General features: G+C 49.0%; 47 protein-coding genes and 1 tRNA gene (2 of these 48 running past the window's edge). 25 read left to right on the forward strand and 23 right to left on the reverse strand.

Going from position 1 to position 57,671, the window contains the following annotated elements:
* The 4 genes from infB to ribF all read left to right on the forward strand — a co-directional run.
* Positions 1-2,472: the 3' portion of a translation initiation factor IF-2 gene (gene infB / locus CRN95_RS06400; protein ID WP_235002911.1), read on the forward strand. The gene continues 627 nt to the left of window position 1, outside the view; only the last 2,472 of its 3,099 coding nucleotides appear in the window; its start codon lies off the left edge, out of view; it ends in the stop codon at positions 2,470-2,472.
* Positions 2,472-2,825, forward strand: coding sequence for a 30S ribosome-binding factor RbfA (gene rbfA / locus CRN95_RS06405; RefSeq protein WP_014546935.1), 354 nt, complete (start codon positions 2,472-2,474; stop codon positions 2,823-2,825). The genes infB and rbfA overlap by 1 nt, the downstream gene beginning before the upstream one ends.
* Positions 2,826-2,921: 96 nt before the next feature.
* Positions 2,922-3,881 (forward strand): tRNA pseudouridine(55) synthase TruB, encoded by a 960-nt coding sequence (locus tag CRN95_RS06410; protein WP_235002912.1) that lies wholly within the window; start codon positions 2,922-2,924, stop codon positions 3,879-3,881.
* Between the two features lie 49 nt (positions 3,882-3,930).
* On the forward strand, positions 3,931-4,824 hold the full coding sequence (gene ribF, locus CRN95_RS06415; protein WP_085490840.1) for a riboflavin biosynthesis protein RibF: 894 nt from the start codon (positions 3,931-3,933) through the stop codon (positions 4,822-4,824).
* A gap of 48 nt (positions 4,825-4,872) precedes the next feature.
* On the opposite strand, the gene CRN95_RS06420 is transcribed toward ribF, so the two are convergent.
* The 4 genes from CRN95_RS06420 to CRN95_RS06435 all read right to left on the reverse strand — a co-directional run bounded on the left by CRN95_RS06420 (position 4,873) and on the right by CRN95_RS06435 (position 14,024).
* Positions 4,873-5,421, reverse strand: a complete 549-nt coding sequence (locus CRN95_RS06420) for a pyridoxamine 5'-phosphate oxidase family protein (RefSeq protein WP_088629406.1) — start codon at positions 5,419-5,421, stop codon at positions 4,873-4,875.
* Between the two features lie 62 nt (positions 5,422-5,483).
* Positions 5,484-9,359: an SNF2-related protein gene (locus tag CRN95_RS06425; RefSeq protein ID WP_097020414.1), complete on the reverse strand. Its 3,876-nt coding sequence runs from the start codon at positions 9,357-9,359 to the stop codon at positions 5,484-5,486.
* A gap of 90 nt (positions 9,360-9,449) precedes the next feature.
* Positions 9,450-12,038, reverse strand: coding sequence for an MMPL family transporter (locus CRN95_RS06430; protein WP_235002913.1), 2,589 nt, complete (start codon positions 12,036-12,038; stop codon positions 9,450-9,452).
* A gap of 15 nt (positions 12,039-12,053) precedes the next feature.
* On the reverse strand, positions 12,054-14,024 hold the full coding sequence (locus CRN95_RS06435; RefSeq protein ID WP_097020416.1) for an LTA synthase family protein: 1,971 nt from the start codon (positions 14,022-14,024) through the stop codon (positions 12,054-12,056).
* 158 nt (positions 14,025-14,182) lie between these two features.
* On the opposite strand from CRN95_RS06435, the gene CRN95_RS06440 reads away from it, so the two are divergent.
* From CRN95_RS06440 to CRN95_RS06450, 4 genes are all read left to right on the forward strand, one after another.
* A complete protein-coding gene (locus tag CRN95_RS06440) occupies positions 14,183-15,091 on the forward strand; it encodes an aspartoacylase (protein ID WP_088629402.1) in 909 nt (302 codons plus the stop codon).
* 80 nt (positions 15,092-15,171) lie between these two features.
* Positions 15,172-15,309: a hypothetical protein gene (locus CRN95_RS14815; protein ID WP_159462285.1), complete on the forward strand. Its 138-nt coding sequence runs from the start codon at positions 15,172-15,174 to the stop codon at positions 15,307-15,309.
* A 70-nt stretch (positions 15,310-15,379) separates the two neighbouring features.
* Positions 15,380-16,024, forward strand: a complete 645-nt coding sequence (locus CRN95_RS06445) for a hypothetical protein (RefSeq protein ID WP_088629401.1) — start codon at positions 15,380-15,382, stop codon at positions 16,022-16,024.
* Between the two features lie 105 nt (positions 16,025-16,129).
* Entirely contained in the window at positions 16,130-17,218 is a 1,089-nt protein-coding gene (locus tag CRN95_RS06450) for an HAD-IIA family hydrolase (RefSeq protein WP_235002914.1), read from the forward strand.
* A gap of 24 nt (positions 17,219-17,242) precedes the next feature.
* Here the strand turns inward: CRN95_RS06450 and CRN95_RS06455 are convergent, their stop codons facing one another.
* The 4 genes from CRN95_RS06455 to CRN95_RS06465 form a co-directional block, all read right to left on the reverse strand.
* Positions 17,243-19,381: a C13 family peptidase gene (locus tag CRN95_RS06455; protein ID WP_159462286.1), complete on the reverse strand. Its 2,139-nt coding sequence runs from the start codon at positions 19,379-19,381 to the stop codon at positions 17,243-17,245.
* The gene (locus tag CRN95_RS14655; protein ID WP_141099824.1) at positions 19,368-20,414 is read right to left on the reverse strand and encodes a hypothetical protein; all 1,047 of its coding nucleotides are present in this window, start codon (positions 20,412-20,414) and stop codon (positions 19,368-19,370) included. The genes CRN95_RS06455 and CRN95_RS14655 overlap by 14 nt, the downstream gene beginning before the upstream one ends.
* 66 nt (positions 20,415-20,480) lie before the next feature.
* Positions 20,481-21,836: an MAC/perforin domain-containing protein gene (locus CRN95_RS06460; protein WP_097020417.1), complete on the reverse strand. Its 1,356-nt coding sequence runs from the start codon at positions 21,834-21,836 to the stop codon at positions 20,481-20,483.
* A gap of 465 nt (positions 21,837-22,301) precedes the next feature.
* Positions 22,302-22,374: transfer RNA gene (locus CRN95_RS06465), tRNA-Gly, on the reverse strand.
* Between the two features lie 71 nt (positions 22,375-22,445).
* Between CRN95_RS06465 and CRN95_RS06470 the strand changes: the two genes are divergently transcribed.
* Positions 22,446-23,072, forward strand: a complete 627-nt coding sequence (locus CRN95_RS06470; protein ID WP_088629397.1) for a hypothetical protein — start codon at positions 22,446-22,448, stop codon at positions 23,070-23,072.
* Positions 23,073-23,277: 205 nt separating this feature from the next.
* Here the strand turns inward: CRN95_RS06470 and nudC are convergent, their stop codons facing one another.
* The 7 genes from nudC to CRN95_RS06505 all read right to left on the reverse strand — a co-directional run bounded on the left by nudC (position 23,278) and on the right by CRN95_RS06505 (position 30,602).
* On the reverse strand, positions 23,278-24,111 hold the full coding sequence (nudC, locus tag CRN95_RS06475) for an NAD(+) diphosphatase (protein WP_088629461.1): 834 nt from the start codon (positions 24,109-24,111) through the stop codon (positions 23,278-23,280).
* A 54-nt stretch (positions 24,112-24,165) separates the two neighbouring features.
* A complete protein-coding gene (locus CRN95_RS06480) occupies positions 24,166-25,107 on the reverse strand; it encodes a glycosyltransferase (protein ID WP_088629460.1) in 942 nt (313 codons plus the stop codon).
* A gap of 9 nt (positions 25,108-25,116) precedes the next feature.
* Complete coding sequence (locus CRN95_RS06485) at positions 25,117-25,818, reverse strand: glycosyltransferase (protein WP_235002915.1); 702 nt, start codon at positions 25,816-25,818, stop codon at positions 25,117-25,119.
* A 2-nt stretch (positions 25,819-25,820) separates the two neighbouring features.
* Positions 25,821-26,639, reverse strand: coding sequence for a glycosyltransferase family 2 protein (locus tag CRN95_RS06490; RefSeq protein ID WP_088629395.1), 819 nt, complete (start codon positions 26,637-26,639; stop codon positions 25,821-25,823).
* 1 nt (position 26,640) lies between these two features.
* The gene (speA, locus tag CRN95_RS06495) at positions 26,641-28,539 is read right to left on the reverse strand and encodes a biosynthetic arginine decarboxylase (RefSeq protein ID WP_012820343.1); all 1,899 of its coding nucleotides are present in this window, start codon (positions 28,537-28,539) and stop codon (positions 26,641-26,643) included.
* Between the two features lie 3 nt (positions 28,540-28,542).
* Positions 28,543-29,817, reverse strand: a complete 1,275-nt coding sequence (locus CRN95_RS06500; protein ID WP_074208888.1) for a saccharopine dehydrogenase family protein — start codon at positions 29,815-29,817, stop codon at positions 28,543-28,545.
* A 581-nt stretch (positions 29,818-30,398) separates the two neighbouring features.
* Positions 30,399-30,602, reverse strand: a complete 204-nt coding sequence (locus CRN95_RS06505; RefSeq protein WP_097020418.1) for a hypothetical protein — start codon at positions 30,600-30,602, stop codon at positions 30,399-30,401.
* A gap of 168 nt (positions 30,603-30,770) precedes the next feature.
* Here CRN95_RS06505 and CRN95_RS06510 point away from each other — a divergent pair, with 168 nt between their 5' ends.
* The gene (locus CRN95_RS06510) at positions 30,771-30,959 is read left to right on the forward strand and encodes a hypothetical protein (RefSeq protein ID WP_073423223.1); all 189 of its coding nucleotides are present in this window, start codon (positions 30,771-30,773) and stop codon (positions 30,957-30,959) included.
* A gap of 16 nt (positions 30,960-30,975) precedes the next feature.
* A complete protein-coding gene (locus CRN95_RS06515) occupies positions 30,976-32,016 on the forward strand; it encodes a polysaccharide lyase (protein ID WP_097020419.1) in 1,041 nt (346 codons plus the stop codon).
* Positions 32,017-32,097: 81 nt separating this feature from the next.
* On the opposite strand, the gene rbr is transcribed toward CRN95_RS06515, so the two are convergent.
* Positions 32,098-32,637, reverse strand: a complete 540-nt coding sequence (rbr, locus tag CRN95_RS06520; protein ID WP_085490822.1) for a rubrerythrin — start codon at positions 32,635-32,637, stop codon at positions 32,098-32,100.
* Positions 32,638-32,934: 297 nt separating this feature from the next.
* Between rbr and CRN95_RS06525 the strand changes: the two genes are divergently transcribed.
* The 3 genes from CRN95_RS06525 to cysK all read left to right on the forward strand — a co-directional run bounded on the left by CRN95_RS06525 (position 32,935) and on the right by cysK (position 36,152).
* Complete coding sequence (locus CRN95_RS06525; protein WP_097020420.1) at positions 32,935-33,768, forward strand: TIGR02147 family protein; 834 nt, start codon at positions 32,935-32,937, stop codon at positions 33,766-33,768.
* On the forward strand, positions 33,761-35,167 hold the full coding sequence (locus CRN95_RS15005) for a hypothetical protein (RefSeq protein ID WP_235002916.1): 1,407 nt from the start codon (positions 33,761-33,763) through the stop codon (positions 35,165-35,167). Before CRN95_RS06525 ends, CRN95_RS15005 begins: the two co-directional genes overlap by 8 nt.
* A 64-nt stretch (positions 35,168-35,231) precedes the next feature.
* The gene (cysK, locus tag CRN95_RS06535; RefSeq protein WP_088629391.1) at positions 35,232-36,152 is read left to right on the forward strand and encodes a cysteine synthase A; all 921 of its coding nucleotides are present in this window, start codon (positions 35,232-35,234) and stop codon (positions 36,150-36,152) included.
* Positions 36,153-36,255: 103 nt separating this feature from the next.
* Here the strand turns inward: cysK and CRN95_RS06540 are convergent, their stop codons facing one another.
* From CRN95_RS06540 to CRN95_RS06555, 4 genes are all read right to left on the reverse strand, one after another.
* Entirely contained in the window at positions 36,256-38,094 is a 1,839-nt protein-coding gene (locus CRN95_RS06540; RefSeq protein ID WP_235002917.1) for a CotH kinase family protein, read from the reverse strand.
* A 132-nt stretch (positions 38,095-38,226) separates the two neighbouring features.
* A complete protein-coding gene (locus tag CRN95_RS06545; RefSeq protein WP_097020422.1) occupies positions 38,227-39,321 on the reverse strand; it encodes an RNA methyltransferase in 1,095 nt (364 codons plus the stop codon).
* An 85-nt stretch (positions 39,322-39,406) separates the two neighbouring features.
* Positions 39,407-39,961 (reverse strand): 5-formyltetrahydrofolate cyclo-ligase, encoded by a 555-nt coding sequence (locus tag CRN95_RS06550; RefSeq protein WP_235002918.1) that lies wholly within the window; start codon positions 39,959-39,961, stop codon positions 39,407-39,409.
* Positions 39,962-40,014: 53 nt separating this feature from the next.
* Positions 40,015-41,175, reverse strand: a complete 1,161-nt coding sequence (locus tag CRN95_RS06555) for a ribonuclease D (RefSeq protein WP_088660427.1) — start codon at positions 41,173-41,175, stop codon at positions 40,015-40,017.
* A gap of 126 nt (positions 41,176-41,301) precedes the next feature.
* Here CRN95_RS06555 and CRN95_RS06560 point away from each other — a divergent pair, with 126 nt between their 5' ends.
* The 10 genes from CRN95_RS06560 to CRN95_RS06605 all read left to right on the forward strand — a co-directional run bounded on the left by CRN95_RS06560 (position 41,302) and on the right by CRN95_RS06605 (position 54,609).
* Positions 41,302-42,297: a tryptophan--tRNA ligase gene (locus tag CRN95_RS06560; protein ID WP_012820331.1), complete on the forward strand. Its 996-nt coding sequence runs from the start codon at positions 41,302-41,304 to the stop codon at positions 42,295-42,297.
* A gap of 166 nt (positions 42,298-42,463) precedes the next feature.
* The gene (locus tag CRN95_RS06565) at positions 42,464-43,645 is read left to right on the forward strand and encodes a hypothetical protein (RefSeq protein ID WP_097020423.1); all 1,182 of its coding nucleotides are present in this window, start codon (positions 42,464-42,466) and stop codon (positions 43,643-43,645) included.
* 123 nt (positions 43,646-43,768) lie between these two features.
* On the forward strand, positions 43,769-44,140 hold the full coding sequence (gene rpsF / locus CRN95_RS06570) for a 30S ribosomal protein S6 (RefSeq protein ID WP_073423210.1): 372 nt from the start codon (positions 43,769-43,771) through the stop codon (positions 44,138-44,140).
* Entirely contained in the window at positions 44,140-44,391 is a 252-nt protein-coding gene (gene rpsR / locus CRN95_RS06575; protein WP_012820327.1) for a 30S ribosomal protein S18, read from the forward strand. The genes rpsF and rpsR overlap by 1 nt, the downstream gene beginning before the upstream one ends.
* A 16-nt stretch (positions 44,392-44,407) precedes the next feature.
* Entirely contained in the window at positions 44,408-44,854 is a 447-nt protein-coding gene (gene rplI / locus CRN95_RS06580; RefSeq protein WP_012820326.1) for a 50S ribosomal protein L9, read from the forward strand.
* 207 nt (positions 44,855-45,061) lie between these two features.
* Entirely contained in the window at positions 45,062-47,941 is a 2,880-nt protein-coding gene (locus tag CRN95_RS06585; protein ID WP_097020424.1) for an MBG domain-containing protein, read from the forward strand.
* An 89-nt stretch (positions 47,942-48,030) separates the two neighbouring features.
* Positions 48,031-49,575, forward strand: coding sequence for a hypothetical protein (locus CRN95_RS06590; protein WP_097020425.1), 1,545 nt, complete (start codon positions 48,031-48,033; stop codon positions 49,573-49,575).
* Positions 49,575-50,285 carry a hypothetical protein gene (locus CRN95_RS06595; RefSeq protein WP_097020426.1) on the forward strand — a complete coding sequence of 237 codons (711 nt, stop codon included), beginning with the start codon at positions 49,575-49,577 and terminating at the stop codon, positions 50,283-50,285. The genes CRN95_RS06590 and CRN95_RS06595 overlap by 1 nt, the downstream gene beginning before the upstream one ends.
* Before the next feature lie 176 nt (positions 50,286-50,461).
* Positions 50,462-51,553: an efflux RND transporter periplasmic adaptor subunit gene (locus CRN95_RS06600; protein WP_097020427.1), complete on the forward strand. Its 1,092-nt coding sequence runs from the start codon at positions 50,462-50,464 to the stop codon at positions 51,551-51,553.
* Entirely contained in the window at positions 51,553-54,609 is a 3,057-nt protein-coding gene (locus CRN95_RS06605; protein ID WP_097020428.1) for an efflux RND transporter permease subunit, read from the forward strand. The genes CRN95_RS06600 and CRN95_RS06605 overlap by 1 nt, the downstream gene beginning before the upstream one ends.
* 111 nt (positions 54,610-54,720) lie before the next feature.
* Here CRN95_RS06605 and CRN95_RS06610 read toward each other — a convergent pair whose 3' ends face one another.
* Both CRN95_RS06610 and CRN95_RS06615 read right to left on the reverse strand, forming a co-directional pair.
* Complete coding sequence (locus CRN95_RS06610) at positions 54,721-54,999, reverse strand: septum formation initiator family protein (RefSeq protein ID WP_097020429.1); 279 nt, start codon at positions 54,997-54,999, stop codon at positions 54,721-54,723.
* Positions 55,000-55,003: 4 nt separating this feature from the next.
* The gene (locus CRN95_RS06615; protein WP_097020430.1) at positions 55,004-55,903 is read right to left on the reverse strand and encodes a DNA-processing protein DprA; all 900 of its coding nucleotides are present in this window, start codon (positions 55,901-55,903) and stop codon (positions 55,004-55,006) included.
* 176 nt (positions 55,904-56,079) lie between these two features.
* Here CRN95_RS06615 and mazG point away from each other — a divergent pair, with 176 nt between their 5' ends.
* On the forward strand, positions 56,080-56,877 hold the full coding sequence (gene mazG / locus CRN95_RS06620) for a nucleoside triphosphate pyrophosphohydrolase (RefSeq protein WP_097020431.1): 798 nt from the start codon (positions 56,080-56,082) through the stop codon (positions 56,875-56,877).
* Between the two features lie 558 nt (positions 56,878-57,435).
* Here the strand turns inward: mazG and fusA are convergent.
* Positions 57,436-57,671: the 3' end of an elongation factor G gene (gene fusA / locus CRN95_RS06625; protein ID WP_012820317.1), read on the reverse strand. 1,894 nt of this gene lie beyond the right edge of the window; the window shows 236 of its 2,130 coding nt (coding positions 1,895-2,130); its start codon lies beyond the right edge, outside the window — the gene reads right to left on this strand; the stop codon is at positions 57,436-57,438.

The raw sequence follows: 57,671 nt of genomic DNA on the forward strand, positions 1-57,671 counted from the left end.
GCTGTAAAGCCTGCCGCTCCGGCCGTCGCAAAGCCCGCTGCTCCGCAGCCGACAATGATGTCTGCTACGACAGAACTCAAGCAGCCGCCGATGAAGGCTCAGGTCTTCAAGCCCGATGCTGCAATCCTTGCCCGTATCGAAAAGTCTCGCCAGCAGGCTCAGGCCGCTCGCAACAACCACCGTCCGAATGGTGGAAACCGCAATGGCGGCAATGGCCAGGGTTACACGGGTACGTTTGGCCGTCTCTCGAACAACGGCAATGGCGGTAACGATAACCGCAACAATAACAACAATAATCGTCGCCCGAACGGCGGTAACGCTAGCAGCAGTAGCCGCGGCTATACCGGTCGTAACGGTGGATTCTCCAGCGGTTCCATGCAGGAAGCTTTCAACGCTTCCAACAACAATAACCAGTCTCTCGGTCAGAACAACCAGAACGGCAAGGGCAATGGCAAGGGCCAGAACGGCCGCCATGGCAACGACAAGAACCGCCGTAGCAATACTAAGGACCGTCAGGAAATGCAGAGGGAACAGCAGCAGGAAGCCGTTCGTCAGAACGTCTCCCGCGTGATGGCATCCCTCTCCAAGAACCCGGTCAAGAAAGTTTATCACAAGGAACATTCCGAAAACAACTCGGGTGAAGAAAAGAAGATCCTCAAGACTTCTGACTTCATTACCGTGGGCGAACTCGCAGGCCTCATGGACCAGATGCCGGCACGCGTCATTGCAAAGTGCATGGAAATGGGCATGATGGTGACCATTAACGCTCGCCTTGATTTCGAAACGATCCAAATTTTGGCTGATGAATTCGGTTACGAAGCTCAGCTGATGGAAGAATACGAAGAAGAAGCTCTCGGCATCGAGGAAGAATCTCAGGAAAATCTCCAGCCGCGTCATCCGGTGGTTACCGTCATGGGCCACGTTGACCACGGTAAGACTTCTCTCCTCGACTGGATTCGTAAGACCCACGTGGTGTCCGGCGAATCGGGTGGCATTACGCAGCACATCGGTGCATACGAAGTCACCACCAAGCAGGGCAAGGTTACCTTCCTCGATACTCCGGGTCACGAAGCCTTCAGTGCTATGCGTGCTCGTGGTTCCCAGGTGACCGACGTTATCGTTCTCGTCGTGGCTGCTGACTCCATGGTGATGCCGCAGACGGTTGAATGTATTGAACTTGCCAAGCGCGAAAATGTGCCGATGGTCGTCGCCATTACAAAGATGGACCTTCCGACCGCAAACCCGGACAAGATTCGCGCCCAGCTCGCAGAACGCGGTGTGGAAGTCGAACAGTGGGGTGGTCAGACCAGCTGTATCGAAGTTTCTGCACGTACGGGTCAGGGCATGGATGTCCTCCTCGAAACGCTCGCTCTCGAAGCTGAAATTCTTGAACTCAAGGCCAATCCGGATACGCACGCCCGTGGTGCTGTCGTTGAATCCAAGCTCGACGTGGGTAAGGGTTCCATGGCTACGATCCTCGTGCAGAACGGTACGCTCCATGTGGGTGACCCGTTTGTTTGCGGTATCTACGCAGGTCGTGTCCGTGCCATGTTTAACGAACGCGGTGAACAGATGAAGGAAGCTCCTCCGTCTGCTCCGTGCCAGGTGCTCGGCTTTGACGGTACTCCGCAGGCCGGTGACGAACTTGTCGTGGTGGAAGACGAAAAGACCGCACGTGAAATTGCTTCCAAGCGCCGTATGGCCGCTCGTGAACGCGATCTCCGCGCCCGTAAGACGGTCTCTCTTGAAAACTCCTTCAACGCAAAGAAGGAAGGTACGCTCTCCGAACTCAACCTTATCGTCAAGGCCGACGTGGGTGGTTCTGCAGAAGCTTTGGCCGCTTCCCTCGAAAAGCTTACCAACAAGGAAGTCCGCGTCAACATCATCCGCAAGGGTGTGGGTACGATTACGGAATCCGATATCCTGTTTGCAACGACCGCACAGGCTATCATTATTTCCTTCCACCTTATGCCGTCTCTCGCTGTCCGCGAAATGGCCCAGAAGGAAGGCATCGAAATCCGCAACTACCGCGTGATTTACGACTGCATTGAAGATATCAAGAACGCTGTGGAAGGCCTCCTCAAGCCGATCATGCGCGAAGAACTCGTTGGCGAAGCCGAAATCCGCCAGGTGTTCAAGGTCCCGAAGGTTGGTCTCATCGCTGGCTGTATGGTTACCGACGGCGAAGTCGACCGCACGAGCCATGTCCGCGTTTACCGCAACGGTATCGAACTCGGTACGACCGTGGTCCAGTCCTTGAAGCGCATGAAGGACGACGTCAAGTCTGTCGCTCGTGGCTTTGAATGCGGTATCGGCCTCAAGGGTTACGACGATATCAAGGAAGGCGACAGCCTCATCTTCTTCAAGGAAGTCAAGGTCGCCCGTACGTTGGAAGACGTTGCCCGCGAAGAAGCTGAAGAAAAGGCAAAGAAGGCTGCTGAAGAAGCTGCCGCAGCGAAGGAAAACGCTTAATGACTCGTAGAACCGATAGATTAGGCGAGCAGTTCCGCGAAGAGATCTCCAAGCTCATCCAGAAGGGCTTGAAGGATCCGCGCGTGAGCACTCTCGCGAGCATTACCCGTGTGGACATTACCGAAGACCTGAGCTATGCAAAGGCCCTCGTCTCGGTGATGGGTTCCGATAAAGAAAAGCGCGATACGCTTGTCGGACTCAACAATTCCGCCGGCTTTATCCGTGGCGTCTTGGGCAAGGCCTTGAAGATTTTCAAGGTTCCGGAGCTCAAGTTCGTTCTTGACGAAAATCTCGAACATGCCATGCACATTGAAGAAATCCTTGCAGAACTGAAGCAGAAAGGGGAACTTTAATTGTCCTCTTCCGGCTTCGTCCTCTTGGACAAAATTGCAGGTGAAACATCTTTTAAGGCCCTTTTCCCTCTGAAAAGGGTCTTTTGTACTAAACGCGTGGGCCATGCAGGTACGCTCGATTTGCGTGCAAGCGGGCTCATTATTGCCGCTACGGGTCGTGCAACGCGCCTTTTGCCTTACATTGAGGCGAAGGACAAGTGCTATACGTTCAGGCTCCACCTTGGCTATGAAACCGATACCTTGGAATGGGACGGGGAAGTGGTTAAGGTAGACGACAAATGCGTGGGGCGAGAGTCGCAGCCATGCTTGCATGGATATGACCGAGCCCAGCATTTGGGACTTGAGCAAAGCGAAAGTCCAAAGACGAGAGACGAGAGTGGTTGTCATCCTGGAGCCGAAGGCGATAGGATCCAGTGCGGAGTGCCTTCGGTGACGCGCGCGGACCTCGAAGCTGTTCTCTCGCAGTTCATTGGCGACATTGACCAGGTTCCGCCCAATTACAGTGCTGTGAAAATCGATGGCCATCGCGCAAGCGACTTGGCGAATCGTGGTCGTGAAATTGAACTCAAGCCTCGCCGCATTCATATCGAATCGCTCAAAGTCGTGGACGAGGGCAAGGTTACGGAAGGCTGTACCGGCAAGTGCTTTGCCACGTTTGATTTGGAATGCAATTGCAGCAAGGGAACGTACATCCGTTCGCTCGGTCGTGATTTGGCTCGTGCGCTTGGTACGTGCGGCTGCGTCTCGATGATCCGTCGCCACCGCATTGGTGATGTGACTGTGGATCGCGCTGTTCGTGGGGACGCTCTCACGCCGGAACATTTGCTCCCTGTAGACCAGGTGCTTGATTTCCCGGTTGTCCGCTTGAATGACGACCAGGTGAAAGCAATTCGTTTAGGAAATTGGGTGCCGTGGCGCACTCCTGTTGAAAATTTAAGCACAACGCCTGGGGCGGAAAAGTTTGTCTTTACCGCCGATAAGGATGGCGCTGTGATTGGGCTTGGGGTTTATGACCCGGGCCGCATTTGCCCCAAGTTCTTTTTAGGTGATGATTAAAAAGGTGATTCCCGATCAAGTCGGGAATGACAGATAAGGTGATGATTAAATGAAACGCGCTGTGACAATGGGTAATTTTGATGGATGCCATTTGGGGCATCAGGCGCTTTTTCGCACGCTCAAGGCGGTTGCCGAAGTGAACCATTTGCAGCCAACGGTCATCAGCTTTGAACCCCATTCTAATTACGTCTTGCGTGGGCCGGGCGATCCGTTGCTCCTCACGACGACCGAAGAAAAACGCGAATTTGTCGAGAGCCTTGGCATTGAATTTTTGGTATTGCCGTTCACGCACGAATTGGCAAAACTCCCGTTTGATAAATTTGTCCGCACGGAACTGATTGAAAAGCGCGAAGTCGTTTCGATGTTCTTTGGACACGACCATTGCTTCGGTGCCGGCGGCAAAGGCAATTACGAGACGATTACCGCTGCGTTCCCGGAACTCTCGACGCAGATGCTTTCAATGGTTTTGCACAAGGGCGAACGCGTGAGCTCTTCTGCAGTGCGCAATGCGCTTTTGAACGGCGATGTGGACCGCGCGCAGACTTATCTGGGGCGCCCGTATCGCTTGTCTGGAACGGTTGTGGTTGGCAAACGCCTTGGTCATACGATTGGATTCCCGACGGCGAATGTGCAGATGGAACAGTTCAAGTTCTTGCCGAAAGGCGGTGTGTATGTTGCAAGTGCAAGACTCTCGGATGGTCGCATTTATCGCTCTGTCGTGAACATCGGAACGCAACCGACAACGCCCGGAACGCATAACCTTGCGGTCGAAGCGTATCTGCTTGACTTTAACGAAGACATTTACGGCCAGCATTTAGCGCTGGACTTGCTCGCCTTCTTGCGCCCCGAAAAAAAATTCGCAAGCATCGAAGATTTGGTCCGCCAGATTGGCATGGACGCCGACACCGCCAAAAATTATAACGGAAATCACTGGGCGGAGTAAGGGAACTAGCATGAGCAACTTGTAAATACTTTTTACAAGTTGACTTTTCTAGCATTTTTGAGTTTTGTCGTTTTTTGCTTTACCGGTAAAGTTGGTGCTCGTAATTTTGAAGACGGTCACGGTGGTGGCTTGTTCGGGCGTGAATTCGAACTTGTGCGGGATCGCTGATTGCGAGGAACGCGCGGAATCTGGGTGGTGCGTGGAACCTGTTGCCTGACGTTCCATTAGGAGCGAGAGTCCGCGGCATTTTTCAGTCACGTCTTCGACGATTTCGGCTTTGCCTTGCCCGACAACGCTTGCGTAAAAGCGCCCGCTTTTGCAATAGGCTTCTTCGTGAATCTCGATGCGGTTTTCAACGCACATGCTAAATGCGACATTCGGATTTTTGCGGATGCAGTCAAGTTTTTTTCCGACATGAGCACAATGGAAATACAGTTCCAGAACGCCGCTGTTTAGGCTGTATCCGAATGACAACGGAATTACGTAGGGTAGGCCTGCGTTTGTGTCATCCACCATCGCGACATGGCATGTTGTGCACTGTTCGATAATCTTCGCGATGTTTTCATCGCCTAAAACTTCTCTGTCCTTGCGCCGCATATTACCTCAACTTTTTTTACGCTGTTTGAATTTAAATATAATATAGGCTTCGATTTAAATTTCTACACAATTGTGTTGTCCAGGCAGAAGACTTCGGCGAGTTGCTTGTCGTCCATGTCGGCGAGCCATGTTTCGCCGGCGTTCACGGTCAAGTTGGCTATAGCTTTTTTGGTTTCGAGGAGTGAATTGATTTTCTCTTCGAAGGTGCCTTTGGTGATAAAGCGGTGGACTTGGACGTTGCGCTTTTGGCCGATACGGAAGGCGCGGTCGGTGGCTTGCGCTTCGATGGCGGGGTTCCACCACAAATCGTAATGGATGACTTGCGAGGCGGCGACGAGGTTGAGGCCGGTGCCACCAGCCTTGAGCGAGAGAATGAGGACTTTGCAATCCGGATTTTCTTGGAAATCCTGGATCATTTCGGAGCGCTGCGTTTGTGTGCAACCGCCGTGATAGAAATGCGTGCGGAGACCGAGTTCACTTTCGATGGTGGATTTGAGCAAGTGGCCCATTTCGGCAAATTGCGTAAATATGAGCGTCTTTTCGCCTTGTTCTTGGATGGAGGTGAGAAGGTCCAAGAGCATTTGCATCTTGCCGGATTCGAGCTTGCTGGACTTTTGGGACGCGGCGTTGTCGTCTAACCCTTTCAGGAATGTGGCGGGGTGGTTGCAGATTTGCTTGAGGGCAAGAATCATCTGCAAAATAATGCCCTTGCGCTTGAATAGTGCGTGGGCATCGTTTGCCTTTTCGCTGAGGGACTGCTCCATCTCAAGCTCTTGCATAAAGTGTTCGAGCGTTTTTTGATAAAGGGCGGCTTGCGAGCGAGTGAGTTCGGCGTATTCGTCCTGGATGATTTTGTCGGGCAAGTCGCTGATAATGCTCTTGTCGGTCTTGAGGCGGCGCAGCATGAACGGCGCTGTGATTTTGCGGAATGTTTCGGCAACAATCTGGTTGCCGTTCTTTTGAATCGGCGTTTCGAACTTTTCTCGGAATTCGCTTGCGCTCGGGAAGAACCCGTGGTTCGCAAAATCCATGATGGTCCAAAATTCCATCAGGCGGTTTTCGACTGGAGTGCCGCTCATCGCAATTTTCATGGGCGCACGCATCCGGCGGAGCAATTTGCTCTGTTCGCTATCGGCGTTTTTGATGTTTTGAGCTTCGTCGATGATAATCGTTTGCCATTCGTGTTTGTCGAGTTCGGCAAAGTCCTTGCGGAACGTAGCATACGTCGTGAGCAATACGTCGGCGTTGAACTTTTGCAAGTTGCGGCGGCCTCCGTGGTACGCAAAGAACGTGAGTTCCGGTGCGAACTTCTTGATTTCGACTTGCCAGTTGCAAAGGAGGCCGGCGGGCATTACGACAATGGCTTTTTTCTCCGCGAATTTGCCCTCTTGTTTCATCTTGAGGAGGAACGTAATGACTTGTAGCGTCTTGCCGAGGCCCATGTCATCGGCGAGAATGCAACCGAATCCGATTTCCAGATTCTTGTACATCCAGGAGTAGCCGCGCATTTGGTAGGGGCGGAGAGTTGCGTTTAGATTCGCGGGCAAAGGAATGTCTGTTTCGGCGCGCCAGGCATCGAACTGCTGCTTGAAATCGCTCGCCATTTCGACCGGGATGTTGTCGCATTCGCCGGTGAAGCAAGCTTGCACAAGCTTGGCCTGCGTGATTTCTGGAACGGAATCTTCTTCGAGAATTTCGCCTTCGTTTTCGCCATTTTTCGCGGAGCTTTCGGCGTCTGTTCCATTCGCTTCTCTGACGGCTTTTTTGCCTTTGGCGTCTGCGCCAGACTTGCCTTCAATTTTATCGCGGATGGATTGCAAATCCTGTTCGGTAATTTGCACGTAACTGGACTTGTATTTTAAAAGTCCGTCCGCTTGCTCTGCAAGTTCCAAAAATTCCTTTGCCGAAATGTTTTCATCGCCGATGGCGATTTCCCAATCAAAGTCGAGCAGGTCGCCGGCTGTAAATGCACCAAAGCTCATGCTGCCTTGCAAACGCATCTTGGGTTTCGGTTTTCCGATGTTCAAAAGGTTCTTTGGAATTTCTGTCTGGATGCCAAACAGTTGGAGCTTTTTAAGGCAATCCTGCAAAAATTCGAGGAGTTCGGCGCCTCGCATCAAAATCGGTTCGCTCGCACGGCGTTCCAAATAGGCATCGAGCGGCTTGAAGCCATCGGCAATGCCGTTCAGAACGCTCATAATCGAGAGTAGTCGCGAGTCGTTGTTTTCGAATAGTTCCGAAAGTGGCGTGCGTCTCGCAGCATCTTCATCAAGTACAAAAACGTCCAGCGCTACATCTTCATCCATTTCGCTACAGACAAAGAGAATCTGCGTGCGGCAACCGAGGCAAGAATATACCGAAAGCCATTGCTGGATTTTCCCCGGAATGGCGTGAGCGTTGTTCGCGAGCTTCCCTGAAACGCTATCGAAAAAGAACGAGAGCAAATTGCCATGATTCGTCTTGAGCGGCGTCTTGTATTTGCGTGCAAATTTCAGGAGCTGCGAGATGAACAACGAAAGAATATGTTCGGCGGGTTCCGCAATTTCAAAGAAGGCTTCTTCTTTGCTTGTCCACGCAAGTTCTCGCGGAGCGGTGACTTCGAGATCGGCAACAATGTAGAGAATCTCGGGAAGCATTTCGGCGGGGAGCCAGCGCATTTGCGCTACGTCTTTCCCGATCCAGAAAACTTGCGGATAAATCGCTCCGGTGCGCACAAGGTAAAATGCCACTTGCAACATCAAGTGCAAGTAACGCACGGAGTAATGGTGCCACGAAAAATTCCCGGCGCTCAGGCAGCAAAGTGCGCCCATCACGTTTGTGACGGTGAGGTTGCTATTGATGACTTTGTCGGCCATGGACTGCTCGAAATTCCAATGCCATCCGGGCTTGTGGAATAGTCGCAGTTGCTCGTTTTCCATCAGGAACGTCTTCGCATTATTCACGCGGAACTGTTCCGAGAACGCATCAAAATTCTCGAAGTCGGTAAAGAACTTGTGGCACGATTCTAGTTCATCCGTAAAACTCTTGCGAAAATTTCCGGCGGGGCAGAACTTGGGGAAGTTTTGCAACATCGCGGGAAGAATGTGCGAGTAGTCTTTCCAACTCTTGAAATCGAATGTGGGCAGTTGCTTGGGAGGGATGCTGTTTTGCGATTCGCGGCCCGAACCCTTATACCCACCAAATAAACTAGCGCTCACGTCTTCCGCATGAGAAAGTTCGGCGGCGTGCCTTGCTTCTTGTTCAGCACGTTCGTCGCTGTCCCCGGCGCTTCTCGTAGTAGTGGCATCTCCGGCGCGCTTTTCGTCTGCATTTTCCGAAATACCAGCATTATTCCCGGTTTCATTTTCGGCACTAGAGCCTACGAGTCTTGTTGCCTTGCTGAACGACCTCACGAGATTAGTTTCGCTGGGCGCTTCCATTTCCATCGCATCCGGCTTGTAGTCTTTGATAAATTCCAGGTCGAGTCCGTGAATTTTGAATAGAACGTTGGGTTCTTTGTCAGCTTGTTCTGCGATTTTCAAAAATGTGGCGACGAGGTATTTGCACGGGCGTTCGTCGCGACAGTCGCAGCCCATGTTGACTTTGACCGGATCGTCAAAAAGCTGGAGACCGCTTTTGCTCATTAAAAGTTCAAGCGAAGGGCTAAGCGCCTTGTTGTTTAACGCCAAAAGTTCTGCAGGCTGCTGCTTCAAAAAGCTCACGAAAATTTCGGAAGATTCTTTTGAAAATTTCGGGAAGACGATGTAGTTGTTGTGGAGGCCGCCATTCGGGCCTTTTACCACGGAAATCACGCGGTTATCGACGATGTCGATGCTTGTGACCTGGCCACGTGCGGCAAACTTGAGCCCCTGCAAAACCGCTTGCTCGCTTGCCGTTGCAAGAATCGAGCTAAGCCACTTATTTGCCCACCAAGTCTTTCCGTAACTTCCAAAATCCATGGGCGCAAATATAGTAAAAAGTGCTCAAATGAACAAAAGAACGCCCGGCATAAACCGGGCGCCTTAATCGTAATTATGCTTTAATCGCAATTATTTTTTCTTGAGCCAGGCTCCGCACAAGTACATGGTAAAGATGATGCTTGTGACAAGGAACATCGCAATGCCGATGCAGGCGAGGTCGCCAATGCCCTTGAGGCCGCGGTGTGTCGTGAACAGGAATCCAACAAAGCCTGCAATTGTCGTGGTAGAGCTTGCCATTACGTTACGGCCTGTCGTATCCATCAATTGACGCAGGGTAAGGTTCTTATCGGATACCCAGGAGGTAATCATGTGGATGGTTGCATCGATTCCGATACCGAGAGTCATTGGGATGACAATCACGTTGTAGATGCTGATTTTGCCGAACTCAAACGTGGCGGTCAGGTATCCGAGGAGCCCGAGTGTGAGGAGAACGCCCATGCCAAATGAAATACTGCCGGCGAGGAAAAGCTTCGGCTTGCGGAAAGAGATAATCAGCGTGCCGATAATCACGAGAATGATGACGAGGGCGAGTCTGAAACTGTCTTGCTTGACGGAATCAATCACGTCGGAGAGGATGAACTGCGATGAGAATGTGCGAAGGTCTTCGCCATCGAAATTCCAACGACCATAACGCCTCTGGAATCTGTGCAGGGCATTTGCATCCCAGCTCGGGAAGTCGCCGTAGATAAAGCCGATTTTACCGTAGCTGCCGTCTTTTTCACGGAGCAGGTCCAAAGCCCATCCCGGAATGTCTTCTGCAGTAAAGGTGCTTTCGACATTGGCGAGCTTGCGCAAGTTTGCAATGTTTGTGGAATCTTCACCTTCGGCCTTGTCGAACACACGTGCTTCGACAAGATCACGGATTTCTTCGATGATTTCCAGACGTTGCTTTTGCGAATCCTGTGCCGGGACGAATGTCTTTAAAGTGAGGAAGCTTCTTAATGTGGAATCTTTTTCTGTGTGCAGCCTGATCATCAAGGTATCGTATAGCTTGTCGAGCTGTTCGGGCTTGCTACCCATGACTGCAGCAGGTGTTGATGTTGCGCGGTTATCGACATACGTCACGCTAGTTGCAATTTTGTTTGTCTTTTGCTGCTTGACGGTTGCGACACGGCGGAGGTTGCGCAGGTTGTGCTCAAAGTCTACATCTTGAGCGTACCAGAGCGATACGGCACCCAGTGCAAAACCAGCAAAGGCGACGTACTTGAAAAACTTGAGAATCTTGGCTTCGTCCCAGGACTTGGGCAAAAGGGTATTGTCCGGGGCCTTCGGGATGCCGCCCATGCACTTGATGAACACCGGGAGCACCAAGACGGACGTGAGCATACTGAAAAGCACACCCATCGATGCGACCACGCCGAATTCATAGAAACCGCGGAAGTGGGCGGCGAGGAGCGTGAGGAATGCTGCAATGGTTGTAAAGCTTGCCAGAATGAATGGCTTGAGCATCTTGCGCTGGGCTGTTTCGAGAACTTCTTCAAGTGTTGCATACTTGCTCATCAGTTTTTGCGAAGTTCCCAAAATGTGGATGGCGTAGTCGATGCCGATACCCAAAATAATGGATGCGACGAACACCGTAAACGGATTGAGCTTGCCGTAGAAAATCGCTGTAAATGCAAGTGTCGGGAGGCAGGCGTAAAGCACTGTCGAGGTCACAAGGATAGGACCCTTGACGCTTCTGAAGAAGAACATCGTGAGCAAAATAATCAGCACAAGGCTAATGCCGAACGAGAAAATGGAATCGTTGGCAACTTCGTCGACTTCCTTAAGGCCTTCATAGGTGCCTTCGACGGTAAAGCGAGTCGGTACCGGGTAGGTCTTACTGTTAAAGTAAGCGAGCAGGGAATCGGTGCGAGAAAGAATATGGGTTACAAATTCGTAGTCTGTCGAGGGCTTGATAAGCTTTGCGCGGACGGCTCCGTTAAACAGAATCTTTCCTGTGCTGTCGGGGCGGGGGGAACCAATCAAACGGCTCTTGAGATTGTCGGGGAGTGTTGATTTCGGATCCCACTTGTTTGACTTTTTGCCGTTGTTTGTCGTTTTCTTTTTGAAGAATGAATCGAATGCGCTTGCGGCTTCGTCGGGCAAACCGAGTTCCTGCGGAATGTCTGCGCTGAACCATACGCGTTCTTTCTTTTCCGTGGTCGAGGAATCTGTGGATGAAGATTCCAGCAAGTCGACAACTAAAGGACCGTTCTTGCGGCCGATTTCGAGTTGCAAATCTTCAAGATTGTCTCGGATCCTTTCGAGATGCTTGACCGGCAAATAAAGTAAGGCGTTGTCCTTGAAAAACTGGTTTTCGTTATCGACCTGAGTCGAAACGTAATCGCCTTTCCAGTTCTTGTGGATAAAATCACTGATGGAATCCTGCAGGGCGGCGACCAGATTTGCGTCTTCGCTCTGGATGGCTATCATGAAACGGTCTGTAGAACCGAATCTCTGGTAAGATTCTTCGAGCGCCTTGACGCTAGGAGTGTCTTCGGGCAAAAGGTGCGATAGGTCTGCATCGAGTTTAAGCCCTGGCTTGAAAAGAATAGGGATTGCACAGAGGAGTGCAAGTAACAGGTAGAATGCAAGAGCCTTGTACTGGTGCCTACAGATAAGTGGAATGTACCAGTTCGAAAAACGTTCTATCAGGCTTTTTTTATTGTTCATCATTGCTCCTATATATCATTAATTCTTGTTGTCAGGCATCAGGTGATTCGTGTGGACGGTGTATTCCCACGCTTTGGCTGCGGCTTGCATTTGTTTTACGATCTTTTGACGTTCGTCAGTTGAAAGGTCAATTGCTTTTCCGGAAGTGTAGCCAGATACCGGTTTGTTCGTATCCCATGAGGGCTCCAACAAAGCTCGATAGGCGATGATTGATGTCGACTTTGAAAATTGCGGGAAAAAGTAAGTCGTGGAATCCTCACGCATGCTCATATCGCCAAATCTAAATGCGAAAACGGGCGTGCTTCTGTTCGAAAGAGACGAATCCTGTTGCAACAAGTTGAATCCCATAAAGTGGTTTGAAATGTTCAAATGGAGGTAGCCCAATATGGAAGGTGCAATGTCGACCTGGGAAACTGGATTTCTGTTTATACTAGGAGCAATGCCCGGACCATTGAACATCAGGGAAATCCAGGTGTTGCCATCCGTGACTTTCCCAAGTTTTTCATTTTGACGGCTATGGGCGTCGTTGGGGAGCGAGTGGTCCCCTGTCAGAACGATTAAGGTCTGGTTTGCACGTGGGCTAATGGCGATTTCGTTCATGATGATGCCAAGAGCGCTATCCATATAGGCTTCGGCACGGATGTAGGCGGAATCGGGATTGCTTGGCTTTGGGCCCATGTCTTCGGGAAGGTCGAAGGATACGTGCATGCTTCGGCTGAGCCAGTGGTAGAACACGGGCTTGTCCTTTGGGCGTTCACGATATCTTTCAACAAAACGGTTGGCGAGGGCGACGTCGTTTTCGTTATCGGGATTGTATTCGTTATAGTCAAACCATTTTTTGAACCAAATGTGACTGTTGTCGAATTTGGGGTCTGATCCGATGAGAACTTCTGTGTAGTATCCTGCGTCAGAAAGAATCTCGGAAATGGAACGCATTCGCAGATTTGGATAGCTGTTTAAGAGGATCCCCTGCGGAAAACTGTAAACACCTTCCATGATCCCGAGCATCCCTTCAATGGACGGGAACCCGACGCTGTGGGCATTGGGGAAGTAGAGGCCGCCTTGGGCTAGCTTGCAAAGATTGGGGAATCGATTGCAGTTGGCTTTAACGCGCATGTCGCTTGTCCAGCCACGCAAACTTTCTATGGTCAGCAAAATGATGTCGGGGCGCTGATCTAGGGAGCGTTGCTTGAATGCATTTAGCGAGTCCGTCTCGTTTTCGACTTCTTTCCAGAAGGGGTATTCTTTAGAAGGAATGCCGCCTAAAGATTGAATGCCTTCGTCGTAATTGTCGCTCTTTTTGCCCATTTCGAAGTTGCTAAGAACATTATCGAGCAATGTGTAGAATACGGGGCGAATCTTGTCCCAACGGCGGGCCGATGGGTTAAACCACGTGTGACTTGTCGAGCCGACAATGGCAAGTGCCAAAAGAACGATGATGTAGATGCGATTTTTTTTAGCGGTGGGAACAAAAATCTTATGGGAAGAAAACTTGAATGAAAGCAGGCATATGCCAACGATTGTAGCAATAGCGATACCCGCAGTCAGTAAAAAGTGGAATGCATCACCTAGAAAAATGGATTTAGACAGCCCAAGGTCTGTTGCTGCAAAAATATAAGTCTGTATATACGAAATAGTCAGTTGCTGGTTTAGCCAGCGCATGATTTCGTCATTGGTACCGCTTAAGATGATGTAAATGCTTGCAATTGCGATGGAGACAATTTTTATGATTTTTGTGCCTTTACCACGCGCAATCAGGGATATTATAGCGAATACAAACGCAATTGAGGTGGTTAGTCCGATTTCGGCGTATAGGGCGTACCAGATAAACCTATTGAAATTTGAAACTAGAGGTCCTCCAAAAGGAGTGTCTAGCATGTAAAGGGAACATAAAAGTGCAAAACGGCCCAAAATAAGGATTAGCGCAAAAACGAACCAATAAAGCGGTGAAATGCAATCAAAAAACCTATTTTTTCCGTTCTTAATCATACCTGTGCAATATAGAATTATTCGAAATCGCTGTCGGCTGTGGTTGGCTGAAAACAGATGATCGGTGGAATCTTTTGGATGGAGTGTAACGAACCTTAGATAAAAATTGTATCTTTTGGGCGTTAAGATTCGGCCAATTATAAATAGATAGATGAATTATGAGTAAGATCAATACAATAGTCGTAGCCGGTGGAACGCATGGCAATGAACGAACAGGGGTGAGTCTGGTCGAAAAGTGGATGGCTCATCCGGAATGCTATAATACGCTTTGTAGAAGCGCCAAGGTAGATGTTGTCCTTGGCAATCCCGAGGCGGTGCGCCTTAATCGACGTTATCGCGATCATGACTTGAATCGCGCTTTTTCGCAGACTTGCCTGGATGTGAGTGTAGAACCTGCGCAGTATGAATTCCGTCGCGCTCGTGAACTCAATAAGATTTATGGACCCAAGGGCGAAAATACACGTACCGACTTGATTCTGGACGTGCACAACACGGGCTCGAACATGGGCTATTGCCTGATTCTTTCGACACGTGATCCGTTTACGATGAAGGCATCGGCAGTGCTCACGCAAGAATTTGAGGACGCTTGGATTTATTACCAGCCCGAAGAACGTAGCGCTTCGCCGTACTTTGGAACGGTCGCCAAGGCGGACGTATGCATTGAAATTGGCCCGCAGCAGCATGGAACGCTGAACGCCGCCATTTTTGAACGCTCCGAGAAGCTCGTGAAACGTTATTTGGAACTTGCCGAGGAATGGAACCGTGGCGAGTTGCAAAAGCGCGCCCCGATTAAGGTTGAAGTTTATACGCAATTACGAGACTTGGGCTACCCGAAGCCGCAGGGTGGTGGTGCCATACAGGCGATGATCCACCCGGAATTGGATGGTCACGATTACCGCGAACTCAGACAAGGCGATAAACTTTTCCGTACGTTTGATGGCAAGGACATCTTGTTCGAGGGCGAATCGGACGGACGCTCGGTCTACCCGATATTCATCAACGAACCTGCGTACTACGAGAAAGACATTGCCATGAGCCTCACGGTGAAAACCGTGGAAGAATGGTAAGTTCGCATTGTCATGCCGGACTCCGTTCTCTTTGACCACTTAGAACTTTGACGCTTTGCGTCAGCATCTTCGGCTCAATCATGACAGTCTGCAAGCAGCCTGTCGCGACACTCGCCTTGAATGCAACTAGCTCTTATGTGGTCATGATCCGCGAATGGGGACGGCATCGCCTTTTATTTAGAATTCGTCATCCTGGAGGGTGCGCAAGCGACCGATAGGATCCAGTGAAGTCTAGTTTTGGATCGTAGATACTTTTCTACATTTATTGCGTAAAAACAGAGGTCTGATATGGCAGAAAACGAAGAAGAATTGAAGTCTATCACGGGCGAAGAAAGCCTGAACAGTTTTATGGAACTCGTGCAGAAGTTGAAGGACGAACCTTGGACTTCCCGTTTGAACGATATTCTGGATGCCTTTGAAGACTTCTTGACGATTCGCCCGGAACCGCCTCAGTCTTGGCAGGACAACTATGCCACTAGCGGTAAAAAGTTTGACTATTACCAGATTGTGCTGCCCGAAGATTTCCAGGACCCGTACGAAGACGATCTTGGAAACATCAACCGTCTGCGTGGTGAATTTGCTCGCGTGCCGAGTACGATGGCTCTTGAACATGAACTCGTGAGCCGCAATTACTTTATTTTTGAAAACGGCCATGCCGAACCGATTCCTGCACCGCGCCCGATTCTGATGCTCGAAAGCAAGGACCGTGCCGATGACGAACAGCCGCAGGAAGGCGATATCACGTGGGATTGCTGCATCTCGATTTTTGCGGATGGTAGCTACGTTGCCTACAATCTCGATCACGATGACGAAGAAGAACTTGGCGAAGATTTCAAGGTCGTCTTTGAAAAGCATATCGATACGCTTTCGAAGTTGCAGCTCGTGATTCCCGTAGAAGGTCGCGATTACGGCATCCTCCGTAGCGACGCATAATCGCTTATCGCGCACTTGTCATCCTGAGCATCGCGAAGGATCCAGTCAAATCTAGAGTTTAAGAATCATCTTTCTCGCTAAGATGATGGTCAAAAGCGAATTTTAATGGAACAATTTGAAACAGAAATTTATCTGCGTTACAAGCAAATTATTGAATCGCAAAAGGCGTGCTCCTTTACATGTCATCCCGGATTAGTTCCGGGATCTCCATTTCTTTGCAAAACTGAATTGTCATCCTGGAGGGCTCTGCCCGATAGGATCCAGGGCGATTCCTGTGCAGTCCCTCGCCGTGTTTACATGGCGGATTTGCTGGACCGTTATGATGTTTTTTGCTTTGACGGCTACGGCACACTCTACAATCGCGATAGATTTGTTTATCCCGGCGCTATGGAATGGTTCCAGATGCTTCGCCGTGCTGGTAAAATCCTCCGCTTGGTGACAAATGCCGCTTCCGATGTGGATGGCGTCTTGGCTCGTGCTGCAGAAAAGCGTGGCTTTGACTTTTCGACGGAAGAAACGATTTCGTCGGGAAGCTTGCTGCCGAAACTCGTGGAACGTCTGCGTTCGGGTATCGCGAAAAATACGGCTGCCGGAATTGTGAACGAAACTGCGGGTGGAATTTTCGCGAAACCGCTTGAATTGCGCGAAGTCTATTACATTGGCCGCGAGACTGGCAAGAATGTTTTGGAAGCCTGCGGAATTACTGCAGTTGCGATGGATGCAGAACCTGCCGAGCCGATAGTCGCGATTTCTTCGGCAAAAGATACGCCAGAAACTTATGCGCGTGCGGTCAAGATTTTGCAGAAGCCGGGTGCAATCCTTCTTGTGCTGAATTCGGATGCTTGGGCTCCGAAAGCCCCTGATGAAAATGGCGAGACTGAACGCGAGCCTGTTTCGGGCGCACTCTCGGAACGTTTGCGCCGTGATTCCATGTGCGACGCTAATGGGGGAATGGGTTGCGAAACTTATTACTTGGGCAAGCCTTTCCCGCAAATTTGGGAACGTGTTAAAGCATCGATCCCGGCGGGCTCTCGCGTGCTGATGATTGGCGATACGCTTGGAACGGACGTGTATGGTGCGAAAATTGCGGGCTTTGATTCGGCGCTTGTTGTCGGTCGAAATGTTCCTGCCGCAGAATTAGATGCAGATGAAGCTGCGCTTGGAATCCGCCCGGATTATTATTTGGAACCGTAAAATAAAAGAACCAAGCTTGCGCATTTATTTTATCACAAAAAATTCGCCCATCGTTTCTTTATAGATGTTTCCGTAATTTTTTACGTTATACAGTTGTACGTGAGAACCTGAAATCTTACTTGCAATCTCGATATACATATCTCTTAAGGAGGCGTCGGGCGCTTCATTCAATAGCTCCGTAAAGCCACGAGTAAAACTGTTAGTCAAGTAGACTCCCATTTCTTCGTTTCGTTCATCGGCCTTGCTTGTTTCATAAGGTGATGCCGCAGTCAAAAAAATGATACCAGGGAGCTTTGCTTGTTCCGCTGTTTCTCCGAGACCTCCACTATAGCAGGCTTCTACGGCAACTAGTACCTTGCGGTGCGGAATCTGTTTTATCAGAGAAATAATCTGTTCGTAACTGATTTTATTTTTGCCATATTCCAAATAACCAGGAATTCCGTGTCCACTCCAGAATACAAAAACATTGTCAGTTGATTTGGCCTGAATTACCTTGGGTAAACTTTTGCTTGATTTCCCTGTTAGAACATCCTTCATTTTTTGTGGATCAAGTGAACTTAATTTGTAATCAATCACGTTGGGCTCATACACGTTGCCGCCATCTAAGCGGACAAATAATTCTCCGGGGTAGGGGTTCTGTTCATGATTCACAAGATCGTCTTCGGCAATCACGATAATGTGGTCATCATCGTAACCCATTTTTTTGAGTTTTTGGTAAAAGGCAAAGATGTCTGCTTGGAAACGGTAATTCGCCCAGCCAGAAGATGCCGCCACCAAAAGCGCCCAGCGTTTTGAAACATCTGCATAAGAAATATTCGTATCCGCATTATTGAAAAAACTCGTATCCACATTGGCTTTAAAAATTTCCAGCCAATTGTCCTGCGGATTCACCGAATGCTTTGAATTATCGTTGCTGGTAAAATCATTTGTCACATATTTATGATTAGCAATATTCCACCCACGATATACGGAACCGCTTACGCTGTTGTCCCTATTTTGGAAAGTCCATGAACTTGACACACCCGCTAAATCAGGCAAGTGGCCGTTTTGCAGCGCCAAGAAGTTTTCCTGCATTCCTGCAACCATCCAATCGCCACCGACACCATCTCTTCCTTCTAGCACCGCTCTAATGGATTCGTTCAACTCTAGACCCGACGAAATGGAATAAGAAGCTGCATATGCTAAGATATACAGGGCGTCAAAGAAATGAGCCTCGCCATTGAGGATTCCTTCGTTGAAGTGTTCATGATAAGCTTGAGCAAAACCCGATTCGGGCCTTGCATATAAATCAAAACCACGGTAAAAATCATAGTGAAGTTTATTCACGATAGAATCTGAGACGAAGTTGCTGGAACATATCATGCGAATTCCTCCGTGTGAATCCACATTTTGTCGATATAGTTCATCATCGAGGGCTAGTGCCATTTTGTCATTGTAAGGCTCGAACAGCAGAACGCTGTACTGGTTTTTACGGTCCAGATATTTTTGCACAAGCGTTCTCAATTCAGTCTCGTCATTATAAAGGAAAATCCTATCAATTTTCAAGTCAAATTCTTCGGCCATAAAGCCAAGCCAGTCCACATAAGAACTGACAAGGTTCCCGTTCAATTCGCTAGAGGGCGCCAAAAGAGTAAGCTCTATTTTTTCTGCAAACGCACCTATTGAAAAGCTCGCCAAATGCGAGAATGCCGATTCTATCAGCATAAAATCATTTTCGACTAAGTTCCACAGGTTCGGCATATTGGCAAAGGTTCGCTGGTATTCCACATTCGAGGACTTCGGTGATAGAATCGGTTTTGTACTTTGTTTCAAAAGTTCCGCCATGCGGTACGCCTTGTCCGATTGCGTAGGGCCAACAATGGCCACATAGTCCGTGTCGTGCGCAATCTTTTCCATGTAGGAGTCGATATCGGCATCATCCTGGTTTTTAAATTCCAGCTGTAGTTTTACTTTTTGGTCAAGTCCAGCCTGAGCTTTGTCAATATTTTCCAAAGCCCACTTGGCGCAGCGTTTCCAGCGGGGCATTTCAGAAGTCGTAGCCATGACGGCGACTTTAAACTTTTGCGTATTGACATCGGACTTGGCCGAGGATGAATTGTCGGAGCACGCACAAAGACAAAGCAATGTAACAAACAATAACGAAAGAAGACTATTTCTTGGCATGGCGAGCCTCCTCGCTAACAGCTTCATCATAATACTTGTCATGGCGGGCTTCAAAGTTTTTCGTATCGCCAAAATTTTTGTTGAATACAATCGCCGTGGCGCCATCCCCCAGGCCCAAAGAACGGAAACGTGGCCATTCCTTACCCGAAAGCCATTCTTCCAGATAGCGCACCACGATTTCCTTGATGGAAATCGTCAGCGTAAAAGGCACCTTGGGCAAAACCCCGCTCTGGTCAACATCCATTCCAATCATGAAATGACCCGTATTCGGTAAATCAATCATTGCACGGCGCGCCCCCTTGATGGCTCCCCCTAGCAGCGGAAATATGGCTGAAGGTCTATCAGCGTCTAGAAAAAAATTCAGGACCGAGTATGTTGCCATGTAGGCGAATTCGATGTTGTTAAAAGCTGCTTCGTCATTTTCTGTTTCTGACACATAAACCAGCTGTAGCGAATCTTTCACCGTCTTATGTGCTTCATAACCTTTCTTAAAGCCGTTTATGGATGTTTCGAGGGTCGCAAATCCAGGAGCCGCCGCCAAAATGAGACATGGGTTTATGCCTAAAATCGCACCGGACAAGTAACTAGCCCCGTAGCGGTCGATAGAAAAGGAATAGACGTTTTGCGGGAGTTTCGCAGAATCGGCTTCAAATAGTAAGATTTTGTTTCCATCCCCCGTAAAGTGGGCGTTGAGCTTTTGCGCTAACCCCATGTATTCCGAAGAAGCTAATATGAGCAGCGAGGAATCTGTATCGGCATTTTTTTTGAGCCACGATTTTACAAGAGAGTCTGCTTCGTCTATGGATTCTGGCTGTACCAAGTGAAATGGAACCCCTTGATCTTCGTAGAGCCTAAAAAGTCCTGCCAATATCTGGTCATTGTAGCTGTTGTCGCCTATACCGTTGATGCTTGCAACCAACGTGATATTTGCTATTCCCGAATAGTTTTCGGAAACGCCAACAGATTCGCTGTCGGAACAAGCGAATAAAAAAAGCAAAAATGATCCTAAGAAAAATCTAAATATCATTGTCATGAAATGAAGAAATATTCCCCCAAACTGGGGGAATGTTTAGGTCAGTTAAGTTTGTTGTAGACGGTTTTATTTGAGGACTATGACATCGAAGTCAGACAAAATTTTGGAGCTTTCCATGTATTCTTTGAGCTTCTTCTTACGGGTTACGGCTTCTTTACCGAGACTTTCGTCAATCAACTCGTATAGCGGCATCAGACTGCTGCCAGAGAAATCGACCAGTGTTGCATTTTCTGCGAGGGTAGATTTCCAAGCATTCACATCATCCTTCTTCAGAATTTTGGAATCTGTAATCTTCAACGCCTTCTCGGCATCACCACCGGATACGGTCACTTTAAGGTTCAGCTCATCATATTCTTCTTCGTAGCTGGTATATACTTCTTCATCTATGTAAGCCGCTTTATTAAATGTATATCCATATACCGCTTTTAGATAATCCATGAGTTCGAATTCATAGGATTGCTTCGACGCCATAGCTTGACGGATTCGGCCGCCTAGTGTAGCGCCCAACACGACGTGGGTTCCGTAACGTTGGATCAATTTCTTGAAACCGGTGTTATCGCTCGGGTATTTTGAGTCTAAGCCGTTAATGGCTGCGTAGGCTGATTTTTTCATATTAGATGATATGGCATCATCTAATTCGCTTTCTTCAAAGTCGACCGTCTTTACGGTTACATTGGCATAGGATACGGCAATTTCAGCGAATGTATTTTCATAGGTCCAATCGGTAAACGCCTCTGTGTATTCGCCATAGAACCAGCCCTTATCTACACTGATTCCGGCCAATTCATCAAGCCATTCTTCATATTCTGCAAAGACCGAACCGGACCATTTATAGAATTCAACATCGACTTTGGTGGGGCTTGACGAGATTACCTCATCCTCGATCAAGGTCTTGGTATCAAAGATTTCTGCCTTGAGCGAACTGTAATCGGCGTAACTACCTGTAAGTGCATCGTAGCCATAACCAACGGCATAGATTTTGTTCGATTGCGACAACTCGCTAGCATTGTCAGCATAGTCGCCACTATACTTCTGCACTACAGTAATTGTCTTGTTCAGGGATGTGTCTTCAGGGAACTCTATGCGCAGGTTACCTGTAAAACGTTCATCCATATCGTTTGTGGTCAAGCGGACCTTCACGGTTGCATCGCCTTCGCCCGAAGTCGGACTAATGGACTGGATGAAGTTCGTTTTGTCTTCGATTTTCCATTTGCCGTCGGCCTCGATTTTGAAATCGTAGGTGCTGTCCGTCATGTCGAACTTCAATGTGTCGCTGACGGTCTTTCCTAGGACTTCAACTGAAATGGAGTGCTTGATTCCGCCACTAGGGGAGTCGGAGTCGGAACATGCGACAAGACCTGCGGTCATTGCGCATATGAGAGAAAATTCTACAGAGAATTTCTGAGTTTTTGAGTAATTCATGATTTCCCTCCTTCTTAAGAAAGGTTTTTTGGCGCTTGTGCGCTTTCTGATTGTAAAATATTTTTTTTGATAAGAAAGTCAATAATAATTGTAATAAAATCGTATCAAAATTTGAATATTCCAAGTTGGAGCATTTTGGGAAAAAAAGAGGTTGCGCCTTGTTTCTCTTATTTCGAGCGGGAATAGCGTGCAAAACGAGTGTTGCAAAATTATGCTTGCATAATTTTATAACCGAGTGCAGCCGCGGACGCCGTAGGCGTCAACAGGGTTTGATTCGTCGTCAGTCTCCGCTAACGCGGCTGACTCCTCACCCTAACGGGCTTATCGCTTGCGCGATAATTCCAAAATTCGCTCTTCGGACTTCGTCCATGACCGAATTTTGTCGAACCCTCTTCTCGGGTTCTCAACCTATATTTACCATATAAAAAAAGAAAAACCACCTGATAGGTGGTTTCTCTTTTTTCGAGCGGGAAAAGGGTCTCGAACCCTCGACATCGACCTTGGGAAGGTCGCGCTCTACCAACTGAGCTACTCCCGCATGGGTAGTCTTAATTTAGTAAAATTAGGGGGCTTGTAAAGGGATGCCTTCTTTTTTTCTATTATTGAAATATGCAAAAACTTAAGTTTAAATCTGTTTGTGGCGTAGTGGCGCTTGTTTGTCTTGTGGCGACGAATCTTGTTTGGGGCGAAGGTGAAAAGCGTGGCTTTTTTGATAGCTTCGCAAATTTCTTTACGCCGAGTGGTTCTGTGAAGGGCGAAGGCCCTGTGTATGATGAACTCAGGGGCGTTGAATCGCAAATCGATAAGATTGAAGTTCAGTATTCTAGAGAACGCCGTCCGGGCAACAAGACGCGTTATCGCAAGCAGTTGGATAGCCTCCGCAATGTCCGTGATTCGTTGATTACGGTGATTGAAAAAATGCCAACGTCATCAGCTGTGGTTGCAACATCTTCGAGTGCAAAAATCGCTCAATCAAGTGCAGCGCAGTATAGCTCTAGTGTGGTTAAGTCGAGTTCCTCGTATGCAATTTCTTCGTCTGCGGCGGTTCCCGCAAGCAGTGCTGTAAATGTTGTTTGCTCTCGCGATACGGTCTTTGTTCATGATACGCTTGTCGTGCGTGATACAGTCGTGATTCACGATACGTTATATGTTGTTTTGGCGAATAAGCCCGAAGCAACGCCCAAAGCATCTCCGAACAAAGCGAAAAAGAAAGCCGATAAAGCTTCGGAAAAGTAACTGAAAAAAATGCGCGGCTTTTCAGTCTGTCACCCCGCACTTGTTGCGGGGTCGCCTTTTTATTGAAAATGCGCGGCTTTTCGGCCGCGCTTTTCTGTACTCGTCATCCTGAACCCTGTAAGGGTGATATATGAAACTAGGCACATTAGTGCCTTAGTTGAATTAGGTTCGAAGGAGCAGAATCCAGTAATTTCTTGTCGTTGCGTTATTCCTTAATCGTATATCCCGAGCGGAAGTTTTCGATCAAGCAACTGCTGATGCTCACGCTCGTGTCGTATTCGGGAATGTCCTCGCGTTTGACCCAAGTGGCGCAAGCGAGTTCCGCCTCTTGCATGTGAATGGTTGAATCGCCATCAAGTTCGGCTGTGTAGCCCGAGATGAGCGATTCCGAGAACGGCCACGGCTGGCTGCCAAAGTACTTGATATTCTTCACGCGGACGCCCGCTTCTTCAAGAACTTCGCGCTTGACTGCCTGTTCGAGCGATTCGCCAATTTCCACAAATCCCGAAATGAGGAACATGCGCGTCTTGTCCGGATTGTCCAAATTGCGTGCCATCAAAAGCTCATTGCCGTTGCGAACAGCGACAATCACGACCGGCGAAATCTTGGGGTAGACAGTGTTCTTGCAGCTCGGGCAAATCATGGAGCGTTCCTTGATTCCTCGCTTCATGAGGCATCCGCATTTACCACAGAACTTGTTCAAACTTTCCCACTTGGCGATGTGTGCGGAAGTTGCACCGCCGAGGCGTTCCAAATGATTTTCGAGCGTTCGGAATGTGCGGTTGCCACGAAACTCGTAACCTTCCGGAATTTCAGGCAAGTTTGAATTGCACAAGAAATAAGCGTCACCGTCGATGCTGATCAAGTAATGACATTCGCATTTAGGGAAGTCGCGCACTCGTGGTATTTCGTAAACATCTTCACCCGCTTTCTTGAAAAGCGTTTGCTCGCCATTGAAAATAATCAAGTAATCGGTGGGCTTGGGTTCAATGGTCTTAAATTCGTTATTCAGCTTGTGCGGTGCAATTTCGTGAATCATAGGATAGTCAATAGTTATTGGTTGTTGTTCGTCATGGCGGACAAAATTTGCCATCTATTTTTTCTTGAAGAATTTTTTAGCGGTTGAAACGCCGACAAAAGAGAATAAAATTCGTCCAATCATTTGGGTGGCGCTTGTAACCTGCGGGTAAATGTTGCGAGCGTTTTTGACAATCCACGGGAACCATAGAGGCGATAAAAACGCATGGCTAAAGCGCAATTTCATGAATTGAATGAACTTGTCCAAGAATCGGCGGCTCTCGTCTGGCAACTTTTCGAAAATGTCCGAGCCTCTTACAGCCTTTGCCCATTGCAAATTCGTCTGGAGTTTTTCGCTCCATGTCTTGTTGCCTTCGCCGATGGCGTTGCTCTCATGAATGCGGTATTGAATAACTTTATCTGCAATAGCGCGGTAGCCGTTTTCTACAGTGGCGCAAAGTGTAATCCATTGATCGTGTACAGGCACGTCTTGCGGAATCGGGAGCACTGTCTTCAAAAGCCTTGCCTTGAAAGCAACCATACAACCGGTTACATTCGTGTAGCCTGTAAGAAGCGCTTGTTGGCTCAAGTGCTCAACAATGCACGCCTTCTTTCGCCAAGATGAATCTGTGACGACTCCTTCTCCATCAATAATTTCGGCATCGCCAAAAATCATGGATTTGTCGCCAATCTTCTGGCTCATAACTTCTAATTTATTCGGGAGCCAAATATCATCTTGGTCGGCAAGGAAAATCAAATCATCGTCAGCGAGTAATTCGCTTGCTTTTTCCAATGCCGTTGAAAATGATGCTCGATGCCCTCTGTTCTTCTCAAACTTTGTGATTTCTAGCGGGAGCTTGTCTTTGTAACGTTCCAAGATTTCGCATGTAGAATCTTTGGAACCGTCATCCACTGCAATTATAACATCGGCAGGTCTCGTCTGCGCAACCAAAGAATCGAGCATCTGCGCGAGATACTTTTCGCCGTTATAAGTCGCCAGTGTAATGCAAATTTTCATGCTCAACACCTAACGCCAAAGGATGTGCCACGCGAGGTAAGCGCGGTATGCAATTCTAAAATAAAGGCTGTTCGTGCTCTTGCCGCCCGTGAACGAGACTGTGTTTTCGTGACGGCGGTAAAGCTGCAAAACTTCGTCCTGGTAGCCGCACTTGAAATGCTTTTGTGCGTAATACGAGACCCACAAATCGTGTGCGACGACTTTTGGCGGGAACGGCATGCAAGCGTCTTTCACTTGTTTAGTAAAGCACATGCAAGCGCCAAGCCAGCAATTGTTGATGATGTTTCGCAAAAGTGATTTCTTCATCGGCCATTTTTCGTCGTAATGGCGTTCCTTGATCACGTTCAAGTTGGCGTCGACGAGCGAGCAGTTGCAAAGAATTGTGTCGTAGCCGCCTTCTGTGAGGAACTTTTCCATCTTGTCGAGCTTGCCCGGCAACCAGACGTCATCCTGGTCGGCAAAGTAAATCAAGTCGCCTGTGGCCTGTCGCATGGCGTTTTCGAAGTTGTGTGCAACGCCGTGATTCTCGTTGTGGAAAATCTTGATTCGCGAATCGTTGTAGCTCTGGACGATTTTCAATGTGTCGTCTTTCGAAGCGTCGTCAGAAACGATGAGCTCGTCATCTTCCCTAAGCTGCGGAATAATGCTGTCCAGCTGTTCCTTGATGTATTTGGCGCCGTTGTAGGTCGCCATGCAAATGCTTCTTCTCATACCTAGAACCAACTATACAAAATTTTGTACATCAAGAACTTTAAGTACGATAATCCGAAATCCTTGTGGAGCAATTTTGCGACTTGGAAGAACTGTTTTTGCCCTGTGCGGGCGATGGCACGTGCAAAAAATCCTTTGCGAGCTTGCTCTGCGCCAAGCGTGTTGCTGGTATGCTGGCGGTAAAGTATCGTCGCGTCATCGAGAATCGAGATGACTCCGCCTTTGAAGTGGACGCAAAGGGCTACCCATTCATCGTGCATGGTTGCGCGAGGAGACATTGGGAGTGCTGCCAATTTTGCGGCGTGGTTGAACATCATTGTGCAACCGGTGACCACGTGACGCACACAAATTAATTCCGGGTGCTTGCGGAAAACGTCAATTTTCAAATCTTCGTTGAACGATTCTTTGATGGGGGAGAGCTGCTCATCGACAACTTTTAAATCCGTCGCAACAAGAACTGGCGCGGTCCCTTCGACTTCCTTCATCCGAGCAAATGTCTTTTCGATTTTCTCCGGCAACCAAATATCGTCCTGGTCGCAGAACATGTAATACTCGGAATCCACATTTTCGAGCAAATACATAAAAGACTTCGCCGCACCCCTGTGCTTTTGCGAGTCTTTCAAAATTGTAACCCTATCGGGATACATTTCGCGAAATTGCCCGACGATTTTCATCGTATCGTCCGAGGAACCGTCATCACGAACATACAAATGGAACTGTTTACAAAATTGCTGGAACAGAGAATCAAGCTGTTCCCTGATGTACTTGCCGCCATTGTACGTAGCAAGCAAAACCGCAATCTTGTAATTGTTTTGGAGCATCCTATTCCAGATACGTGTACCCGTAAAGTCCGGAACGATAGATGTTCAAGAATTCCTTGCCTTCTTGAAGCGTAATCTTTCCTTCCTTCACAGAGCGCGTGACCCAGTTTTCCATGTTGCGGACAAGAGCCTTGTCGCTGAAGTTCACGTAGTCGAGCACGTCTTCCACGGATTCACCGTCAATCACTTTGTCAATATCGTAGCCGCCCTTGTCGTTGCAGACAATATGCACAGCGTTCGTATCGCCAAAGAGGTTGTGGAGGTCACCGAGGATTTCCTGGTATGCACCGACGAGGTAAACCGCGATAAAGTACGGTTCGTCCTTCTTGATCGGGTGGAGAGGAATGGTGCGTGCCACTTCGCCACCGCGAACGAACATGTCAATCTTGCCATCGCTATCGCAAGTCACGTCCTGAATCGTCGTCTCAATCGTCGGCTCTTCGTCCAAACGCTGGATCGGCATAATCGGGAACACCTGATCCACGCCCCAGCTGTCCGGGAGGCTCTGGAAAAGGCTGAAGTTGCAGAAGTACTTTTCGGCAAGCAAGCGTGGAAGTTCGCTCAATTCATAAGGCGGATGGCGCAAGTCTCGTGCGAGCAAGTCCACCTTGCGGGCGATGCTCCAGAACAAACGTTCGCTCATAGCGCGCGTCTGCAAATCCACGTCGCCCATCTTGAAACCGCTCAAGGTGTCGTCGTTAATCTGCATGGCATCGTGCCAGCTTTCGAGCAAGTTCTTCGGAGAAAGGCTCTTGTAAATGCCGTACAAGTCTTTCAACGCTTCCGGAGCGTCATCGCTGATTTCATGAACGCTTTCGTCAAAGAATGCCTGGCCAGCCGTTTCGAGCACGTTGAACACCAAGATGGAATGGTGAGCCGAAAGTGCACGGCCCGATTCCGCAATGATATTCGGGTGAGGAACATCGGCGTTTTCGCATGCTTCGAACATCGCGTACACAACGTCGTTTGCGTATTCCTGGATGGAATAGTTCACGGAGCTTGCGTTAGAACTGCGCGTGCCATCGTAATCGACGCCCAAGCCGCCGCCCACGTCCACGAATTCAAGGCCCATGCCCATCTTTCTAATTTGAACGTAGAACTGCGACACTTCGCGGAGTCCATTCTTGATATGGCGAATGTTCGTAATCTGGCTACCCAAGTGGAAGTGGATGAGCTTCATGCAGTCTTCCATCTTCTCTTCTTTGATGTAGTCGAGAGCTTCCAAAAGTTCAGAACTGTTCAGACCGAACTTGCTGTGGTATCCGCCGGATTCTTCCCACTTGCCGCTACCGGAGCTTGCAAGCTTGATGCGAATACCGATGTTCGGGCGCACGCCGATTCGACGAGACAAGTCAACAACCAAGTGAAGCTCGTTCATCTTTTCGACGACAATGAAAATCTTCTTGCCCATCTTCTGTGCGAGGAGAGCAAGCTCGATAAAGTCTTCGTCCTTGTAGCCGTTGCAGATAATCAACGCGTCCGGATTTTCCATGTTCGCAAGCACCGCGTGGAGTTCCGGCTTGGAACCTGCCTCGAGGCCGATGTTGAACTTGGAACCGTGACTCACCACTTCTTCCAAGACTGCACGCTGCTGGTTCACCTTGATCGGGAAGATGCTGTAATGGCCACCCTTGTAGCCATATTCAGTCGTCGCCTTCGTGAAGCACTCGTGAATCTTTTCGATGCGGCTGTCCAGAATATCCGGGAAGCGCAACAACACAGGAGTCGAAACATCGCGCAAGGAAAGTTCCTGCACGAGCTCGTAAAGGTCGATGCTCGGACCGCCGTTCTTGATTGGCGAAACCGTCGCATGACCCTTGTCGTTAATGTCAAAGTAACTTACGCCCCAGCCCTTTACATTGTAAAGATCTCGGGAATCGTCAATGCGCCATTTTTTCATTGCCTAGTCCACAAGTACCGGGTTGAAATCTTCGTTCCACGGGAGACCGTACTTCGTGAGGGCTTCCATGAACGGATCCGGATCGAACTCTTCGACCGTATGCACACCCGGCTTGTTCCACTTGCCCGTGAGCACCATCATGGCACCGCACATGGCTGGAACGCCAGTCGTGTAGGCGATAGCCTGGCTGCCGAGTTCCTTGTAGCATTCCTGGTGGTCGCAAACATTGTACAGATAGTAAGTCTTCGGCTTGCCATCCTTAGTACCCTTGAAAATGCAACCGATGTTCGTCTTGCCCACCGTGCGAGGACCGAGGCTTGCCGGGTCCGGGAGGAGAGCCTTGAGAAACTGGATAGGAACAATGTCCTGACCCTGGAACTTGATCGGCTGCGTGCTGAGCATGCCCACGTCTTCGAGGCAACGCATGTGGTCGAGGTAGCTCTGGCCAAACGTCATGAAGAAGCGGATGCGCTTGATTCCCGGAATGTTCTGGGCGAGAGATTCAATTTCTTCGTGGTGGAGGAGGTACATGTCCTTCTTGCCGACCTGTGCGAAGTTGTATTCACGCTTGATGCTCATGGCCGGGATTTCAACCCAATGGCCCTTGCCGTTCTCGTCCGTGTCCCAGTAGCTGCCCGGAGCAGAAACTTCGCGGAGGTTGATTTCCGGGTTGAAGTTCGTTGCGAACTTGTAGCCGTGATCGCCGCCATTGCAGTCGAGAATGTCGATTTCTTCAATCGTATCGAACTGGTGCTTCAAGGCGTAGGCGCAGTATGCCTGAGAAACACCCGGGTCAAAGCCGGAACCCAACAATGCCGTGAGACCAGCCTTTTCAAACTTTTCTTTGTAAGCCCACTGCCAGCTGTAATCGAAGTAGGCGCTAAAACCCTTTTCCTTGCAGCGCTTGTCGTAGACCTTGCGCCATTCCGGATCGTCGATATTTTCCGGCTCGTAGTTAGCCGTATCCATGTAGTTCACGCCACATTCAAGGCATGCATCCATGATGGCCAAGTCCTGGTAGGGGAGAGCGATATTCATCACCAGGTCCGGCTTGTATTGCTTAATGAGAGCAGAGACGTTCTCGGCCTTGTCAGCGTCCACGGCGGCAGTCGTGATGACCGTCTTCGTATTCGGGCGGAGTTCCTGAGCCAACTTCTCGCAATTTTCGCGATGACGGCTGGCGATGCAGATTTCGCTAAAAACTTCGCTGCAGGTGCAGCACTTCTTGATAGCAACTGTGGCAACGGCGCCACAACCGATAATCAATGCTCTTGCCATTTTTTGTTTGTTCCTCATTTGTTGAGAGTTAATCCATCGGGATGGCGATCCCGGTAGAGAATGTTACTATGGAAAATGTAGTAAAAGACGAGTGCTGCATCTCGTCATTCTGAGGGCAAAGCCCGAAGAATCCAGTCAAGTTTCATGAATGCGCTTCGATTGCGTCATGGGGGCTTTAGCCCAATCCAGTCAAGTTTCAAAAACGCGCATCGACAGCGTCATTCTGGAGCGACTGTAAGGAGCGATAGAATCCAGTAAAGTCTTGCCATTGGGGCGTTCCCTTGCCCACGGGCAAGGTCGGGCTATATTCTAGGGGCAACCGCCTTCGCTACGCTCGCCGCTCACCTCCTAGAACGGAGCCTTGCTTGTGCAAGTCTCCGCCACACCGTGGTCACTATCCCTAACGCAATTTATCTGTATAAAACAACTACAAATATTCAAATTTGTAGTCGTTTCTTTAAAAACTTTTCAATCAAATTCGGAATATCTAAACATTTTCCGTATTTCGTTGAAATTTTACCATAGATGAACTAAATAAAAATCCACGGCTTTATCACCGTGGACATTTTCAAATGGACTGTTTAGCGTTGCGCTCTACGCTTTTGGATTTCGTCTAGCGGAACGCCCGAAATGCTAGAGATGTCTTCATCAGTTAATTTGCCATTGGCAAACATGGCATCGATCCAGTCACGATCACGTTGAGCAATCTTTTCCGCCATTTCTTCTTCTTCGACTTCGGCAATGGACTTGTATCCATAAACTTCGCTGCATTTCTTGAAATCCATTTTGAACTGCTCCTTGGCATCGCCTTTAAAATACCTCTGTAAATATATAAATGCTAGGTTAAGAAAGCCATCCCCCCAAAATTGTGATCCCCACTACTCCCATTCCTAACAAAAAATGGTATTTTAAAAAGACCTCACGATAACCTCCAACGATTAAGGAATTTGGCTATGCTTCAGAAATTGTGGAACAAATGCAAAAAATGCGGCTGCGATAAAGCCGCGGATTCTGAAAAATTTTGCGAATCTTGTAGCGAAAAACGTCGCGAATTTTGGAGCGATATCAAGAAAATTGTGGGTGTAGGCGGTGCCGCCTTTTTAGTGCTTATCGCCGGTGGCAAAATGACGAAAAAATCCTAAATTCATTCTTCGGAATATGAATAAGTACGCGTTCTTCTTGCTTTGCGCTTCTGCTGCTTTTGCTCAAACAGCGGATACGGTCTCGTTTGTCAACTTCGAAAATCGCGAAGTTGGCGTTTACGGCAATGCTGAGGCTAAGGAAGATTTCAAGCGCAACACCACGGATAAAAGCTGGTGGTATGCGATGGACAAGAACAACGGCAAAAATTCCATGATTGTCTATGACGGCGAGGCGCATGGCAATGTGTTGCAACTCAAGTACCCCAAGGGCTGCGTTGGTCCGAATGACAATGATACTCCCGCGTGTGCGGCACAAATCATCCAGCCACTTGTGAAAACTGCCGATACGATGTGGAGTGCGTACGATATTTTCTTCGAGGAAGGTTTTGAATTCCAGTTGGGAGGTAAGCTTCCGGGGCTATGTGGCGGTAAGTGCTACACGGGGAACGCGATGCCCGAAACGGGGGATGGCTGGAGTGCGCGAATTATGTGGCGCAAGGGCGGGAACGCTGTTCAGCTGATTTACTTCATGGGGCAACATTCTGAATACGGCGATGATTTCAAGTGGGATTTCGGCGGTAAAAATCCGCAGGCGCAATTTACCGTGGGCAAGTGGCACCGCATTGTAAATAAAGTCTCAATGAACTCCGTGTCGGCCCCCGGAAAAGGCGACAAGAACGGTCGCGTGCAGGCGTGGCTTGATGGCGAGCTTGTGCTGGATGTCGATACGCTCAGACTCCGCGATTATGATACTTTGCATGTCGATAAGTTCTATCTTTCCACGTTCCATGGCGGGAGTAGTGCTGAATGGGCTCCGACACACGATAATTTTATCCGATTTGACAACTTTACTGTTTCGACCGATTCTATCGCTGTGTCGCTTGACAACGCGGGCGGTGTTGGCTTGAATAAACGTTTATGGCGAGAAAATCGCCGTTCAGTCTCAAAGCCTATTGAAATTTATCGTGTTAACGGCTCGCGAATTGGTCGTGGCCTACACACTGAATCCAAAACGCAGCCGATCAAGAACGGCAGACTCGTAAAAGTTGTGCAATAAAAAACACCGGATTTCTCCGGTGCCTGTATTGTAAATTTAACTGTGACGAGTTGCGCGGCATCTTGCTGCGACACTCGGCTCTTAGTAGTTTTCTTCGTGGACTTCGAAGTAGGCTTGCGGGTGAGCGCAAACGGGGCAGACTTCCGGGGCCTTTGTGCCGACCACGATGTGTCCGCAGTTGCGGCATTCCCAAACCTTGACTTCGCTCTTTTCGAAGACCTTGGCGGTTTCCACGTTCTTGAGGAGGGCGCGGTAGCGTTCTTCGTGCATCTTTTCGATGGCGGCGACCATGCGGAACTTCTTGGCGAGAGCGGTGAAGCCTTCTTCTTCGGCGGTTTTCGCGAAGCCTTCGTACATGTCGGTCCATTCGTAGTTTTCGCCTTCGGCGGCAGCCTTCAGGTTCTGGGCGGTGTCGCCGATGCCTTCGAGTTCCTTGAACCAAAGCTTGGCGTGTTCCTTTTCGTTGTCAGCGGTTTTTTGGAACAATGCAGCGATCTGTTCAAAACCGTCCTTTTTGGCGCGGCTTGCAAAGTAGGTGTACTTGTTGCGGGCTTGGGATTCGCCTGCGAAAGCTGCTTCCAAATTCTTTTCGGTTTGGGTACCAGCGTATTTATTTGCCATAATAAACTTCCTCGTTGATAGGTTTACTTTAATATACACTCATTTTGTTGCGGTGTGGAAACTTTTGTGACACATTTTTGTAATAAGTTGGAGTAAGCTGTTTGGGTTTAATGATACGTTGTGTATCTTTTAGATTTTAAAATTGAAAAATATTTATAAAAATCATTAAAAATTTGCAATTTTCTTTAATTTTGTATCATTTTTAATATTGCGTGCAGTTCGCTAGAAACTTAAATTTATACATGTAAGAACGAATGTTATAACCAATGACTATTGACTAATAACTAAAGACTGCTTATGAAACCGATAACAGAATATAAGGATTACCGCCTGTACATGCAGGACTTTTACGAAGAGCGTAAAAGGACGAGCGCATTTTCGTGGCGTGAGTTTTCCAAGCTGGCGGGGTTCAAGTCGCCGGTTTACCTAAAGCTTGTTTGCGAAGGCAAGAGCAGCTTGAGTTTCGTCAAGATGGAACAGGTCGCACATGCGATGGGGCTTGCGGGGCACGAGTTTGCTTACTTCACACAAATGGTCAAGTTCGGCAATGCAACGAAGGACTCCGTGAAAAAAGAGGCGCTTCTTGAAATGCAGAAGATTGCTCGCGAGCATCAAGTGCGCGTTGTCGATGCGGAATCTTTTGAATTCTATGAATCGTGGAAAAATCCGACGATTCGCGAACTCGCTCCGATGATGCCTGGAAAGCGCCCGCTCGAAATGGCGAAAACTTGCCATCAGGTGATTTCGGCAGAACAGGTACGTGACTCGCTGGCATTCCTGGTGCAGACGGGGTTTCTCAAGCGCGAGGCGGAACATACTTATGTGCAGACGGAAAAGACTGTCATCGGCACAAAAGAATCGCTTCCCATTGCGGTTCGCGGCATGCACAAAGAAATGGCATCGCTTGCGAGAACGGCTATCGACAAGTTCCCGATTGAAGAACGTCATTTCACGGGTGCAACGCTTGGGCTTTGCGAAGAAGCCTACGCCCGCATTTCGCAGGAGCTGGACGCGTTTGTACGCAAGGTGGCAAACATCGCTGCCGAATATGAAAACATCAACCAAGTTTATCGACTGAATCTTCAGTTGTTTCCTTTAACAAAAAAGGTCGAGGAGGAGTCTCATGAATAACGTAATTAAATTCACCATGGTGGCGAGTGTTCTCGCTCTATTGGGCTGTACCGACAACAATGTCAGCGGAGCTGCGATTGAGGATAATGCTGTTGCTCAAAACAGCAGTTCGTCGAAAGCAAACGGCAGTAGCAATTCGATGAATGGACCTTCTCAGATTGTCTTTTCCACCAAAGCGACAAAGGTGATGAATGTCGACAATGTCGATATTTCTGTCTATGGCGAAGAAAATGGTGCTGAGGCCGCTTGTACGGCAGATGAAAAATCTTATGAGGCAAAACTCAAGGTGAATGATGGCCTTGTTGAAAACTCCATAGAAATGAAAAACTTTGGAAGCTCTTGTGATAGCGTGCTTGCGGAATTTGTCGCTTCGTGCGAATCCATGGTGTTTATTTACAATGGAAACAATAAAACGGAATCCTGTGATGAAAATGGCAATGTGACGGCCTATTGTTTTGATGATAGAGCCGTTGGTATGACAATATGCACGAATAATGTTCCTGGTACTTGCTCGACTAAACCTGCAGAAGCGTCCGTCGATTTCAATGAACTCTTCAAGAGCTTCTCGAAATTCTCGGGGAATGTGTGCAACGCTATTTCCAAAGGTGCAAGCTCAACGACGGGGCGTTTTACAACTCCGTCTTCGACATCTCGCGATATGTCTAGTTCAAGTACGGGAAATAAGCCGACGAGTAGTTTCGTTGATCCCAATATTAAATGCTTGGAAGAAACAGGGAAAAAGTGCAATGAATTGGAGATGAAGCCCGTGGATCCGCGTCAGGAATTACCGTCTTATTCCGCCATTGGTGTAGATACGAATTCTAATCGTTCTTTTGTCATCAAGCCAAATGTTGATGCTTTGAATGTGTCTGATGCGGAACGTTCAATTTTGGATAGCCTTGCAAGAGCTTATCCTCAAAAGACAAAGACTGATGCTATTGATGGCATGACGCTTTTTTTAAGTTATGTTGCGGAATATCCTTTTACAACCGAACAGGAAGAATACTATGTCCGTGGTGATGGTTCGGAACGCAGCGAGATAGATGTATATCGCGAAGAAAAAGGTGTAAAAAGCTCTATGGTTCTTCCGCTAGATGTATATTATGGTGGTCAGGGCTATATTTCTGTAACGACTCTTCAAGTTTCTGAATTCTCTATACTTTATTTGGTGCGAGCTACGCTTGGTTCTTATGCAAGTCTGCTTATAGACACTTTCAGAACGGAATGTGAAGCTACCAGTGGTTCCTTCTATGAATATGGTCCGGCATTTATGGCTGATGTGGCTGTTGCGTGTGCCGTCAAGAATTTCTCGGGCATAACATTTGACGGAATTTTGGGTCAACAGAAAAACTTGTTCAGGAATGCGTTTGCAACTTTTGTGCAGCCCGTTGTAGACTGATAACTTGCAATTTTTCTATAAATAATTCTAGATTGTTCTCCGTACAGTACGGAGAACTTTTTTTATGGCTATTTATAACAACATTCTCGAAACGATTGGCAATACGCCGCTGGTGCGCATCAACAAGCTCAACAAGGGCGATGCCGAAGTCTATGTGAAACTCGAAATGTTCAACCCGCTCGGTAGCGCAAAAGACCGCGTGGCGCTGAACATGATTGAACGTGCCGAACAAGAAGGCAAGCTCAAGCCGGGTGCGCTCATTATTGAACCGACGAGCGGTAACACGGGTGTGGGCCTTGCTTACGTAGGTGCAGTGAAGGGCTACAAGGTGGTGCTCACGATGCCGGATTCCATGAGCATGGAACGCCGCATGCTGTTGAAATCGCTCGGTGCCGAAGTCGTGCTGACCGAAGGTGCTAAGGGCATGGCTGGCTGCATTGCAAAGGCAAACGAAATCGCAGCCGCTAATCCGGGTAGCTTCATTCCGCAGCAGTTCGACAATCCTGCAAATCCTGAAGCGCATTACCGCACGACCGGTCCAGAAATTTGGCGCGATACGGATGGCAAGGTGGACGTGTTTATCGCGACTGCAGGCACGGGCGGAACCGTTTCTGGCACGGCAAAGTTCCTCAAGGAAAAGAATCCGAACATTTATGTAATTGCGATTGAACCGGACGATTCTCCGATGATTTCGAAGGGTTATGCAGGGCCGCACAAGATTCAGGGAATTGGAGCAAACTTTGTCCCCAAGAATTACGATCCGAAGGTGATTGACGAAGTGTATCTCACAAGCACCGAGAAGGCGGGGAACGCCGCACGCGCTGCCGCTGCTGAAGAAGGAATTTTCGTTGGGATTTCGTCGGGTGCAGCTCTCGAATGTGCGCTTACGGTCGCGAAGCGCCCGGAATTCAAGGGCAAGCGCATTGTCGCTGTGCTCCCGGATACTGGCGAACGTTACCTCAGCACTTGGCTCTGGAACACGTAATTATTTTGTCATGCCCGCCACCGCGCGGGCATCATCCATGAATAGGAAAATGCCGACTCCCGTGAGCCGGCATTTCTATTAAGTGAGGAATTCATTAAGAAGTTTATTTAGAAAGCATTTTGCCGTTAAGCGTTGCTATCCAGTGCTTGTTTCTTGCCTTGGACGGAATATCGATATTGGTCGTTCCCGCCTTGATCTGGGTCTTGTACAAAACAGCACCATTCAAATCGACTAGAGCAAACTTGCCACCCATATCTGTGTGGATTTCGAGATAGTTGCCAATGACCACGAAGAAGTTTGTCGGGGACAGTCTGCTGAGATCGTCATAGCGGATGCCCATCGGAATGGAATCTTTGTCCTTGCCGTCGTTCTGCCAATCGGGTTCATGGATTGACGGATCTACAGGAGCCATCGCAATGGGGGAGGCCGGTTCCTTGAATCCAAGCTGTTCGTCCATCCACTGCATTCTTTCTTTCATCTTCTTGCGGAGATGTTCAAATTCTCCATCCCACGTGGTTGCGTTGTAGCCACCCATAGGCATGCCAAAGCCACCGCCACTGCTGCTATTGCAGTATTTCATTGGCTGCGGGTCCGCATCGTTCTGACCGCTTGATTTGCCCAAGTTCGGCCAACGTTTGAAGTTTCTGTCAGCTGCGTTCTTGAGGTACGTCTTCATGGAATCGAGGTAGAGATCCAAAGTCTTGGTGTGCCAAACGCCACTGCGGAGTTCTGCCCAGCGTTTCTTCAATTCACTTTGGTAGTGACTGTCCTTCCACATGCCAAGGAGCCAGTTTGGGGCCTTGAGGGAGCTACCCATGCCCCACATGCCACCATTGCCTGACTTTTGGCTGTTTTCGATTTGCCAGCCGCTTGTGCCGGAACTTCCGAAGCCGTTTCCGCCACCACCGAAACCACCACCGAAGCCGCCGCCCCACATGCCACCGCCGTTATTGCCTCCGCCATTTTCGGGCTGGCTGCCATTACTCATGGCGAGGTTAAAGTCCCAAGCCGGGCCAAGTGTTACCTTGCCTTCCGTCTTGACTCCGTTCTTGTCGGTTTTGTCCTTTGGCTTGTGCAAGAAGAAACTGCACCAGTAGGAGTCCGCGTTGTTCGTCACTTCTTCGTGCAAGACATAGTCCAGAGCCGATGTCATATCCACGTAGTTTTCATAGCCTTGACCGTTCTTGCCGTTCTTGAACAAGCCTTCAAGATCGTTCAGGTATTTTTTCAGGTAATCTTCCTGTTGCTTTTGGATGTTTTCCTTTTTGGGGTAGTGCAAAATGACGTTTAAACCGTCAGAAGTGTTAAAGCCTTCCTTTTCGATGGGGCCACTGCCTGCGCCACCGGTGTTGGTGCCCGTTTTGTCAAAAGCCCAAATGTAGCCGCCGGTGAGGCTATCGCCTGCGATGTCGGTTTCTTTAAGCTTGCTCACGTTCACGCGATACTTGCCGCGTTTGATTTTTTCAATAAGCACGTACACGCCGCGGTAAACGCCGTTGATGTACAAGTCAAAATGCTTAGTGCGTGGGCTGTAGTGGCCTGCTTGTCTAAAGAGCCAGTGGGCAAGAGCGTTTCGCATCATGCTCTTGTCTACATAAGGACCATGGAAAACCCAGTCGTCTGCAGGCGGGAGCCCGAACAGGCTGACGTCAAGACCTTCACCTTTTTCGTCACGGACTTCTACGCCATAGCCTGGCTTCGGGAACAAGGCGGATGATTGCCCTCTTACCTTGATGCCAATGTCATAAAGCGTACCTTTGGCACTGTCTGCAACGGAATTTGTTTTCCCGTCGAGCACGCGCATTGTTGCAGGAATTTTTTCGGTGACATTTTTGTCAAGGCATTTGCCTTTGGTATCAACGAAAAGAATCGGTAAGTCGTACGTTTGCGCAAGGGACATCCCTGCCGCAAAGCAACACGATAATAGGGCTTTTTTTAGCATAATGTATCCACACTCCTTATCCATCTCTTCTAAAAATAAATGCACCCTCGTTGAAAGGGTGCGTTTATTTCTGTTTACACGTTGTTTGTGTTTACAACTTTACAACGGCTAATTTCGCGCGTTTTGTGCAAATTATGCTTTGATGCACAAACGGGCGTATTCGTACAGGCCGAGCGAAAGGGCTACAGATGCGTTGTACGAATGAGCTTCGGGCTTCATCGGGATGCGGAGTACGGCGTCGCATTGCTTCTTGATGAACGGGGGGAGGCCTACGTCTTCGCCACCGACGGCGAGCACCACGTGGTCTGCAAAGTCGAATCCGGCGAGGTTTGTTTCGGTATCGGCATCGAGTCCGAGAATCTGGTAGCCGGCCATCTTGAGTTCGCCGATAGCGCCTTCAAGGTTGTCCGGACGGCAGATGCGGAGCTTTTCGAGTGCGCCTGCGGAAGTGCGGGCAACGCTCGGGGTAATGCCGCACATGCCCTTTGCGGGGAGGAGCAAAATATCGACGCCCAAGGCGAGCGAGCTACGGATGCAAGCACCGAGGTTACGCGGGTCTTCGATGTTTGTGGCAACGGCGATGAGCTTCTTTTCGCCCGTGTCACGGGCTTTGAAGAATTCTTCGCGGACGTCCATCCAGTTCAGGAGTTCCTTCTCGTTCATGAGGGCTACGACGCCGTGGTTCGGGCGGGCGTAGCTGTCGAGAATCTTGGAATCAACCTGCTGCACGTGTACATGGGCGCGCTTGGCGAGCTTCTGGAGTTCATAGAGCTTCGGGTTGCCGGACTTGTGCATGAAGAGTACGCGGTGGACCTGGAGCGGGTTCTTGTTCAAAAGTTCTTCGACTTCCTTGATGCCACCGACGGCGACCTGCGGGGCAGCATCGGCATCACCGACTGCAGGCACGAAGTTTTCCTGATTGGCGCGGCTCTTGTCAAATTCGCGGCGTTCGCCAAAATTGCGCTCGCCTTCAAAGCGCTTCGGGCGGTCGCCAAAGCTCGGACGGTCACTGTCGAAACGGCTCGGGCGGTTTGTAAAGTTGTCGCGGTCGCGACGGAGGTGTGCCTGGCTACCGATGCCACCACGGCGTTCGGGTGCGCGTTCAGGTTCGTCCGGATGTTCGCGGTTGAACTTCGCCTCATCGAAAGTGGGGCGTGCTGTGCGCCCAAAGTGGCGCTTGCGATCGTTACCAAAACCGCGACGGCTGTCGTCATTATTGAAACTCATTTTGTGAATCTCCGTGATTTGTTAAAGACTTTTTCTTTTGCGTTGTCATCCCGGATTTATTCCGGGATCGCCAATGTTGAGTCGGTTAATACTTTTCTCGGCAGGCGATGACCGTGTGCATCTTCACATCGGTTTCTTTCTGCTCTAGCGGTTCCTTGGAAAGTTGCGCCGGAGTCATAATCCCTGCCTTAAATGCGTTAGGGTATTTGGCGAGGAACCTGTCGTAGTATCCCTTGCCGTGTCCTTGTCTGCTCCCGTCCCAATTGAACTTTACGCCTGGGACCAGGAACACAGGAATGTCGCCTTCAAACTTCTCGATGCCTTCGCGGGGCTCCATGATTCCATAGTGCCCCTTGACCAGGTCCTTCTTGAGGTTTGCAATCTTGTAGAAGTGCATGATGCCTTCGCCCTCGCACTTTGGGAGCAAAAGGCGTCCCTCGGTGGCAAGTTCCTCGAGAATCGGCATGATATTCGGCTCGCCCTTCATGGGGTAAAAAGCAGCGATGTTCCTTGCATCGTGGTAGCCCGGAATGTCGTGAATTTCCTGCCACGGTTCCTTGATGATGTCATCGCCCTTTTTCATGCGACGCATCTTCAATATCATCTCAACGATGGGGCTGCTGCCGAAAATCAGCAACACTAAGATTACAATAACGATGGACGCGGCCATTTAAAAACCTTTATTTTGAGGCTCTATTCTTCGTCGCCAATGCGCTTTGCCGTTGGCAACTTGTCACGTAAAATCTCGTTCCAGAGGCCTTGCTGCCAGTGCATCAAGTGCGCTTCTTCGTAGCGCTTTTCCCACGGAATGTTCCCCGGAGCGGCAAGCCAAATCAACTGAGACTTGTTTGCGAGGAGCGCAGCGTCAATTTTCAGCTCTTCGGCCTTTTCGTCACGCCACGTTTTAAGCGCGTTGAGCAAGTCCGAATGCGGGATGACTGGCGGTGGTGGAGCCTTCGGGAGGCGCATCGGCCAATCGCATTCCGGGACGGCCATAGCTGTGCGGAGCATGTTCAAGAACGATTCCAGACGGTCTCCCTTGAAATTGCGGGGGAGCTTTGGCAGGAACGTTTCGCTGACTTCCGGAAAATGTGAATTCTGGGCATTCACAATCGCAAGCATCAGTTCGGACTGCATCACCTTATAAGGTGGACGGTCGAGTTCTTCGGCCTGCTTTTCACGCCATTCCCACAAGTGCTTGAGGATGTTCAATGCGCAGGGGCCATAAATGCTGGAACCCGTAATGCGCCACGGGTCTTTTTTCGGGGCGTTCGGGGTCCTTGCGTGTTCGATAAGCGTGTTGCACTGCTCCGTGAGCCAGTTCATACGACCGGCCTGTTGCAGCTTTTCTGCTAAAATGGCACAAAGTTCGTGAAGGTAGAACGTATCGTGGATGGCGTATTCGCACATGTCCAGCGAAAGTGGTCGAATCGTCCAGTCGGCTCTCTGGTTTTCTTTCTTGAGCTCGTCGCCAAAATATTCCTTGACCAAATCGGCAAGCCCGAGGTGCTGTTCGCCCAAAATCTTTGCGGCAAGCATCGTGTCGAAAATGCTCTTCGGCGAAAAGCCGTAAGTCTGCCACAAAAGTCTGAGGTCGTAATCTGCACCGTGGAAAATCAGCGTCTGCATTGCACGTGCCTTGAACAGCGGTGCAAGGTCCAGCCCACAAAGCGGGTCCACAATATAATGGTGTTCGCCAATGGTGATCTGGATAAGACAGAGACGAGCCGTGTAATGGTACATGGAATCCGCCTCGGTGTCGACAGCGGCCATGTCATAAAGCTCCAAATCAGCAAGCAAGTTTGCGAGCGATTCTTCACTATCTACCAATATGTATTTCTCGTCTTTAATCATTTGACAAGGAAATGTAATAAAAGAAATTGATAGCGCGCTATTTTTCCCCCGAATTTACCCCAACACAGCACTTTCCCCACGCAAGTGTGCTGTAACGCACATTGAAATTTTCCTAAATTGCACGCCATGAGAAAGATTTCACTTACCGGTATCAAGCCGACGGGCACTCCCCATCTCGGCAACTATGTGGGCGCAATCCGCCCGGCTCTTGAACTTACGAAGACTTATGACACGGTCTATTTCATTGCGGACTATCACGCTTTGACGACTGTGCAGAACGGCGCCGAAATGCGTGCGAATATCTACAAGGTCGCAGCAACTTGGCTCGCTCTCGGTCTCAACCCGGAAGAATCCCTGTTCTACAAGCAGAGCGATATTCCTGAAATCTTTGAACTTAGCTGGGCTCTCAGCTGCTTCACGCCGAAGGGTTTCATGAACCGCGCCCACGCTTACAAGGCTAAGGTTGAAGCCAACACCGCCGCTGGTGTTGATGTGGACTCCAATGTGAACATGGGCCTTTACTGCTACCCGTGCCTCATGGACGCCGACATCCTTATGTTCAGCGCCGACATTGTGCCGGTAGGCAAGGACCAGAAGCAGCACGTCGAATTTGCTCGCGATATCGCCATCAAGTTCAACAAGCACTTTGGCGAAGATGTGTTCACCGTCCCGGAACCGGTTTTCCAGGAATCCACTGGTGTCATCCCGGGCCTTGACGGCCGCAAGATGAGCAAGTCCTACGACAACTACATCGACATCTTCCTTGAACCGAAGGCTCTCAAAAAGCGTCTCGGCAAGATCGTGACGAACTCCCAGGGCATTGAAGAACCGAAGGATCCGGATACTTGCAATGTGTTTAAGTTGTACAAGCTCTTTGCAACGCCGGAACAGACCGAAGCTCTTGCAGCACGCTACCGTGCAGGCGGCATGGGCTGGGGTCATGCCAAGCAGGAACTCCAGAACGTCCTCGAAGAACATCTCGGTGCCGCTCGCGAAAAGTACTTTTACTTGCTCGACCATACCGACGAAATCGAAAAGATTCTCGCTTATGGTAAGGAACGCGCACGCGCGAAGGCCAAGGTCATGATGGACCGCGTGCGTCATTTGCTTGGTACATACTAAGGCGACTAATAGACCGCTCGGCTTTTACTTTTGTCATGCCCGGCGGAGCCTGTCCTGAGCGAAGTCGAAGGAACCGGGCATCTCCCTTTTAAATCATTTTACAAGGCTCTCGGATTTTCCTCCGGGAGCTTTTGCGTTTTTCAATTGATTTTATTAAATTACAGTCGTGCGAATTCTTTTTTTAGTCCTGTTGCTGATTTTGAACGTCTATGCCGAAGCCAAAGGCTCCGGTGCGGTTCGTTTTAGCGCTAAGACGAAAAAAGCGAAGTCCGCAGTTGTTGTACAAAAGTCGGCTAAATCCGCGGCATCTAGCAAAGCCTCTAGCAGGACTTCTAGTAAAGCAAAGTCTCGCAATACAGCATCTCGCAAAGCTTTGAAAAATCCTGAGAATCTCAAAGTTGCGGCTTTGGATTCCGCAGTGCAGTCAGACTCGGCTGACGTTTCCACGAATTTTGCAAATCCCGCCATCTCGGCAACTTCCGTCGCAGACTCCGTAAACAAAAGCGAAGTCGTTCGCGATACCGTTGTCGATACTGTCTATGTTGTCATGCCCGAATCGGCGAAGCCTCAGGAAAAGCCTGAGGTGTACAACATTCCGCTTCCGCACCAGTCTGCGTTTTTGGGCGGCGGCATTTCTGTCGGTGTCGGTGCCGGGCTTTTCAACGCCTCCAAGGATTGCGACTGCCTAGGGGTATGGCAAGGCCAACTAGAATACCACTATAGGGATTACATTTCTGGAGGGCTTGATGTACGCTTCTTTGGCGGAACGCTTGACCAAGATGTGATGCTCATGTATCAGCGCTATCGCTTGAATGTTCGATTCCACAAAGCGTTTTCTGGAGCGGACTTTTATGCATCTACTTTGTTAGGACTGGAAACGACGGACCTTTCCGAGTTCCGTAAGGAACTGCATGATGGTATTCATGGAAACCATGGTGATGATTCGACCAAGGTGGCGAGGAACGCTGACGATTCTTCTTTGGATGAAGAATCTTCTGAGGATTCCTCCGAAAATAAGTCCGAAGAAAAAGATAAGGCGGAAAATAACTGCGAAAAGATGTTTTCGCTTGATGGCTTTACGCTTGGCTTTGAAATAGGCATGGGTGTTGCCGTATCGCGGTATCTTGGTTTCACCGGCAGCGCTAGCTATGAATTCAACTTTTCTTGGGCTCAGCTCGTCTCGTTCAGTCCGGGAATCGCTTTCAATTTGCACGAAGTGTGGCCTTGGGCTCGCAATAACCTCCGTTCGACCTGGATTTCGTTTGAAATGGTCTTCCAGCGCTACTTTAATCGCGGTGTCGGGGAGTGGGCTTTAGCCGGTTTTGTCGGTTTACAGTTTGGAATTTAGCCTAGACCACCCCCTGCGGATTGACAACGCAAGTCTCTTTTTTCTATATTAGGCGCACCGAAATATTCGGAACCCTCCCGGAGCCAATGTCGGTTTCCGGGCGATAGACCAAAGGGACTCATTATGAGACAATACGAAACGATGGTGATCATCGACGCTATGATCTCTGACGACGCTATCAAGGCTGAAGTCGAGACCATCGGCAAGAACATCACCAGCGGCAACGGCGAAATTCTCCGCCGTGACGACTGGGGCAAGCGCAAGCTCGCATACACTATCAACAAGCGCCAGCACGGCTACTATGTCATCTTCTACTACAAGGCAGAAGCTGCAACGGTCGCTGCTATGGAAGCCGCTCTGAAGCTGAACGAAAACGTTCTCCGTTGGATGACCCTCGCTGATTATCCGATGAGCGAAATCGTCTACGATCAGACTCAGACACAGTCCACCGAAGAAATTGTTCCGGTTGACGCAGAAGAAGGGGAGGCTGAATAATGGCTTTTGAAGATAAGAAGCAGGCTACTCGCATCCGCCGCAAGAAGACTTGCTGGTTCACCGAGAACAACGTCAAGTTCATTGACTACAAGGACGAAAAGACTCTTCGTCGCTTTATCTCTGAACGTGGCAAGATCATCCCGCGCCGCATTTCTGGCACTTCCGCTAAGTATCAGCGTATGCTGAACGAAGCTATCAAGCGTGCCCGTCAGATGGCTATTCTCCCGTTCGTTTCGGACAGCATGCGCTAATAGGAGGAACTAGACTATGGAAATTATTCTTAAGGCTAACGTCCCCCACTTGGGCAAGATGCTCGACGTCGTGAAGGTTAAGGATGGTTACGCACGTAACTACCTCTTCCCGCGTAAGCTCGCTGTTCGCGCAACTAAGGAAGCCAAGCTTGAAATCGAAAACAACCGCGCTGCTGTTGAAGCTCAGTTCCAGAAGGAACTCGCTGCTGCTGGTGACGTAGCTGCAAAGCTCGCACAGGTTTCTGTCAACCTCGAACGCCGCGTTGTTGAAGGCGAACGTCTCTACGGTTCTGTGACCGCAGGTGACATCGCTGAAGCAATCACCAAGGCTGGTGTCAAGGTTTCCCGTGCTCAGATCGACCTTGCTGAACCGATCAAGCAGCTCGGTGTCTACACCGTGACTGTCAAGGTCTTCAGCGACGTTGAAGCACAGGTCAAGGTTTGGGTGGTCGCAGAGAAGTAACTTCTAACGAAGTAATTTTCTTCAGTTCCACTGAAAATCTTACGGACCGCTCCCAATCGGGGGCGGTTTTTCTGTTGTATTAAGTCTTTGTGGTGCCTTTTTACAACGTTTTAACGGTTTGTGTAGTTGAAAAAGCGTAAGCAAAAAAATATATTTTTCAATGGGTTTGATTAATTGGGTATGGTTAATTAAAAAAGAGAGTGGTTTATGTTAAAAAAATTAGCTTTATTGGCTTTTGCTGTATCCGCAACGTTTTCGAACGCCTTGGCGGCGGCTGACTGTTCTATAAAATTGTCTACTACGACGGCTGTTTTTTCGGGTGAACAGATTAAACCGACTGTATCCAAACTTATTTGCGATGATGAAGAAATCAGTGCTTCTGGATATACAGTCCGTTATGGCACAAATATAAACGCTGGTGATAACGAAGGTGTTGTTATCGTCAATTATGGTGGCAATGCCTATGAACAACGTTTTACAATTGCTCGTAAGGGTATCTACATAACAATTCCTAAATGCGAAAAGGAAAAGGGTCAAAAGGATCCTGAATTTAAATGGAACCTTGAAGAAGTCAAGAATGTCAATAGTGACACCCTTGCTCGTTTGGAGCAAAAGCTGCCGACTCTTATTACTTTGACAAGAGCTGAAGGTGAAGATATCTTCAATGAAGATGGCGATACAATTAAGTACGCAATTGGTTTTGCTGAAGGTGTAGATGCTTTATTGAAGAAGGAATTGCCCAATTTTAAGGTTTCTAAAAAAAGCGTAGAAGATGAAGGTTATATGGTCATTACAAAGAAAAAGGTGACCATTTCTGCAGATGACTTCTCAAAAACATATGGTAAGGATGACCCGGATTTCACATACTCCATGTCTAGAACTCTGACTAAGGATGAACTTGCTTCTATTGGTAAGATTTCTATAAAAAGAGAAGGGTCCGAAAATGCTGGAAAGTATCCTATTAACGTTTCTGTCGCTAACCCTGAGCCAACGGAACTCTCTGTAACAGTTGTTCCGGGAACGTTGACAATTAAGCCTGCCGCTGTGACTGTGACTGTTGGCGATGTCTCTAAAGTCTACGGTGAAGCAACTCCGGAATTTTCTTACAAGGCAACTGGTCTTGTTGGCACGGATAAGCTGAAGGATGTTACACTTTCTTGCGCCAAGTGCTCCGCAACTGGATTGGAAAATGTTGGAAAGTATGATATTACGGCTAGCGTAAAGGCTTCCTCAAATTCCAACTACACTGTGACGACAAAGGCCGGTTCGCTTACTGTTACGCAGAAGGCTGCAACGGCGACTGTAGGCAAGTTCGAAAAGAATTATGGTGACAAAGATCCCAAGTTTACGTTTACCACCGAAGGTCTCGTGACGGAAGGCGAAGAACTCGAGCTCCCGTCGATTACTCGTGCCAAGGGCGAAGATGTGGGCTCTTACAAGGTTAGCCTCTCTTTTGCTGAAGGTTCCAATACCAACTACAAGCTGACGATTGTTCCTGGTTCTTTAACCATCAATCCGAGACCGGTAACTTTGACGGTTACGGACCTCACGAAAAAGTTTGGTGAAAAAGATCCGGAATTGACTTATACCGTAAAAACACTTGCTTCGTTTGACGGGGTAGAGGCCGGACTTAATGGTGTGGTTCTTGCACGTGAAAAGGGCGAAAACGCTGGCATCTATCCAATCTCTGTAACGGTAGACGAAGAGGCGAACCCGAATTATGTTGTGACTATTGCTGACGGTGGTTCGTTAACGATTTCTCCGAATGATGATGCTATCGTTGTTTCTGTAAAGGGCAAGAGCAATAAGGTACAGTATAACGGCAAAGAACAGGTTGTGAAGGGCTATGAAATCACGACCAATAATGAAGCTTATTCTCTTAAGTATGTTACTTACTCGGGTGATTCCGTCATCTCTGGTAAGGACGCCGGCAAGTATTTTATGGGCCTTTCTAAGGCTGACTTTACGAATACGTCCGAGAATTATAAGAGTGTGACATTTGATGTCGAAGATGGCGTTTTGGAAATTACGCCGAAGAAGGTTATCGTCTCGGCTGTTGCTGATACCATTACTTACGGCGATGCTATTCCGAGTGAATTCAAGTGGACTGTCGATAGTCTTATCGCAGGCGATGAACTGGACAATATCCATGTCTCTCTCAATAAGACTGGGATTCTTCCTGCTGGCGATTATACACTTACATTTGATCAGCAGAGCCCGTCCAATAATAATTACGTTGTAAGTAGCTATGAGGCTGCTGCATTGACGGTGAATAAGAAGGTTGTGACGATTACGATTGACGATGCTGAAAAGATCTATAGTGAACCGGATCCTGCTGAGTTTACGTACACTATTTCGGGACTCTTGGACGGCGATCAGTTGCCGGGTATTAATGTGGCTCGCGAAAAGGGCGAAAACGTGCTTAAGGATTCTGATGGTATGGATTCTACGTATCGTATCTCTGCAACGATTTCTTCGGGAAATAACAATCCGAATTATCTCATGAAGATTAGACAGGGACACTTTACGATTAAGCCGTATCCCAAGCGTATTACGGTAGCCATCTTTGGTGAAGATGTCTATGCCAAGTATACAGGCGAAGAAATTACGGTCGAGAAAAAGTTTGACGTGACCTTGATTCCGATGTCCGATGAAGATAAGTTGCCGGAAGGTTTCTCCTATTCCAAGGATTTTGTTGCCTATAAGGGTGAACTCACTATATCGGCAACGGAAATGGGACGTTATCCTATGGGCCTTTCCGTTGATGACTTTGTCAATGCGTCCCCGAACTTTGAACAGGTCAGTTTCTTAAAGTCTGTCGATGGCGCACTTGTGATTGACGAGTTTGGCCCGAAGACTTCTATTGCAAAAACTGGCCGTGTAAACGCTTTTGGCGTTTCTGCTATGAACCACCGCATTCAGGTGAGCTGCTCTAAGGTGGGCGATCGTTATGCGGTTTATGATATGCAGGGTAATGTCCTTCGCATGGGTGCTGTAGAAGCCTCTAATTTCGAAATTCAGGTTTCGAATTCGGGCGTTTACATGGTGCGCGTTGGCTCTTCTGCGAAACGTATCCGCGTCAAGTAGCTTTTTACCTTGATTTTTAATGAATAAAGCCCCGGAATTATGTCCGGGACTTTTTGTTTTGACAACATTTTTTGCTATTTTAGAGTTATATGCGCAAGTTTGCTATTTTACCCTTGTTTTTAGGTCTCTCTCTCGCCCAGGTCTCTTTTGGCCAGGTGCGAGACCTTTTCGCTGAGTTTGAAGAAGAAGCTAAGGCCCCGGCTACGGTTCCGGCGAGTTCTGCGTCTGTAGCTCCTGCGGAAAAAACTCCGGCTGCTCCCGTAAGCTCTGCTACAGTTGCTCCGACAAGTTCTTCTGCTAAGGCGCCTGCTAGTTCCGCTTCTAAAAAATCGAAGGGTAAATCTTCTAGCAGCAAGGCTGTGTCTAGCTCGTCTGTTGCACCGGTTTCAAGTTCGTCGATTGTGCTCTCAAGTTCTTCGGTCGTCGAAATCTTGCCTGCTAGTTCTTCGTCGGCTGTTCTTGTGGAGTCTAGTTCGTCCGTTGTCGATGTCGCTCCCGCTGTAACACTTGCTGATACTTCGGTGCTCGATTCTGCCGCTCGTGATTCCTTGATGCGTGAAGCCGCCATGGCCGAAGCTGAAAAAATCCGCGCTCGTGCAGATTCCTCGAGACTTGCGGATTCCATTGCCCAGGCTCAAATGGCTGGTATCGACAACGTGAGCAGCAGTTCTGTTGCCGCTTCGTCCAACAGCATGAGCCGTCGTGAACTCCTTGGACCGGTGAAGGTTTCCAAGGTGAATGGCATTGACGAAATGAAGGGCCGTTACAAGAGCCCGCGCAAGGCATTGTTCCTTTCGCTCTTGGTTCCGGGCGTTGGCCAGATGTATGTTGGTGGCTCGACTGCGACTTATGTGCGCGGTGGCGTGTACATGGCTTTGGAAGTCTTTATGTGGAGCGGCTGGGGATACTTCTCTATTTACAAGTACAACCAACAGGTGGACAAGTACAAGAAATATGCTAAGACCCATTATTCCATTGGGCGTTACGAAGCTGCCATGCACGATCTTTACAGTGTCGGCGGCTCGGACAACTATAGCAAGGAATTTAGCAATCGCTACATGGGCACTCGCAAGTCGTTCTGCGAAGCCATCTATGGCAATGCAAACTATGGTGGTTGCTATAGCGACGACGCCTTGTTCAAGTATGATTCTAAGCATTTGAATAACTTCCCGGATCCGGATCGTCTTTCTGAAAAGGATCGTAAAAAAGCAAATCTCGGTAAGGAAATGGATGATTTTGGTCATTCGTTCAATAATGAATCCGAAGTATTCCAGTTGATATCTGAAGACGCTTACGTGCTGGGTTGGGATGATGTTGATGCTGTTAGCGCTACTAGCCTTGGCCTTGAAAATTTGGATTCGGCAACCGTTGCGCTTGGAAAATCGAGCCACTTGAAAAAGTATCGTTCTATGCGTAAAGATGCCAATGACTATGCGGATATGCAGGCCTGGTTTATCGGTGGCCTCATCTTGAACCATATCATCTCTGCAGTCGATGCTGCTCTCACGGCTCATTCCCATAACAAGGTTCTCTATGAAGAAGACCTTTCCTGGTATGACCGTCTGCATTTCGATAGCGGCGTTTCGTTCAAGGATTCCTTTGGCTGGCAAGTTCGTGCAAACTGGGGATTCTGATGCATCGTATTATTCTTGCCATTCTGCTTGCGTCAGTTGCCGCTTTCTCGCAGATTGTGGTGAGCGTCGATACTGTAGTTTATAAGAACCGAGACAAGAATGTGTTTCTTGCCATTGGTGCTTCTGCTCTTTTGCCGGGCATGGGTGAACTGTACTTGAACGAAAAGAAAATGGTTCGTCCGTTCTTGTGGGCTGACCTTGCCCTCTGGGTTTCTACGATTGGGGCCTATGTGGTGGGGGACCGCTATGTGTCGTCGGCTCATAATTATGCTGTCCGTCATGCAGGCTTTAATGGCAATAAGGATGTTTCGCTGTTGAATACAGTGGGGTCCTACCGTAGCCGTTCCGGCGTATATGGACAGAATTCTTCGCCGGATATGAATGAAGACTACAACCAGGCGATGATCCGTTCGGGCAAGAAAATTGACGAGGATTTCTCAAAGGATATCGAGTGGGATTGGGGTAGCTCTGATAATCCCGAATCCTCTAAGCATATTGATGAGTTCAAAGACCGGATGCGCCATTATCGCATTAGCCGTATTGTTTTCCAGGTTTCTGTAGGGGCGTTGATCCTGAACCGTGTGCTGTCTATGCTTGATGCGATTCGTGTTTACCGTGCAACTTCGACCAAGTCCTTCTCGGAGCGTGTTCAGTTTGCACCAGAATTTTATGATGATGGCGGTGCACTCCTGATGAATGTGAAGTTTTAAATTTGTCATTCCCGCCAACGAGCGGGAATCTCCTTTTTATGCAACTTTTTAACTGAATTAAGCATCTAAAATTTCGAAATTGAAATGCCCTGGATTCTTCCACCTTCGGTGTCAGAATGACGGAATAAAATCAAACCACTTTCTATTGTCTACTTCCTACTTCTAATCAAAAAAATATGAAACACCTTCTTTTAATAGCACTCTCTTCTCTTCTTCTTGTGGCTTGTGGCAGTAAAGATGATTCTGCCAAGGGCGCTCCTGCAGGCAAAGGCAATGGCGGAAAAAAGGGTGGCGCTCAGAGAGTGCTGAATGTCGAAGGTTATGTGGCAGAGCTTGGGCAACAGGGCAAGAACTTCCAGACGATGGCGACTCTCGTGCCGAAGAACAGCGTATCGCTTTCGGCGGCGACCTCCGGCCGTTTGGTAAGCCTCAAGGCAAAAGACGGGGCTATTGTCAAGAAGGGGACTCTCCTCGCAAAGATTGACGATTCTGAACTCCGTGCGCAGCTCAAGCAGGCGCAGTCGAACAAGATGCTTGCCGAGCAAAAGGAACAGCGCATCCGTGGTCTCTTTGAAAAGAACGGGGCGACCAAGCAGGATTTGGAATCGGCAGAAGCATCTCTCAAGTCTGCTCAGGCTAGCGTAGAACTTATCCAGGCTCAACTTGCAAAGACCGAAGTCCGTGCGCCATTTAGCGGCAAGCTTGGCTTTGTCGATGTGTCCGTAGGCGCCTGGCTCAACTCTGGCACCCCGATTGCTGAACTCAGCGAAGTGGACCGCCTCAAGGCGAAGTTCTCGCTCCCGCAGCGCTATGCGTCTGTCATCAAGGTGGGCGACAAGATTTCTCTCAAGGACTCTGAACGCAATGTTGAAAAGTTCGGCGTTGTCTCTGCGCTTGATGCCGTGATTTCTGAAAGCAGCCGTACTCGCCGTGTGATGGTCGATGTCGATAACGCAAAGGGCGAACTCATTGCGGGTAGCTTTGTGAGTGTGAATGTCGCGATGGAAGCTAGCAACGTGCAGAGCTTTACGATCCCGTCCGAAGCGATGATTCTCGACAGGGAAGGCGCTTACGTGTTTGTGAGCCAGGGTGGCAAGGCTAAAATCAAGCATATCACGACGGGACTCCGCACGCCGATGTCTGTGCAGGTGCTTTTGGGCCTTGACGTTGGCGATACAGTGATTGTTTCTGGCATTGTGAGCCTCCGCCCAGGTGCAGATGTCAAGATTAAGGGACTCCGCCATTCGATCAATTACGAGGTAGAGTAATGAGCGTAAGCCAGCTCTCCGTCCGTCGCCCAGTCCTCATGACTGTGATGGCGCTTGTCATCCTGTTGCTCGGATTTTTTGGGCTCAGCTCTCTTGGCATTCGTGAATACCCGAACGTCGACTATCCGTTGATTCAGGTGCGTACCTCTTACCCGGGCGCAAACGCGGCCGTGGTCGAAGCGGAAGTCACTGAAATCTTGGAAGCCTCCATTAATAGCGCGTCTGGTATCAAGGCTTTGACTTCAACAAGCCGCGATGGTTTCTCTTACATCAGCATTGAATTTGAAACGGGCATGGACTTGGAAGCGGCCGCAAACGAAATTCGCGACCGCGTGAGCCGTGTGCGTCGTCGCTTGCCGGACGATGTCGATGAACCGACGGTCTACAAGTCCGATAGCGATAGCGACCCGATTTTGATGGTGAGCCTTGTGAGCGACAAGTTCGACCCGATGGAAGTTTCGGAAATTGCGAACAACCACGTGAAGGAACGCTTGCAGACGATTAACGGCGTTTCGGAAGTGGCGATTTGGGGCGAAAAACGTCCGGTTGTGCGCTTGTGGATTGACCCGGTGCGTATGCAGGCTCTTGGCGTCTCGGGTGCGCAGATGGCGGCCGCTTTGAAACAAGGTAACTTGGAACTTCCGTCTGGTTCTATTGAAGGTACAGAAACGACGCTTTCGATTCGTACGCTTGGCCGAGTTCTCGATCCAAAGTCCTTTGGCAACATTGCGGTGAGAACGGCTGAAGATGGAACTGTGATCCGCATTTCTGATGTCGCAGATATCCATTACGAACCGAAAGATACGCGTACCGGTTTTAGACGTAACGGCAAGAATTCCATTACGCTTGCACTCATGGCGCAGCCGGGCAGTAACCACGTTGAAATTGCAAACGAATTCTACAAGCGCGTCGAAGACATCCGTCGTGAAATCCCGGAAGGCGTGGAACTGCTTTACGGTCGCGATACTTCGATTAACATCCGCGCGTCCATCAAGGAAGTGGTGGAGACCATCTTTATCGCGTTTATTCTCGTGATTGCGATTATCTTTGCGTTCCTCCGCGAAGGCCGTACCACGTTTATCCCGATGGTCGTGGTGCCTGTATCTGTGATTGGTAGCTTCTTTGTGCTTTATCTTTGCGGGTTCAGTATCAACGTGCTTACGCTTTTGGCGATGGTCCTAGCGATTGGCCTTGTTGTGGACGATGCCATTGTGATTGTGGAAAATATTTATCACAAGATAGAAAGTGGCATGACGCCGAAGCAGGCGGCAATTGCTGGAACAAATGAAATCTTTTTTGCTGTGATTGCAACGTCTGTCGTGTTGATGGCTGTGTTCATTCCGGTGCTTGCCCTGGGCGGTACGACGGGCCTTTTGTTCCGCGAATTTGTGGCGGTGATGATTGGAACCGTGTTCCTCTCGACGCTTTGCGCTTTGACGCTTTCGCCGATGCTTTGTTCTAAATTCCTAAAGCACCAGAAGAAAGGCCGTTTCTTTAAGCTCACGGAACCGTTCTTTGACTGGCTAAACGGGATGTATTCCCGCTTGCTAGGCGGATTCCTCAAGTGGCGCTTGCTGTTGTTCCCGATTGTGGCTGTTCTCTTGTTTGGAGCGTATTTCTGCTTCAATAACATGAGTAGCGAAATGGCGCCGACCGAAGACTCCAACGCTGTGATGGTGAACATGAGCATGCCCGAAGGCGTGAACCTCTCGCGCACCAAGCGCATGGCCGATGAATTTGTCGATGAAGTGACTTCGATTCTCGATTCCAATGAATACACGGAATTCCAGGCGGGTGCTTGGAATGCGGGCAACTCGAGAATGCGTTTGTTCTTGAACGACAATAAGAAAGCTCGCCGTCCGCAGAGTGAGATAGCAAGAGCAATCCAGGTGCTTGGTAACGAATATCCGGATTTGCGCGTGATGGTGTTTGAACCGCAGAGCATCAGTACGCAGCGCGGTGGTCTCCCGGTGCAGTTCGTTTTGCAGGCTCCGAACATCGAAGTGTTGCGAGACCTTGTTCCGAAATTCGAAGAAGCGGCTAGCAAAAGCCCTGTGTTTAGCGTGGTGAACAGCAACTTGCGATTCACGAAGCCGGAACTTCACATCGAAATTTTGCGCGACAAGGCAAACGAAGAAGGCGTGTCGGTGAACGATATTGCACAGGCGGTGCAGCTTGCCATTAGCGACCAGACTTATGGCGATTACTATAAGGACGGCCGTCAGTACGATATCATTGGCGCTGTTGGTTACCAGTACCGCGATACGCCAGAAAACCTCTCGATGCTCACGGTCAAGAACGGCAAGGGCGAGCTAGTGAGCTTGGACAACTTTATTACGTACAAGGAACAGTCCGCTTCTCCGTCACTCCCGCGTTACAACCGCTTTAGCGCGGCAACCATCCAGGCTGGCCTTGTGCCGGGCAAGACGATTGGCGATGGCGTCGAAGAAATGCGCCGCATTGCAAAGAAGTTGCTGAAGGATTACCCGAGCGTGAGTACGACCTTGAGCGGTTCGTCTAAGGAATTCGAAGAAAGCTCTTCGGGACTTTACGTGGTGTTCTTGCTTGCTCTTGCGCTTGTGTTCTTGGTGCTCGCGGGGCAGTTCGAAAGCTTCCGTGCGCCGTTCGTGATTTTCTTTACGGTGCCGCTTGCTCTTTCTGGCGCTTTGGTGAGCTTGTTTATCACGGGCCAGACGCTCAATATCTTTAGCGAAATTGCTTTGATTTTGTTGATTGCTCTTGTAACGAAGAACGGTATCTTGATCGTGGAATTTGCAAACCAGATTGCCGAGAATACGGGCTGCAGCAAGCTCGAGGCGGCTCGCCAAGCGGCTGAACGCCGCTTCCGCCCAATCCTCATGACGAGCCTTTCGACAGTATTGGGCGCGGTGCCGCTCATCCTGACCGGCACCCCGAGCCGCATTGCCATGGGTGTTGCCATTGTTGGTGGTCTCACGTTTGCGACGTTCATGACGCTCTTCATTGTGCCTGCTGCATATAGCTTCTTTGCAGGGAAGGTCGAATCCGTCCGTACCGATGCAAGTAAAATGGCGTAGGTTTAGACGAGAGATTTTATTATACTGCACCAATGGTGCCTAACTAGTACTCTCGTCTTTCGTCTAAAGCGAGTTTGCGAGCGTTCTTTCGTCTAAGTTGCGGCAACGCCGCTACTTCACCAGCTGAAATGCTTTTTCACCTTCACGGCTCATGCCGTAGCGGGTGCGGAGGATTTCTTCTTTATAGAGGGAGTCGGTCTTTAGCTTTTGGATGAGCTCGTCTCGTTGCTCAATGACCTTGGTCAGGGAGTCGATTTCTTTTTGATAGAGCTCGATTTCCTTCACAATTCTACGCTGCTCTGGAATACTGTCCTTGCCGAACAGCAAATGGAACACCAGGAACGCAAATGCGATCACGGTGGCAATTCCAATGAGAAGTCGTATGTGCAACTAATTATGCTCCGTTAAAATAGAATTGGAAGTTGTCCTTTGACGAGACTAGACCTGATATTTCTAGTTCCGTCAATATAGCTAAAAGTTCCGGTGCCTTAAAGTCAAATTCTTGCTGAAGTTCAGAAAATGTTTTGCGGAATCCGTTAAAACGTTCAAATACTTTTTGGGCTCCATCGGAAAGATGGACCCCGCATGTGGCGAGCTGTTGGATGCTTGTTCCTTCAAGGAGGGGGATTCCGGCCACGGAACGCAAGCTTTCGGGCGCAAAGACGGGCTTGGCGTGTCCACTGTCTAGGAGGGCGTTTGTGCCACTGTAGAGCTCGCTGTCGAAGTTCCCGGGGCAGGCGAGGAGCAATTTCCCTTCGTCTAGGCAGAATTGCGCGGTGAGGAGGGCGCCTCCCTTTTTACGGCTTTGGACTACAAGTGTCGATTGGCTAAGTCCGCTGATGATGCGGTTCCGTGCGATGAAGTTCCCTTTGTAGGCAGGCGTGTCGCCTTCGTATTCGCTTAAAAGGGCCCCTCCAGCATCGAGAATCCGTTTGGCGAGGGTGTTGCGTTCTCCTTCGATTTTGGCGTCTAGGCCTTGCGCAAGGACTGCTATTGTGGGGATGCCAGCATCGAGGGCGGCGCGGTGGCAAAAACTGTCTATGCCCTGTGCAAGCCCCGAAATAACAACGGCATTTGTGGATCGGAGTGATTCGACGAGTCGCCTACAGAGCTCTTCAGCGGATGCGGACGGGCGGCGTGTGCCGACCATGGCGATGCCGATTTTATTGTTTGTGGGGAGGGTGCCTTTGCAAAAGAGTTGTTTCGGACAATATTTGGATGCACCAAGGAGGAGCGGATAATTGTCGTGGGCGAGTTTGCTGTAAGGTTCGTTGAATAAAAGATTCGTTTCCATTTTATTGTTACCCCGAATGTATCTTGGGGCTGTAGTACTTTGAGAGCGTAAATTTAAAGGATGTAAGAAACGATATAGGAAACGATAAAATTAACGATATAAATAACGGTGTTACTAATTTACAGAATTTATCGTGAAAAAACAAGGGGTCGCGTTTACTTTCTATCTTTGGGCGCATGAAGTACACGTTTAAGGATCTCGTCGATATTATGGCTCGTCTGCGTTCGGAAAATGGCTGCCCGTGGGACCGCCAGCAAACCACGCATTCGCTGTTGCCATATCTGGTTGAAGAAAGCTGTGAGTTTATCGATGCCGCGCAAGATGGCGACAAGGAGCACATGTGCGAGGAACTCGGCGATGTGCTGTTCCAGGTGGTTTTCCATTCGCAAGTGTGCAAGGAACAGGGTGACTTTACGATTGACGATGTAATCCAGGGCTTGTGCGAAAAGATGGTGCGCAGGCATCCGCATGTGTTTGGCGATGCTAAAGTGGATACGGCAAATGACGTAAGCCGTCGTTGGGAACGCATCAAGGCTCAGGAGAAGAACAACTTAAAGCATGCGGGCGAGTCTATTATGGACAAAGTTAGCAAGAGCATGCCCACGCTCGCGCGCTCACAAGATATTATCCGTCGCGTGGCTAAAGTTGGTTTCGATTGGGGCGAGGCTGCTCCCGTGTTCGACAAGGCTCAAGAGGAATTTGCAGAATTCCGTGCCGAGATGGAAAAGATTTCTCCCGAGAATGCAAATGTGGACCGCCTAGAAGATGAATTCGGCGATATCATGTTCAGTCTTGTAAATGTCGCTCGCCATTGCGGATTCAACGCGAACATCGCCTTGCAACGTGCGAATAACAAGTTCGAAAAGCGCTTCCGCGAAGTAGAACGCCGCGTCAAGGAACAGGGCAAGGAAATCAAGGATGTAGGCCTGGAAGGCCTGCAAAAATTGTGGAAACAGGCAAAGTTGTCTTCCTAAGTCGTCATCCTGACGCCAAAGGCGGAAGGATCCAGTAAAGTTATTCTCTAAAAATAACTGGATTCAGCTCCTTCGAACCTAAGAATTGTAAAGCAACAAGTTGCTAACAATTCTATATCGTCCTAAAGGACTCAGAATGACGTTCTGACAACTGCGGCAAAACCGCTATTCCAATTTGGAATGTTCCGCGCGGGATTAAAAGAGTGCGCAAAATTTTGTTCGCACTCGTGATTCGTGTGCTATATTATTCTTGTGGCACAAGTAAATTCTGGTTCTGAGACGGGAAGCCGGATCGAATCGCGGAGTAGAACTTACTAGTGTTACGTTTATAAGAGAGTCCCGTGAGAGCATTACGGGACTCTTCTTTTATACGAATTACTGTGTGTGTTAACCCCAAACAAAAAGACCTGCAACTTCCGTTGCAGGCCTTTTAAACTTTCGAGAAGTTCTAGGGGTTGGTCGTGAGCAAAAAGAAGCCCTCGGTATTAACCGAGGGTTTCTTGCGAGAGCGAGGGGCCGACGGAGTTTTAAGTCAGCCTTTAGCCCCGAGCGGTCGTATTAGGCGCGAGCCTTGACCTTGTCGCCGTACTTCTTGATGAGTTCTTCCTGGATGTTCTTCGGAACCGGGAGGTACTTGCAGAATTCCATCGTGAATTCTGCCTTACCCTGGGTCATGGAACGGAGGTCCGTAGCATAACCGAACATTTCGGAAAGCGGAACTTCAGCAGTAATCGTGGTCATGCCGAGTTCTTCGGAAGTACCAACGATGCTACCACGACGCTGGGAAACGTTAC

The sequence above is a fragment of the Fibrobacter sp. UWB16 genome, assembly GCF_900215325.1.
Classification (GTDB): domain Bacteria; phylum Fibrobacterota; class Fibrobacteria; order Fibrobacterales; family Fibrobacteraceae; genus Fibrobacter.

What these genes read in the sequence shown, in the direction of transcription:
- CRN95_RS15005 (WP_235002916.1), top strand. Translation starts at nt 33,761, where the DNA reads ATGAATAACGTAATTAAATTCACCATGGTGGCGAGTGTTCTCGCTCTA.
- CRN95_RS06615 (WP_097020430.1), bottom strand. Translation starts at nt 55,903, where the DNA reads ATGGAAACGAATCTTTTATTCAACGAACCTTACAGCAAACTCGCCCAC.
- rpsR (WP_012820327.1), top strand. Translation starts at nt 44,140, where the DNA reads ATGGCTTTTGAAGATAAGAAGCAGGCTACTCGCATCCGCCGCAAGAAG.
- CRN95_RS06560 (WP_012820331.1), top strand. Translation starts at nt 41,302, where the DNA reads ATGAGAAAGATTTCACTTACCGGTATCAAGCCGACGGGCACTCCCCAT.
- rplI (WP_012820326.1), top strand. Translation starts at nt 44,408, where the DNA reads ATGGAAATTATTCTTAAGGCTAACGTCCCCCACTTGGGCAAGATGCTC.
- CRN95_RS14655 (WP_141099824.1), bottom strand. Translation starts at nt 20,414, where the DNA reads ATGACAATGATATTTAGATTTTTCTTAGGATCATTTTTGCTTTTTTTA.
- CRN95_RS06510 (WP_073423223.1), top strand. Translation starts at nt 30,771, where the DNA reads ATGCTTCAGAAATTGTGGAACAAATGCAAAAAATGCGGCTGCGATAAA.
- ribF (WP_085490840.1), top strand. Translation starts at nt 3,931, where the DNA reads ATGAAACGCGCTGTGACAATGGGTAATTTTGATGGATGCCATTTGGGG.
- CRN95_RS06455 (WP_159462286.1), bottom strand. Translation starts at nt 19,381, where the DNA reads ATGCCAAGAAATAGTCTTCTTTCGTTATTGTTTGTTACATTGCTTTGT.
- CRN95_RS06480 (WP_088629460.1), bottom strand. Translation starts at nt 25,107, where the DNA reads ATGAAAATTTGCATTACACTGGCGACTTATAACGGCGAAAAGTATCTC.
- rbr (WP_085490822.1), bottom strand. Translation starts at nt 32,637, where the DNA reads ATGGCAAATAAATACGCTGGTACCCAAACCGAAAAGAATTTGGAAGCA.
- CRN95_RS06460 (WP_097020417.1), bottom strand. Translation starts at nt 21,836, where the DNA reads ATGAATTACTCAAAAACTCAGAAATTCTCTGTAGAATTTTCTCTCATA.
- CRN95_RS06540 (WP_235002917.1), bottom strand. Translation starts at nt 38,094, where the DNA reads ATGCTAAAAAAAGCCCTATTATCGTGTTGCTTTGCGGCAGGGATGTCC.
- cysK (WP_088629391.1), top strand. Translation starts at nt 35,232, where the DNA reads ATGGCTATTTATAACAACATTCTCGAAACGATTGGCAATACGCCGCTG.
- CRN95_RS14815 (WP_159462285.1), top strand. Translation starts at nt 15,172, where the DNA reads ATGACAGTCTGCAAGCAGCCTGTCGCGACACTCGCCTTGAATGCAACT.
- CRN95_RS06445 (WP_088629401.1), top strand. Translation starts at nt 15,380, where the DNA reads ATGGCAGAAAACGAAGAAGAATTGAAGTCTATCACGGGCGAAGAAAGC.
- CRN95_RS06515 (WP_097020419.1), top strand. Translation starts at nt 30,976, where the DNA reads ATGAATAAGTACGCGTTCTTCTTGCTTTGCGCTTCTGCTGCTTTTGCT.
- CRN95_RS06505 (WP_097020418.1), bottom strand. Translation starts at nt 30,602, where the DNA reads ATGGATTTCAAGAAATGCAGCGAAGTTTATGGATACAAGTCCATTGCC.
- CRN95_RS06450 (WP_235002914.1), top strand. Translation starts at nt 16,130, where the DNA reads ATGGAACAATTTGAAACAGAAATTTATCTGCGTTACAAGCAAATTATT.
- CRN95_RS06425 (WP_097020414.1), bottom strand. Translation starts at nt 9,359, where the DNA reads ATGGATTTTGGAAGTTACGGAAAGACTTGGTGGGCAAATAAGTGGCTT.
- CRN95_RS06485 (WP_235002915.1), bottom strand. Translation starts at nt 25,818, where the DNA reads ATGAGAAGAAGCATTTGCATGGCGACCTACAACGGCGCCAAATACATC.
- nudC (WP_088629461.1), bottom strand. Translation starts at nt 24,111, where the DNA reads ATGATTCACGAAATTGCACCGCACAAGCTGAATAACGAATTTAAGACC.
- CRN95_RS06420 (WP_088629406.1), bottom strand. Translation starts at nt 5,421, where the DNA reads ATGCGGCGCAAGGACAGAGAAGTTTTAGGCGATGAAAACATCGCGAAG.
- CRN95_RS06440 (WP_088629402.1), top strand. Translation starts at nt 14,183, where the DNA reads ATGAGTAAGATCAATACAATAGTCGTAGCCGGTGGAACGCATGGCAAT.
- CRN95_RS06525 (WP_097020420.1), top strand. Translation starts at nt 32,935, where the DNA reads ATGAAACCGATAACAGAATATAAGGATTACCGCCTGTACATGCAGGAC.
- CRN95_RS06470 (WP_088629397.1), top strand. Translation starts at nt 22,446, where the DNA reads ATGCAAAAACTTAAGTTTAAATCTGTTTGTGGCGTAGTGGCGCTTGTT.
- CRN95_RS06605 (WP_097020428.1), top strand. Translation starts at nt 51,553, where the DNA reads ATGAGCGTAAGCCAGCTCTCCGTCCGTCGCCCAGTCCTCATGACTGTG.
- CRN95_RS06430 (WP_235002913.1), bottom strand. Translation starts at nt 12,038, where the DNA reads ATGATGAACAATAAAAAAAGCCTGATAGAACGTTTTTCGAACTGGTAC.
- CRN95_RS06595 (WP_097020426.1), top strand. Translation starts at nt 49,575, where the DNA reads ATGCATCGTATTATTCTTGCCATTCTGCTTGCGTCAGTTGCCGCTTTC.
- CRN95_RS06600 (WP_097020427.1), top strand. Translation starts at nt 50,462, where the DNA reads ATGAAACACCTTCTTTTAATAGCACTCTCTTCTCTTCTTCTTGTGGCT.
- CRN95_RS06545 (WP_097020422.1), bottom strand. Translation starts at nt 39,321, where the DNA reads ATGAGTTTCAATAATGACGACAGCCGTCGCGGTTTTGGTAACGATCGC.
- mazG (WP_097020431.1), top strand. Translation starts at nt 56,080, where the DNA reads ATGAAGTACACGTTTAAGGATCTCGTCGATATTATGGCTCGTCTGCGT.
- CRN95_RS06490 (WP_088629395.1), bottom strand. Translation starts at nt 26,639, where the DNA reads ATGCTCCAAAACAATTACAAGATTGCGGTTTTGCTTGCTACGTACAAT.
- CRN95_RS06555 (WP_088660427.1), bottom strand. Translation starts at nt 41,175, where the DNA reads ATGATTAAAGACGAGAAATACATATTGGTAGATAGTGAAGAATCGCTC.
- CRN95_RS06435 (WP_097020416.1), bottom strand. Translation starts at nt 14,024, where the DNA reads ATGATTAAGAACGGAAAAAATAGGTTTTTTGATTGCATTTCACCGCTT.
- CRN95_RS06500 (WP_074208888.1), bottom strand. Translation starts at nt 29,817, where the DNA reads ATGGCAAGAGCATTGATTATCGGTTGTGGCGCCGTTGCCACAGTTGCT.
- CRN95_RS06585 (WP_097020424.1), top strand. Translation starts at nt 45,062, where the DNA reads ATGTTAAAAAAATTAGCTTTATTGGCTTTTGCTGTATCCGCAACGTTT.
- rpsF (WP_073423210.1), top strand. Translation starts at nt 43,769, where the DNA reads ATGAGACAATACGAAACGATGGTGATCATCGACGCTATGATCTCTGAC.
- CRN95_RS06590 (WP_097020425.1), top strand. Translation starts at nt 48,031, where the DNA reads ATGCGCAAGTTTGCTATTTTACCCTTGTTTTTAGGTCTCTCTCTCGCC.
- speA (WP_012820343.1), bottom strand. Translation starts at nt 28,539, where the DNA reads ATGAAAAAATGGCGCATTGACGATTCCCGAGATCTTTACAATGTAAAG.
- rbfA (WP_014546935.1), top strand. Translation starts at nt 2,472, where the DNA reads ATGACTCGTAGAACCGATAGATTAGGCGAGCAGTTCCGCGAAGAGATC.